The following is a 56,153-nucleotide window of genomic DNA, read 5'->3' on the forward strand; positions in this document are numbered from 1 at the left end:
GTAGCGCCGGATGACCAGGGCGAGGGTCGCCAGCGTGAAGCCGGCGGCGACGTAGCACGCTGGGCAATGGCCCGCGAACGCCCAGCTGTCCTGGCTGGAGGTACAGAGGGGACCCGCCAGAAGACGCGGCGCAGCTTCACCAAGAGCGACCGCCCAGCTGACCAGGGTCAGCGCGGCGGTGAACGGAACGCTGTTGCGGACCAGAACCTCGAGTTGGGGCACCAGATCAATCTCCCATGACGCCAGGACACCATGACCCGCGCGTCGGCGGGAGGCTTTGATGCGTGTCAAAGCCGGGGGAGTCTGGGCGTGACATCCAGGGGCGAGGTTCGCCCCAGGGAGTCCGTATGTCCGCAACCACACTTAGAAGCGCAGGCCCACCCGCGGGCTCCGGAGCGCTTCTCGCCATCTCCGTCGTCGGCGCCTTCCTGGCGATCCTCGGGGCTGGTCTCACACACGATCCGATGTTCCGTCTGCAGATCGGAACCTTCGCGCTGGCCGGCGTCATCGCCGCCTTCGCCCTGAACGCCGGCTTGGCGGGCGGGACGTTGCAGGATCATCCCGATCAGTATTCAGACAACGTGGTCAAGGCGGGCGTGATCGCCACCATGTTCTGGGGCGCGGCGGGCCTTCTGGTCGGCGTGATCATCGCCGCCCAGCTGTCCTGGCCGACGATCTTCTACTTCCCGGACCTGGGCTTTCTGAACTTCGGCCGTCTGCGGCCGCTGCACACCTCGGCGGTGATCTTCGCGTTCGGCGGCAACGCCCTGATCGCGACGTCCTTCTATGTCGTCCAACGTACCTGCAAGGCGCGTCTGGCCGGCGGCATCACGCCGTGGTTCGTGTTCTGGGGCTATCAGCTGTTCATCGTGCTGGCCGCGACCGGCTATCTGATGGGGGCGACCTCGGGCAAGGAATACAGCGAGCCCGAATGGTACACCGACCTGTGGCTGACCATCGTCTGGGTCGCCTATCTGCTGGTATTCCTGGGGACGCTCTGGAAGCGCAAGGAACCGCACATCTACGTGGCCAACTGGTTCTACTTGGCCATGATCGTGACGATCGCCCTGCTGCACCTGGTCAACAACGCCGCCGTTCCGGTCGGCCTGCTGAACCACAAGTCCTACGGCGTGTTCGCCGGCGTGCAGGACGCCCTGGTCCAGTGGTGGTACGGCCACAACGCCGTCGGCTTCTTCCTGACCGCCGGCTTCCTGGCCATGATGTACTACTTCGTGCCCAAGCGCGTTGAGCGCCCGGTCTACAGCTACCGCCTGTCGATCGTGCACTTCTGGGCGCTGATCTTCATCTACATCTGGGCCGGTCCGCACCACCTCCACTACACCGCGCTGCCGCAGTGGGCTCAGACCCTGGGCATGACCTTCTCGATCATGCTGTGGATGCCCAGCTGGGGCGGCATGATCAACGGCCTGATGACCCTGTCGGGCGCGTGGGACAAGCTGCGCACCGATCCGGTGGTCCGCATGATGGTCGTCTCGATCGCCTTCTACGGCATGTCGACCTTCGAAGGTCCGGTGATGTCGATCCGCGCGGTCAACGCGCTCAGCCACTACACCGACTGGACCATCGGCCACGTGCACTCCGGCGCCCTGGGCTGGGTCGGCTTCATCAGCTTCGGCGCGATCTACTGCCTGGTGCCCTGGCTGTGGAAGAAGCCCGGCATGTACTCGAACAAGCTGATCGAGTGGCACTTCTGGATCGCGACCACGGGTATCCTGCTCTACATCGCCGCGATGTGGGTGTCGGGCGTCATAGAAGGCCTGATGTGGCGGGAATACACCCCGCAAGGCTTCCTGGCCTACAGCTTCATCGAGACGGTCTCGGCCAAGCACATCGAGAACGTCATCCGGACGGTCGGCGGCCTCATGTACCTGAGCGGCGCCCTGATCATGATCGTCAACATGTGGAAGACGATCGCTTCGCCCTCCGCCGCGCCGGCCGACGCTTCGGCTGCTCCCGCCACCGCGATCGCCTGAGGTCCCTGATGTCCATCTGGAAGCACCACGCCAAGTTTGAGCGGCATTCGCTGCTGCTCGTCGTCGGCATCCTCCTGGTCGTCTCGATTGGCGGCCTCGTCGAAATCGCCCCGCTGTTCTGGCTGCAGGGCACCATCGAAAAGGTCCAGGGCGTGCGCACCTACACGCCCCTGGAGCTGGCCGGCCGCGACATCTATGTCCGCGAGGGCTGCTACCTCTGCCACTCGCAGATGGTCCGCCCGCTGCGCGACGAGGTCGAGCGCTATGGCCACTACAGCCTGGCGGCCGAGAGCATGTACGACCACCCGTTCCAATGGGGGTCCAAGCGCACCGGTCCTGACCTGGCGCGTGTCGGCGGCAAGTACTCCGACAGCTGGCACCGCGATCACCTGATCGATCCGCGCTCGGTCGTGCCGGAGTCGGTGATGCCGCCCTACAAGTTCCTGGCCACCAATGACCTGGACTACAGCGACATCGCTGATCGCATGAAGGCCCAGAAGACGGTCGGCGTGCCTTACACGGCCGACCAGATCGCCAACGCCAAGAAGGATCTCGAGGCGCAGGCCGATCCGTTCTCGACCGACGCCGTCGCCCTGCGCGGCCGGTACGACGCCAAGGTCGTCAACCGCGACTTCGACGGCGACCCGAACAAGGTCAGCGAGATGGACGCCATCGTGGCCTATCTCCAGATGCTGGGCACGACCGTCGACTTCAAGACGTACAAGGCCCACGCGCCGGAGAACCAACGATGAGCGGTCTCTCCTACGAAACCGTGGCGCGCTTCGCGCAGCAGTTCGGGCTGATCTATTTCGGCCTGATCTTCCTCGCGGGCGTCGCCTACGCCCTCCGGCCCTCCAAGAAGGCCGAATTCCAACACGCCGCGCGCATGCCGCTGGACGACGGGGAGCAACCCTGATGGCCGACCGCAAGATCGATGACGCCACGGGCGTCGAAACCACCGGCCACGAGTGGGACGGCATTCGCGAACTGGATAATCCGCTGCCGCGCTGGTGGCTGTGGATCTGGTACGCGACTATCGCCTTCTCGATCGGCTACTGGGTGCTGATGCCCGCCTGGCCGGGACTGAATGGCTACACCAAGGGCCTGCTGAACAAGTCCGACCGGGCTGAGGTCGGCCAGGAGCTCAAGGCGCTCGAGGCGCATCGGGGTGAGGGCGCGGCTATGCTGCGCACCGCCAGCCTCGAGCAGATCGAGAAGGACCCGAAGCTTCAAGCCTACGCCCAGCAGGTCGGCCAGTCGGTGTTCGGCGACAACTGCGCCACCTGCCATGGCATCGGCGGCACGGGCTCCAAGGGTTACGCCAACCTGCGTGACGACGTCTGGCTGTGGGGCGGCAAGCTGGAGGACATCCAGTACACGATCACCCACGGCATCCGGTCTGGCGCTGAGGGCGCGCGCATCTCGCAAATGCCGGCCTATGGTCGAGACGAGATGCTCAAGCCCGAGCAGATCGACGATCTGACCGAGTATGTGGTGAACCTGTCGCGTCGCCCTGCGAACGCGGCGGCGGTGGCCCGTGCGACGCCTCTGTTCGAGGCCCAGTGCTCGGCCTGCCACGGCCCGCAGGGCCAGGGCAATCAGCAGCTCGGCGCGCCGAACCTGACCGACGCCGACTGGCTGTTCGGCGCCGATCGCGCCTCTATCCGCGGCCAGATCTATGCCGGCAACGGCGGGGTCATGCCCGCCTGGAGCGGCCGCTTGAGCCCTGAGACCATCAAGGCGCTGACCGTCTACATCCACAGCAACGCGGGCGGTCAGTAGGGCCCATGCCCACGCTCATCGACAAGACGCCCAAGCCCGACAATCGCTCGGCGGTCTCCGCCGCCGAGCGGGCCAAGGGCAAGGGCGACGCCAAGGGTGGCCTCTACAAGCCACGCCAGCCGATCTATCCCAAGCTTGTCCACGGCAAGTGGCGGATGGTGAAGTGGGCGCTCCTGATCGCTACCTTAAGCGTCTACTACATCACGCCCTGGATCCGCTGGGGGCGGCCGGAAGGCTTCCCGCAGCAGGCGGCGCTGGTCGATTTCACCGGCCGGCGCTTCTACTTCTTCGACATCCAGCTGTGGCCCCAGGAAGTCTATCTCTTCACCGGAGTCTTGATCGCCGCAGCGCTGGCGCTGTTCCTCACGACGGCGCTGTTCGGTCGTCTGTGGTGCGGCTACGCCTGTCCGCAGACCGTCTGGACCGACCTCTATATCGTCGTCGAACGGCTTTTCGAGGGTGACCGTAACGCCCGGATGCGCCTGGACGCCGCGCCCCTGTCCTTCGACAAAATCTGGCGCAAGACCGGCAAGCACCTGACCTGGCTGGGCATCGCCTTCGGCACCGGCGGGGCCTGGATTTTCTACTTCCATGACGCGCCGACCCTGATCCGCACGTTCTGGATCGGCCAGGCGCCCGCCACGGCCTATGTATCCTGCGCGCTGCTGACGGCGACGACCTACATCTTCGCCGGCTGGATGCGCGAGCAGGTCTGCACCTACATGTGTCCCTGGCCCCGGATCCAGGGCGCGATGCTGGACCAGCACTCGCTGCAGGTGACCTATCTGCGTGAGCGCGGTGAGCCGCGCGGCGCTCATAAGAAGGGCCAGAGCTGGGAAGATCGCGGCGACTGCATCGACTGCCGCCAGTGCGTCGTGGTCTGCCCGATGGGCATCGACATCCGCGACGGTTCTCAGTTGGAGTGCATCAACTGCGGCCTCTGCGTCGACGCCTGCGACGACATCCTCGGCAAGCTGGGCCGGCCCACGGGCCTGATCGCCTATGACACCGACGCGGCGGTCGCAGCGCGCACCTGTGGTCAGAAGGCGGTCTACAAGCCCGTCCGCTCGCGCACGGTCTATTACGCCGTAGCCCTCGCCCTCGTCGGCGGCCTGACCCTGTGGTCCTTGGTCACGCGACCGAAGGCGGACCTTCACGTCATCCGTGACCGCAATCCGACCTTCGTGCGCATGCACGACGGCGCCGTGCGCGACGGCTACACCCTCAAGATCACCAACCGGACCTTCGCCGAGCGCCGCTTTGACGTCACGTTCGACGGCGTGGCCGGCGCGCGGCTGAGCCAGCCCGGACAGACCGCCCAGCGGGTGACCCTGATCGTGCCCGCCGACCAGGTGGTCTCGGCCCGGGTCTTTGTCACCGCGCCGGCGGACGCCGATCTCGCCAGCAGCGTACCGGCCCGGTTCATCGCCAAGTCCGGCGACATCATCACCCAGTCCAAGACCGTCTTCCTCTCTGGAGCTGCGAACCCGCAATGACGATCGCCGCGCAATCCGTCACGACCGCGACCTCACGCAAGGGCCAGATCACCGGCTGGCATGTGCTGATCGGCGTGGTCACCTTCTTCGCCCTGATCATCGCGGTGGACGTGGTGTTCATGGTGCTGGCCTACCGGACCTTCTCCGGCCAGGTCGCTTCCAACCCCTATGAAGCGGGTCTGGCGTTCAACAAGACCTTGGCCCAGCGGGAGCGCGAGGCGGCCCTCGGTTGGGCGGCGGCGGTGGAGACCGTGGACGGCGACGCGGTGGTCATTCGTGTGCGTGACCGCGGGGGACGGCCGCTGGATCGCCTCTCGCTGACGGGGTCGCTCGCGCGTCCGGCCACCGAGGTCGGCAAGCAGACCCTCAACTTCAAGCCGCTCGGCGACGGCCGCTATCGGGCCACGGCCCGTCTGGACGGCGCCTGGGATCTGCGCGCGACGGCGCGCGACGCCCAGAACGCGTTCGAGCTGGAAGCCCGCCTGGTGTCGAAATGAGCCACAGCCTCGCCCTGCATCGTGACCTGGAGGCCTTCGTTCGGCGCGACGACGCCGGGCGAGGGCGCTTCGAACTGCTCGTGCGCGGCGCGCGCTGCGCCGGCTGCATCAGCAAGATCGAAAAGGCGGTGCGCGCCCTTCCGGGCGTGGAGGCGGCGAGGCTGAACCTGACGACCGGCAAGCTGTCGGTCGAGCTGGCCGGCAAGATCTCTGATCCGGGGCGGGTGCTGGAAACCGTCGAGGACCTCGGCTATCGCGCCTGCCTGTTCGACCCGGCCGAGGCTGAGGCGGCGCAGGATAAGGAAGGCAAGGAACTGGCCCTCGCCCTCGGCGTCGCGGGTTTCGGCGCCGGCAACGTCATGATGTTCACCGTGCCGGCCTGGGCTGGCCTGTTCGGACAGGAACTGACCCCGGCCACGCTGACCCTGATGTACTGGATGGCGGCGATCGTCGCCACGCCCTGCGCACTGTTCGCCGGCCGCCCGTTCTTCCGCTCGGCCTGGGCCTCGCTGCGGCGCGGCAAGGCCAATATGGACGTGCCGATCTCGATCGGGGTGATCCTGACCCTGATCGTCAGCTTCTCCGAGACCCTTCTGGGCGGGAAGCATGCCTATTTCGACGCGGCGGTGACGCTGCTGTTCCTGCTGCTGATCGGCCGCTACCTGGACCACCGTCTGCGGGCCGGAGCGCGTTCGGCGGCGCGGGATCTGCTGGCGCTGCAGGCGCCGATCGCCATGCGTCTTACCGATGGCGTCGAGCAAGGCGTTCCCGTCGCGGACATCCGCGTGGGCGACCTGCTGGCGGTTACGCCCGGCGAGCGCATCCCGGTCGACGGTCTGGTCGAGCAGGGCGCTTCCGAACTGGATAACGCCCTGATCACCGGCGAGACGGCGCTGGCGCCCGTCGCCGCCGGGGCCCGACTGCATGCCGGCGCGCTGAACCTGTCGGGTCGACTGGTTATGCGGGCCACTGCGCGTAGCGAGGACTCCACGCTCGCCGCCATTGCCCGACTGATGGAAGCCGGCGCCCAGGCGCGCTCGACCTATGTGCGGCTCGCCGACAAGGCCGCCGCGCTCTATGTCCCCGTAGTCCACACGGCGGCGGCGCTGACCTTCGTGGGCGGTTGGGCGCTGGGGCTGGGGCCGCGCGAGGCGCTGCTCCGCGCCGCAGCGGTGCTGATCGTGACTTGCCCGTGCGCCCTGGGCCTGGCGGTGCCGGCGGTCCAGATCGCGGCCAGCAGCCGGCTGTTTCGCAGAGGCGTTCTGGTCAAGTCCGGGGCGGCTCTGGAGCGTCTGGCCGAGGCCGATCACGTTGTCTTCGACAAGACCGGGGTGCTGACGCAAGGGCGTCCGGCGCTTATCGACGCGCCCGCCCATCTGGTGGCGCAGGCCGCGCCGCTGGCCCGCGCCTCGCGGCACCCGCTGGCGCGCGCCCTGGCGGCCGAAGCCGGCGCGGGTCCTGTGGCGCAGGACTGCGTCGAGACGGCTGGGCAGGGCGTGGAGGGCGTGATCGACGGTCGCCGCGCTCGCCTGGGGCGCGCCGCCTTTGTCGGCGTCCAGGCGGGCGATGTTCGGGAGACCGAGCTGTGGTTCGGCTTCGAGAACAACGTGAAGATCCGCTTCGCTTTCGAGGACCGTCCAAGAGCCGACGCCCGGGATACGATCACCAAGCTTCGGGCGCTGGGCCTGTCTGTTGAGATCCTGTCGGGCGACGTCGAGGGTCCGGTCCGCGACGTGGCGCGCGAGGTCGGGGTCAGCGATTGGCGCGCGGGCCTCATGCCCGTCGAGAAGGCGGCGGCGATCGATGCGTTGAAGGCGCAGGGCCGAAAGGTGCTGATGGTGGGAGATGGCCTCAACGACGCCGCCGCCCTGTCCAAAGCGCACGCCTCGATGGCGCCGGGCGCGGCGGTGGATGCGGCTCAGAACGCCGCCGATCTCGTCTTCACGGGAGATGAACTCGGCGCCGTCGTCGAGTCGATCGAGACCGCCCGGGAGGCGCGCCGACGGGCGCTGGAGAACTTCGGTTTCTCGGCGCTCTATAATCTCGTCGCCACGCCGGCGGCGATGTTCGGACTGGTCAATCCGTTCGTGGCGGCCCTGGCGATGTCGGGCTCGTCGATTGTGGTGTTGCTCAACGCGGCGCGTCCGCGTCTTCGGAGTTTCAACCGATGAACATCGTCCTTTTCCTGGCGCCGGCCTCAATCGGCCTGGGCGCACTGGGCTTGCTGGCCTTCTTCTGGACGATGAAGGCGGGTCAGTACGATGACCCCAAGGGGGACGCCGAGCGGATCCTTTATGACCATCTCGACGACAAGCCACCCGCCAGCGAAAGGTGAGCTATACTTAAGGAACCGCAGGTGCTTCTGCGGCTTTCCAGTCTGACACAGGTCAAATACTGAGGCGGGCAAGTCGTCCACATTCCCCTCGCGACAAGAAACAAGACGTCGCGGGAATTGGGGATAGACCATGAAGAAGCTCGCTCTTTCGCTCGTCGCCTTTGGCGCGCTCGCCGCCGGCGCCGCCCAGGCTCAAGACTTCACGCCGAACGCCAAGGGCGACCTGATCGTCCACGCGCGCCTGACGCAGGTCGCGCCGGCCAAGGACGCCGCCATCCTGACCGCCGCCGGCGCCAGTTCGGGCCTCAAGGCGCATGTCGGCAATGACATCAAGCCGACGCTCGGCTTCACCTACTTCCTGACCGACAAGGTCGCCGTCGAGGCGATCCTGGGCACCACGCAGCACAACATCCGCGCTCAAGGCCCGGGCACTGACGTGCTGGTCCACAAGACCTGGGTGCTGCCGCCGGTCGTGACGCTGCAATACCACCCGCTGCCGGCCTCGCAGGTCAGCCCCTATGTCGGCGCGGGCCTGAACTACATGCTGTTCTACAGCGGCAAGAACAAGAACGGCTTCACCGTGAAGGTGGATGACGGCGTCGGCTATGCGCTGCAGGCCGGGGTGAACATCAAGATGAAGAACAGCTGGCTGGTGAACGCCGACGTCAAGAAGGTCTATTTCAGCACCGACGCCAAGATCAACGGCGGCGCGCTGAAGGCCAAGGTCGACCTCGATCCGGTCGTCGCTTCGATCGGCCTGTCGCGCAAATTCTAACCCCCCGGCGGACGTCCCCGGTCGTCCGTCCTCTGGCTCCCCGTCGTTCGCCGGCGGGGAGCTTTTCTTTGTGCGGCCAGGACCAGACGTGACGGAGATCGTGGCGGCGATTGATCAGCGTCAAGGTCGCGCGGCCAGGAACCGCGCATGAAGGGGATATGAAGCTGGGGAGCGCCACCTCATGTCCTTAGAAGCCCCTGATCTCCTTCGCATTCGGGCGTTGCCGCTTTTCGAAGCCGTGAACGACGGGGTTTTCGATCGGCTGATGCGCGGCGCCTTTCTTCAGCGTTTTCCGCGTGGCTCTCAGCTGACAACCCAGGGGCAGCCGGACAACTTTCTGTTCGTCCTGCTTGAGGGAGCGATCGAACTGGAAGGAAGCTCCAGCGATCGAGAGTCCACCTTGGCCCTGCTGTGGCCCAGCGCCTCGCTATGCCTGGCTTCGATCGTTCTGGACGGCCCCAGCCTCATGACGGCCAGAACCACCAAGGGCAGCTTGATCCTCATGGTGCCGGGAGACGCCTTCAGGCAGGCGCTTGAAGAGGACGCCGGGCTGGGGCGAGCGGTGGCGGAAGAGCTCGCCGGCTGCTTCAGCGGAGCGGTTCGCTCCCTGAAGAACAACAAGCTCCGCACCGCTCGGGAGCGTCTGGTCAGCTATCTCCTGGCGCAGCATCAAAGGCAGGGCGGTGGAGCGGCGGTGAAGCTGCCTTGCCGCAAACGAGTTTTGGCCTCGCTGCTTGGGATGACGCCTGAGAACCTTTCGCGGGCCTTCGCGAGTCTCGGGCCGCATGGGGTCGAGATCGACGGCTCCACGGTGACGCTTCGCGAGCCCGAAGGCTTGGCGCAACTGGCCCGGCCCGACCCCATGATCGACAACCCGATCGGCGAGAGCTTCAGCCAGGCTGAGCGCGAGCGGCGCCGTGGCGGCCGCACCGCCATCGCAGCGCACTAGCATCGACGCCCCGGACCACAATCGCCCGCAGAGCAGCCCGCCAGATGATGACCCAGACCGTTCTTTCGTCCGTCCAACGGGCGCACGCCGAGCGCAACCTGCCGCGCTATACCAGCTATCCTACGGCCGTCGCCTTCGACGCCGCGCAAGTGACGCAGGCGCCGGACTGGTTCGCCAAGACGCGGTCGGAGGATCACCTGTCGGTCTATGTCCACGTGCCGTTTTGCCGTCGGCTTTGCTGGTATTGCGGCTGCCACACCTCGATCGCCCATACCTATGAACGGGTCGGGACCTACGCCGATGTTCTGGCGCGCGAGATCGATCTGACGGCCCGGCGGCTGGGAGAACACGACGGGCTGGCGCATCTCCACTTCGGCGGCGGCAGCCCGAACGCCCTCAGTCCCTCGGACTTCAAGCGCCTGGTGGCCCAGCTGAAGACGGCGTTCCGAGTTCGACCCGGTGCGGAGATCGCCGCCGAGCTTGACCCCGGCATGCTCTCAGACGCGTTTGTCGACGCGACCGGCGAGGCGGGTGTCACCCGCGTGAGCCTCGGCGTGCAAACCTTCGACCCGACCGTCCAGGCGCTGGTCAACCGCGTTCAGCCTTTCGAGCAGGTTGCTGCGGCTGTCGAGCGTCTCCGCGCTGTCGGGGTTGGCGGCTTGAACTTCGACCTGATGTACGGACTGCCGGGGCAGACCGTCGAGAATGTCTATGCTTCGGCGAAAACAGCCGTCGCGTTGCGCCCGGATCGGATCGCCGTCTTCGGCTACGCCCACGTGCCGTGGATGAAGAAGCACCAGACGATGATCCAGGAGACGGATCTGGCCGATATCGACGGCCGGTGGGCGCAGGCGGACGCGGCGGATGCGGCTTTGACCGAGGCGGGCTATGTCCGGATCGGCCTCGATCACTATGCCTTGCCCGATGACTCCCTCAGCCGAGCCGCGGCGGAAGGGCGGCTGCGGCGCAACTTCCAAGGCTACACCGATGATCCTGCGCCAGTGCTGGTTCCCATCGGCCCGTCCTCGATCGGCCAGTTCCGTGAGGGCTTTGTCCAGAACCTGACCCCGACCGACGCTTGGGCGGCGAGGATCGCCCGAGATGAGTTGCCGCTGGGGCGCGCCCTGGCGTTCAGTGATGAGGACCGTCTGCGCGCGGCCGTGATCGAGCGACTGATGTGCGACATGACGGTCGACGTTGCAGCCATCTGCGAGGCGCATGGCTTCTCGACCGACCATCTGGCGGGAAGTCTCGCTAGTCTGGCGGCGATCGAGGTGGCCGGCCTCTGCGTGCTTGACGGCGCCGTCGTCACCATCCCTGAAGACGCGCGTCGCCTGATGCGCGTGGTCGCGGCCGCGTTCGATGACCGTCTGCCCGCCACGGTCACCCGCCACGCCAAGGCTGTCTAAAGCTCCCCGCCGATCCGCTCGACCTCCTGGGCCAGCGCGTCCATGTCGAGGACATGAAGCGAGCGGCCGGTTTGGCGGACGATCTTGAGGCCCGCCAGGCGATTGAGTTCGCGGGTCACAGGTTCGCGTTGGCTGCCCACGAGAACGGCGAGTTCGGCATGCGTGGGGCAGGGGTGGATGATCGCCGTCCGTCCATCTTCGCTGGCGATGGAGGCCATGCGCAGCAGTTCGATGTCCACGCGACAAGCGACCGAGACCGCTGTCAGTTCGAACAGGCGGTCCGTCAAGGACCGGGTCAGCGCAGCCATGTCCTCAAGCAAGGCGCGCATGAAGCGTGGCGAGGTCTCGAACAACTCCCGGATCAGGCGCGGCGGCAGGCGCACGAGACGAACGTCCTCCACCGCGACGATATTGACGGATCGGGGCAGGCCATCGATGGCCGAGATCTCGCCAAAATAGGCCCCGGGACTCAGTCGCCGATAGCCGACTTCACGGCCTGAACGCGCGTACTGGTTGGCCAGGAGCGCGCCCTCCAGGAGGAGATAGATCCCTTCATCCTGGTCGCGGCGCTGGACGATCATCTCGCCCTTGCCGAACCGCAGCTGCTCGAGGCGCGACCCCAGTGCCTCGACTTCGTCGCGGCTCATGTATCGAAAGAGCTTGTTGGTCCGATAGTCTTCAGGCGTCCCCCCGTTCGGCGTATGGGTTCCGACGCGCTGAGCCGACGGAGGAATCACAGTCATCTGGTACGCTCCTGCGCTGTCGATCTGGGGGCGATGATGAATAGCCGACAACGCTACAAGGCCTTTATCAGCTATAGTCATCACGACCGCAAAGCTGCGGAATGGCTTCATCGGTCCCTGGAGAGCTATCGGCCGCCCGCCGGTCTGCGGGCCGGGCTCGGCGAGGCGTCCGGGAACGCCCTTAAGCCGATCTTTCGGGACCGCGACGAGTTATCGGCGGCGGCCGATCTGAGCGAGGCGATCCGCGACGCCTTGGATCGTTCCGACACCCTCATCATCCTGTGCTCGTCCCACGCTGCGACTTCCCGTTGGGTGGACAAGGAAGTCGCCCATTTCCTGACGCTGAGGGGCGCGGATCACGTGATCAGCGTCATCGCGCCCGGCGCGCCCGAAGGCCTCCCCCTGATGGAGCTCCTGCCCCCGGCTTTGCGAGCGGCGCTTCCCGAGGGCGTCGAACCGCTGGCCGTGGATCTGCGGCAGGACGCTGACGGCCGCAGGCTGGCGAAGTTGAAGATCGCCGCGCGGCTGTTGGGGGTCAGCCTTGATCGGCTGGTGCAGCGTGACGCGCGTCGGAGGCTACGTCTGATGACAGCGGTGAGCGGCGTTGCTTTGGCGATCACTGTCGGCATGGGGGCGATGACCGTCGTGACCTTGAAGTCGCGCCAGATCGCGCGTGAGCAACGCGACGAGACCGAGGCGCTTGTCGCCTACATGCTGGGAGACCTCCGTGAGCAATTGGAGCCCGTCGGTCGGCTCGACCTCCTCGACGGCGTGAGCGCCAAGGTTCTGGCGTACTACGCCAAGGCGCAAAGCGATCAGCTCGACGACAAGGCGTTGGCTCAGCGGGCCAAGGCGCAAACCCTCCTGGGCACGATCCGTGAGCAGCGCGGAGATCTGGAGGGCGCGCAGGACGCCTTCGCCCAAGCCGCCGCGACCACGCACGCCCTGGTGGAGCGGTCTCCCAATGATGGCGATCGGGTCTTTGACGAAGCCCAGAACGTGTTCTGGCTCGCCTATATGGAATGGCGTCGGGGCGAGATCGCGCAAGCCGAGCGTGGATTCAAACGCTATGCCGAGCTTGCTCAGCGCCTCGTCGTGATCGATCCCAATCGCGCGGATTGGCGCATCGAGGTGGCCTACGCCAAAAACAACCTCGGCACGCTGCTCTTTGAAGAGGGACGCGCCAGTGAGGCGCTGGCGTCGTTCCGCGCTGCGTTCAGCATCCTCGAAGCTGAGCGTCTCAGGGCTCCGACCGACAAGCAGCGACTTATGGACTCAGCGAACGCGCGGGCTTGGGTGGCCGACTGCCTTCTCCTGATGGCCAAGCCGCGCGAAGCGTTCACCGAACGCAAGGCCGCAGCCGAGCTGCTGGCGAAGGGCGAGGCGGCCTTCCCGACAGACCAGAGACTGGCGGCCAAAAGCGTCGCCACGCAGCTAGGTCTGGCCCGGCTTGAACTCGACTTGGGTCGCGTCGCAGAGGCGCGAAGCCGGTCAAAGGCCGCGATGAACCGTTTGCGGGAGTTGGCGGCTCTGGACCCCACCAACACGCGCTGGCGGGAGTATGTTCTGATCGGGGAGCTGGACCTCATCGACTTCGCGATCTGGTCTGGTCAACCGGTCCAGGCCAGGTCGCTGCATGCTGCGGCGCTCGCGAATCTGGCGCGGACGCGAAAAGGCCAGGAGGGTGGGAGCTGGCGTCCCGACCTTGACGGACGCTTGGCCCGACAGGCGGTTGTTCTGGCCCTGAGCGTGGGCGATGTCGCGACCGCCAAGAGGGCGGCCAAGAGCCTTGTCGAGGCCTTGGAGACGTCGAAGGTGGACCGCGAGACAGCGTTTGGTCGCACTGATCTTCTCGGCTTGGCCCAATTGGTCGACGGAAAGCCCAGCGCAGCCATCAAGGCCCTTTCGCCACGCCGCAATGCCTTGCCGCCGGCTAGCCTGGATGTTCTGGCGCGCGCTTATGCGGCGGTCGGCGAACGCGAGACGGCCGCGCGGATTGTGCGCGATCTCAAACAAGAGGGATACGCGCACCCGGGATTTGTTGCGTTTTGGCGAGAGTCGCCCGCAGGTGGGCCCCCTCAATCGGGAGTGCTGAAATGACCGAACCAACACCCGGAAAAGTTGTCGAGCTCGTCATTGGTCTGGACGAGAACTACTGCTTCATGAACTTTGTGGATCCGCGACGGCCTAGGCGCCTGTTTCTGGATCTGACCGAGCGCTGCGAACTGGTGTTTACGCTGAGCGATCAGCTCATCAATGCGGGCTGGTCGTTTCAGCGGCGACCGATCGAAATCCACCGCGATTTCGGCGTGAACTTCTCGAGCTATGTCTGGGTGCCTTACTCGATCGACGGCGGCGATCCGGCGCCGCGTTCCCGTTTCAAGATCATCTATGAGGATCAGCGGATGGGCGAGTACACCTATAGCCTTCTGATGATGGACTCGCGCGGTCAGAAGATCGACCTTGATCCGGACATCGAAAACGGCGCGGGCCGCATTCCCTGATCCCGGCTGATGTTTGACCGCGAGCATGTGGTCGCCCTCATTGGGCGAGGCGAGGTTCTCGCGGCCTACGACATCGCCCGCGCCGCGCTGGAGACCGGGGAAGGCGGCGACGAAGCCGCCTATTTCGCCGTGTTATGCCTCGCGCGGGCAGGCGCTCTCGATTTCGCGCGGTTGGAATATGCGCGGCTTGGGTTGGGCCATGCCGACAACCATGACGCGGTCGCGCTTGGCGCACGCCTGCTCAAGGATGTCGCGCTGGCGACCCGGGGGGCTCGGCGTGCGGCGTTCGCCAAGGCGTCGATCTGTCAGTACGAGAAGCTGTTTCGACTGTTTGGCGGCATCTACGGGGCGATCAACGCCGCGACCATGACGCGCGTCGCCGGCGACGCGTTGAGCGCCGCAGAGCGGGCGAGGGCGGCCTTGGCGATGCCCCCGCCGGCGGGTCTGACCGGTGAGGGGGCCTATTACGACGCAGCGAGCCGCGCCGAAGCGTTTTTCTTGACCGGTGATCTGGATGCGGCCGGTAACGCCATGGTCCAAGCCATTGCGCTCGCGCCGACGGCCTATGCGGCGCATGCCTCAACGCTGCGGCAGTTCGACATGCTGTGTCGCGAAGTCGGCGCGGACACCGCTTGGCTCGAGCCCTTTCGTGCGCCGGCTTGCGCCCACTTCACGGGGCACATTCTCGACATGACGGGCGTGGCGTTGCGCGGCCCGGCGCTGCGCCAGGGTGTTGATGAACTGCTCGCAGCTGAAAAGGTCGGCTTTGGCTATGGAGGATTGGCGGCGGGCGCGGACATCATTTTCGCCGAGGCGCTACTGGCCGCGGGCGCTGAGCTCCACGTCGTGCTGCCCGTCGAACGCGAGTCGTTCATCGCGGTGTCGGTCGCGCCTTTCGGCGAGGCCTGGGTGAAGCGTTTCGAGCGGTGTCTGTCTGGAGCCACCTCAGTGCGATACGCGTCTGCGGATCCCTATCGCGGCGATGAACAGGTCTTCGCCTATTCGAGCCAGTTCGCCATGGGTTGCGCAGTCCTGCGCGCCCAGACGCTCTCGACCAAAGCCGTGCAACTGGCGATCTGGGACGGCCATACGGGCGCGGGACCGGCCGGGGTGCATGCAGACTTGAGCTATTGGTCGCGGAGCGGGCGTCACCGCGCCGTCATCCCGATCGAGCGACCGGCGCCTAAGCCCCGGACTACGGGCGATGCGACCGACCCCCGTCGCGCGATGAAGGCGATGTTGTTCGCCGACATCCAGGGATTCGGCGCGCTGCGCGACGATCAGATTCCTGTCTTCGTAGATGGGGTAATGGGGACCCTGGCGCGGGCGATCGAGGCGCTTGCCGCTCCACCGGTTCATGTCGAGACATGGGGCGATGGCCTGTTCCTGGTGTTCGATGAACCGATCGACGCCGCCTTGGCGGCGCTGGCGCTTCTGGAGGCGCATCGGGCGCAGGACCTGCGAGCCTTGGGACTGCCTCGAAGTCTTGGGCTGCGTATCGGCGGCCATTATGGACCCGTGCACCTGCGCACCAATCCCCTGACAAAGACGCCCGCAGTCATGGGCGCTCACGTGGTGGTGGCCGCCAGGATAGAGCCTGATGTCGCGCCGGGCTCGGTCTATGTCAGCGAGGCGTTGGCGGGGGCCTTGGCGACCTTCCATGGCGACAAGGTCCGCTGTGGCTATGTGGGGCGCACCCAAGGGCGCAAGGGGTTTCCCGCGACGCCGATCTTCAGCCTGACCCGTGTGATCTAGGCGCATTTCCGGCGCCGGATCGGCGGGCTGTGCAAATCCTCACATCCAGACGGCGGCATCTCGAACACTCTGCAGGCGTCGACCGCGTCGCGCCTTGTGGAGACGAAACGGTTCGCGCCTTCCCAGAGGCGGGATCCGCCGGACTACGCCAGGGGCGGTGGTCGCGTGAACCGACTGCGGACCTGGCCACCCGCCGGCTGGGTCCGCCTTTTCGAGATTGCCATGGCGCGCCGTTGGTTTTGCCAACCGCGCGGAGGAGCCGAGCATGAGCCTGAACCAAGATTTGATCTCGAACTCGGCGATCGCCGCTGCGCGCGAAGACAGCGCCTCGGAGGTGGCTTCCACGTTCCTGCGTCACGCGGTGAATGTCTGGGCTCGTGAGCATGATCTGACGGGGGAAACCCTGTCGGGCGTGGTCAACGATGTCCTGCGCTACGCGACGACGACGATCAACGAAGTCCGGTTCGGTCGAGGTGGGGTCTAGGGCCTCAAGCTTCGTAGGGTAGGGTGATGGAGAGTCTCGCCGCCGCTGGCCAGGCACACCTGTGGGTGAAGCTGCTTTGGCTTTTGTCTGTCGCGGGTGCGACATTCCTGGTCGTGCGAGCGATCACCGCGCATGGGCGTCTCGGTGAGATTCAGAACGCACTGCGGCGCGCGATTGATCAGCGCGACGAGGCCCTTGTCGCGCTCAAGCACAGTCGCCAGACCATCGCCGAGCTCGAACAACGACTCGCCCTCCAAGGCGACAGCATCCGGTTGAGCATGGCGGTGATTGACGAGCGCCTGGCCGACGCCAGGCGCGCGAAGGCGCGGGAAGCGCGCATCAAGCGCCTGCTGGACTCTGATCCGCGTGCGGGGGAAAGCCGCGTGGAGACGGCGCAGCGTCTGATCGACGAGGCGCTCAAAGAGCCGCGCACTTGGTCCTGACCGCGCTAGCGGTCGACGCTCAGCCGGAACACCATCGTGTTGCGGTAGGTCTGGCCAGGATCGAGCCGCGTCGACGCGAATTGCGGCTTGTTGGGCGCATCCGGAAAATGCTGCGGCTCCAGTGCGATGCCGTCGCCCTGGCGGTACATCTTACCGCTCTTGCCCACCATCAAGCCGTTCATGAAGTTGCCGGCGTAGAACTGCAGGCCGGGCTCGGTGGACAGGATTTCCAGGGTCCTGCCGCTCTTGGGATCTGACAGGCGAGCCGCCAGTCGCGGAGCGCCACCCGACGGTCCGTTCAAGACGTAGTTGTGATCGTAGCCGCGCCCGATGACCAACTGGGGATCGCGCGCATCGCGGATGCGGTCCCCGACCACCGTCGGTTTGCGGAAATCAAAGGCGGTCCCGGCCACAGGGCTGACCGCGCCGGTCGGGATCAGTTCAGAATCGACCGGCGTGTAGCCATCCGCAGGAATGGTCAGCACATTGCCCATCGCGCCTTCGGGAGCGCCTTCGCCGGCCATGTTGAAGAGCGCGTGGTTGGTCAGGTTGACGATGGTCGGCTTATCGGTCGTCGCGCCGTAGGTGATCGTCAGCTGGTTCTGTTCGTCGAGTGCATAGGTCGCCGTGACCGTCAGCGTGCCCGGATAACCCTCTTCGCCGTCGGGACTCACATAGCCGAACGTTACGGATGCGACCGGACCTGCCTTGGTCTCCAGCACCTTCCAGACCACCTTGTCGAAGCCCTTGACGCCGCCGTGCAGCGCCGCGACGCCGTCGTTGTTCAGGGCCAGTTGGTAGGTCTTGCCGTCGAGGCTGAAGCGACCCTTGCCGATCCGATTGGCGAACCGCCCGACGCTGGCCCCGAAGTAGCTGTTGTTGCTGGCGTAGCCAGCGGCGTCGGCGAAGCCCAGCGCGATGTCCGCCTTCTCGCCATCGCGCCCCGGCGCGATCAGTGACTGCAAGGTCGCGCCATAGGTGATCACCGTCGCGCTGACGCCGGCGCCGTTGGTCAGGGTGAGGGCCTCGACCGCCTCGCCCGATGGGAGCTTGCCGAAGGGCTTCCGCGAGAGCTCGGCCGCCTGGACCCCGCCGGCGAGCATCAAGGTCGCGCCGCACAGGGCGATGGTCTTGAGCGTCATCTTTCTCTCCCTTGTTGTCGTTCTTGGCGGTCGGACCGCTTTAAAGTGACTTGACCGTCGTCATCCGTTCGGGCGCGCGCGCCAGATGGTTGCGTGCGGGGTAGTGGAACGGCGTCGCCTCGATCTCGAAGATATCGCCCTCCTGAGTTTGGAAACCGGAGGCGAAGGAGAGCGTGCCGGTCCCGAAGAAGTGGACATGGAGGTCGCCGGGGCGCCGGAACAGATCGTACTTGAAGTGATGGTGCTCAAGGTTGGCCAAGGCGTGTGACATGTGGCCTTCGCCCGACAGGAAGGCCTGCTCCCAGGCCACCTGACCATCGCGGATGATCCGGCTCACGCCATGAACCTCTTCGGGCAGGCGGCCCGTCAGGAGTTCCGGACCGAGCGCGGCGTTGCGGAGTTTGGAGTGCGCCAGCCAGAGATAATTTCCCCGTTCCACGACATGGTCGGAGAACTCGTTGGCGAGGCAATAGCCCAGGCGATAGGGCGTACCGTCGGGACCGACAATGTACACGCCGGCGATCTCCGGCTCCTCGCCGCCGTCTTCGGCGAAGGCAGGGGAGATCAGGGGGTGACCTGGAGCGACCAGTTGCGAGCCGTCGCCCTTGTAGAACCATTCGGGCTGGACGCCGCTCTCGCCAGCGGGCGGTTTGCCGCCGGCGACGCCCATCAGGAACATGCGCCGGGAGTCTGTCAGCGGCTCGTCCGCGCCTCCTTGATGTGCGAGGGCGGCCTTATGCATCTGGTCGCGGCTCTCAGCAGATCCCAGGTGAGTGAGGCCAGTCCCCGTCATCAGCAGGTGAGCCGGATCCGGATGGTCGATGGGCGCCAGAACGCGGCCCTCAGCGAGCGCGGCGTCAAAGTCGACCGCTTCGCCCAGAGGGCGTGCCTGAGCCGCCTCGGAAAGCGTCGCATCAACCCGTATGGCGACCTGGGCGAGCTCATAGAGCGTATCGGCGACCTCGACACGGCGCGCCCTGCGCGAGTTGTCGATAGCGACCAGCCGCCGCTCGCCCTTCGGCGTCTTCAGCTGCGCGAATCGAAGCACCACCGGCCCGATCTCCCGAGATCAACAATAGTCCGACAAATAGCGGCCTCAGCTGATGTGTCAAACCGGGGTGGCGGCGGCTGGTCGAATTCCCTTGTTCTGGACGGGGCACTCTTCCTAGAGTCCCGTCGCGCGGGCCTGCTGGTCCCCGCTGAGCATTCTGGAGCGACGAGCGGGTGGCCAAGGCGAGGGGCGAAGAGGCGGGCGGCGAGATCGAGCGCGAAGACGTGGCCTCCGGTCGTCTTCATGGAGCGATCGCCCGTTCGCTCGGCGCGGCGATCGTCTCGGGCAAGCACCAGCCCGGCGATATTTTGACCAACGAGATCGAGGCCAGCGAAAGGCTCCAAGTCTCGCGCAGCGCTTATCGCGAGGCCATCCGAATTCTGGCCGCCAAGGGTCTGGTGGAGAGTCGGCCGAAGACCGGAACCCGCGTCAGCCCTCGCGCGCGCTGGCGGCTGCTGGACCCGGAGGTCTTGTCCTGGTTTTTCGAGTCCGAGCCGAGCGAGTCCTTTCTGCAGGAGCTTTATGAGCTGCGCATGATCGTCGAGCCCGCCGCTGCGGCCTTGGCGGCGAAGCGTCGCGACCAGGGGCAACTGGAACGCATGCGCGCGGCGCTGGTCGTGATGCAGCACGAGACGCTCGCCACCGAAGCGGGGCAGGCGGCCGATCGCGATTTCCACGACGCGGTGCTGGAAGCGACGGCGAACGGACCGCTCTACACCCTCAGCAGCAGCATCGGCGCTGCGGTGCGCTGGACCACGATTTTCAAGCAGCGCTCGCGCAATCTCGCGCGCGATCCCGTCCCCGATCACTGGAAGGTGTTCGACGCTATCGCCGCCGGACGCGAGGATCAGGCGCGTGAGGCGATGGAGCGGCTCGTGACTCTGGCCCTGGACGATACGCGCGCGTCGATGAAGGCCTAAAGGCGTGGGGCAATCTCGCGCGCCCAAAAGGCGCAGCCCCCGCATTGACGCTCTAGGGTGTCGGGTATAGTCAGACAAATGCGATAAGCGAGGCGGTGGTGAGCCGACGCGGCCATGCCGGGTCCTTCTCCGGCGCGCGACCGCCGGTTTCTGCTCCTCAAGGGTTGTCATGAGCGTCCCTAACGTCCCCCGCCGCGCGCTCCGTTCGCGGGCCTGGTTCGACAATCCGGACAATATCGACATGACGGCGCTTTATCTGGAGCGCTACCTGAACTTCGGCCTGACCCTTGAGGAGCTGCAGTCGGGCAAGCCGATCATCGGTATCGCCCAGACGGGCTCTGATCTCTCGCCGTGCAACCGGCATCACCTGGTGCTGGCCGAGCGCGTGCGCGAGGGGATCCGCAGCGCCGGCGGCATCGCGCTGGAGTTTCCGGTTCACCCCATCCAGGAGACCGGCAAGCGGCCCACGGCGGGCCTTGATCGCAACCTGTCGTATCTGGGCCTTGTCGAGCTGTTGTACGGCTATCCGCTGGATGGCGTGGTGCTGACCATCGGCTGCGACAAGACCACGCCCGCCTGCCTGATGGCGGCGGCGACGGTCAACATTCCCGCGATTGCGCTGTCCGTCGGTCCAATGCTGAACGGCTGGCACAAGGGCAAGCGCACCGGGTCGGGGACGATCGTCTGGAAGGCGCGCGAGATGCTGGCCGCCGGCGAGATCGACAACGCCGGTTTCATCAAGCTCGTGGCCAGTTCCGCGCCCTCGACCGGCTATTGCAACACCATGGGCACGGCCACGACGATGAACTCGTTGACGGAGGCTCTCGGCATGTCGCTGCCCGGCTCCGCCGCGATCCCGGCGCCGTATCGCGACCGCCAGGAGAACGCCTACCGCACCGGTCTTCGGATCGTCGAAATGGTGGCCGAAGACCTCAAGCCCTCGGACATCCTGACCCGCGAGGCGTTCTTGAACGCCATCGTCGTCAACTCCGCGATCGGCGGCTCGACCAACGCGCCGATCCACCTCAACGCGCTCGCCCGCCACATGGACGTGGACCTGACGCTCGAGGACTGGGAGACGGCGGGCAAGGACGTGCCGCTGCTGGTCAATCTTCAGCCCGCCGGCGAGTATCTCGGCGAAGACTACTATCGCGCCGGCGGTGTTCCGGCCGTGTTCGGGCAGTTGATCGAACAGGGCCTCATCCACCAAGACGCCCGTGCGGTCTCCGGTCAGAGCATCGGCGAGCAATATCGCGGCGCTGTCATCGAGGATGAAGACGTCATCCGTCCGTTTGCGCGCCCGCTCGTTGAACACGCCGGTTTCGCGATCATGCGGGGCAATCTCTTCAACTCCGCGATCATGAAGACCAGCGTGATCAGCGAAGAGTTTCGCGCGCGCTACCTTTCGAACCCCGACGATCCCGACGCTTTCGAGGGGAATGCGATCGTTTTCGATGGGCCCGAGGACTACCATCACCGGATCGATGACCCGGCGCTCGGGATCACGGCGTACTCGATCCTGTTCATGCGTGGCGCGGGTCCGATCGGCTATCCAGGCTCGGCCGAGGTCGTGAACATGCGTGCGCCGAACTACTTGATCAAACAGGGGATTCATCAGCTTCCCTGTATCGGCGACGGGCGTCAGTCGGGCACGTCTGGATCACCATCGATCCTCAACGCCTCGCCGGAAGCGGCGGCGGGCGGCGGCCTGGCGCTGCTTAAAACTGGCGACCGCGTTCGCTTTGATCTGCGCAAGTCCCGGGTGGACGTCCTGGTCTCCGCCTCAGAAGTCGTCGAGCGTCGCAGGGCCTTGGAAGCTGCGGGCGGCTATGCGTATCCCGAAAGCCAGACGCCTTGGCAGGAAATCCAGCGCGCCGTCGTCGGCCAGATGGATACGGGCGCCGTGCTTGAACCGGCGGTGAAGTACCAGCGCATCGCCCAGACCAAGGGCCTGCCGCGCGACAACCACTAGGTCATCGCGGGCTCCTGTTGTCGGCGAACGGCGATCTGGAAACTATATTGTCGGACAAATAGGCGCCTGCTATGGCTTCCTCAACGACGTATCGTTGATTGGGGAGAGGATCATGGGCGGCAAGTGGTTGGGCGCGGCGATCGCGCTACTGGTCGTGGCGACGAGCGCGCAGGCGGGCGAAATCAGCGCGACGGCGACGCTGCGGGCCGATCAATCGGGTCCGGCGATCTCGCGCTACATCTACGGCCAATTCTCCGAACATCTGGGCGCGGGCGTCTATGACGGCATCTGGGTCGGGCCGGATTCGAAGATTCCCAATGTCCGAGGCGTCCGCAGCGACGTCGTCGGCGCGCTGAAGGCGATCAAGACTCCTGTGATCCGCTGGCCGGGCGGCTGCTTCGCCGATGAGTACCACTGGCGCGACGGCATTGGCCCGCGCGACAAGCGTCCGTCGCGCAAGAACAACTGGTGGGGCGGCTCGCCTGAGACCAACGCCTTCGGCACCCACGAGTTCATGGATTTCGCCGAGCAGGTCGGCGCCGACCCCTATGTCGCCGTCAATGTCGGCTCGTCCAATCCGACCGTGATGCGCGAGTGGATCGAGTACATGACCTCGCCGGGCGAAGACACCTTGGCCCAGGAGCGCCGCGCCAACGGTCGCGACAAGCCCTGGAAGGTGCCGTTCATCGGCATCGGCAACGAGAGCTGGGGCTGTGGCGGGGAGATGACGCCAGAGTACTATGCCAACGAGTACCGTCGCTTCTCGTCATTCTTCCACAAGAACAGCGACAATCCGGCGGTGCGCGTGGCGTCGGGCGCCAATTCATTCGACGTGAACTGGACCGACGTGGTGACCAAGGCGGCGGCCAAGCGGATGGACGCCATTTCGCTGCACTACTACACGATCCAGACCGGCGACTGGAACAAGAAGGGCGCGGCCACCGGCTTCGACAAGGCCGCCTGGGGCAAGTCCTTCGCTCAGACGTTGCGGATGGATGATCTGCTTCGCCAGCACATCGCGGTGCTGGACCGCAACGATCCTCAGAAGCGCATCGGTCTCTATGTCGACGAGTGGGGGACTTGGTACGACACCGAACCGGGGACCAATCCCGGCCATCTTTATCAGCTGAACACTTTGCGCGACGGCGTTCTGGCGGCGGTGAACTTCAATATCTTCCATAAGCACGCGGAGCGCGTGCGGATGGCCAACATCGCCCAGACCATCAACGTGCTGCAGGCGGTGATCCTGACCAAGGGCGACCAGATGGTGCTGACCCCGACCTACTATGCGCACCAGATGTACATGCCGTTCCAGGACTCGACCGCCATTCCGCTTGAGATCACGGCGCCCGAGATCGATGTCGCGGGCAGCAAGATCCCGGCCTTCAACGCCTCGGCGGCCAAGGGCAAGGACGGCAAAATCTATGTCGCGGTCGCGAACATGGCTCTCGACGACAGCGTGAAGTTGAACGTCTCGCTGGCGGGCCTGAAGGCCAAGACGGTGAGCGGCCAGGTTCTGACGGCCGACAAGATGGACGCGATGAACGACTTCGGCGCCAAGCCCGTCGTGGTTCCGGCCCCGTTCAAAGGCGGCAAGCTCTCCGGGGACCGGCTGACCCTCGACATTCCCTCGAAATCCGTCGTGGTTGTGAGGTTGGACTAACCGAGGGGCGAAGGGGCGACGTCCTAGTCCCGGATGGCGTATCGGCTGCGTTCCGGCTAAGACGCGCGTCATGCTGCGTATTTCGGAACTGAAGCTGCCGCTCGGCCATCCGCCGGACGCGATGGAGCCCGCCATCCTGGCGCGCCTGGGCCTGTCGGCCACCGACCTGGTGAGCTTCGCGGTGGCCCGGCGCGCCAACGACGCGCGCAAGAAGTCGGCCATCCAGATGGTCTACTCGGTCGATGTCGTCCTGCGCGACGAGGCCGCAGTGCTGGGCCGGTTCGAGGGCGACCACCATGTGCGGGTCACGCCCGACACTGGCTATCGCTTCGTCGCCAAGGCTCCCGAGGGCTTTGACGGGCCGCGTCCCGTGGTCATCGGCGCAGGACCCTGCGGCCTGTTCGCGGGTCTCATCCTGGCGCAGATGGGCCTGAAGCCGATCATTGTCGATCGCGGCAAGGTCGTTCGCGAGCGCACCAAGGACACTTGGGGACTGTGGCGCCGTAGCGAGCTCAATCCGGAATCCAACGTCCAATTCGGCGAGGGCGGGGCGGGGACCTTCTCGGACGGCAAGCTCTACAGCCAGATCAAGGACCCCCGCTTCCTGGGCCGCAAGGTGCTGACCGAGTTCGTCAAGGCGGGGGCCCCGGAAGAGATCCTGACCGAGGCCCATCCGCACATCGGCACCTTCCGCCTGGTGCACATGGTCGAGAACATGCGCGCCCTGATCGAAAGCCTGGGCGGCGAGTATCGCTGGCAGCACCGGGTCGAGGACTTTGACATCGAGGTCGGCGAGGACGGCGTGCGCCGGGTGGCGGGTCTGCACATTGCCGGGCAGGGCCATCTGCCGGCCCGGCACGTGGTCATGGCCCTGGGTCACAGCTCGCGAGACACGTTCCAGGTCCTGTACGATCGCGGCGTCCATATCGAGGCCAAGCCGTTCTCGATCGGCGTGCGGATCGAGCACCCGCAATCGTGGATCGATCGCGCCCGCTTTGGCGACTGCGCGGGCCACAAGGACCTGGGCGCGGCCGCCTACGCCATCTCGCATCACGCCAAGAACGGTCGGACGGTCTACAGCTTCTGCATGTGCCCGGGCGGTACGGTCGTCGCCGCCACGTCGGAGCCCGGCCGCGTCGTGACCAACGGCATGAGCCAGTATTCGCGCAATGAGCGGAACGCCAATTCCGGCTTCGTCGTCGACATCGATCCCGAGCGCGACTATCCGGGCCACCCGCTGGCGGGTGTCGACTTCCAGCGCAAGTGGGAAAGCCTGGCCTTCCAGGCCGGCGGTGGGACCTACAAGGCGCCCGGCCAACTGGTCGGCGACTTCCTGGCCGGCCGGCCCTCGACCGCGTTCGGGGCGGTGACGCCGTCCTACAAGCCGGGGGTCCACCTGACGGACCTGGCGCAGTGTCTGCCCGATTTCGCCATCGAGGCCATGCGCGAGGCGCTGCCGATCTTCGGCCGCCAGATCCCCGGCTATGACCATCCCGACGTGGTGCTTACGGGGGTCGAGACCCGCACCTCCTCACCGGTGCGCATCACGCGCGGCAAGGACTTCCAGAGCCTCAACACCGCCGGCCTCTATCCGGCGGGCGAGGGCGCGGGCTATGCGGGCGGCATCCTCTCGGCGGCCGTCGACGGCATCAAGGTCGCCGAAGCCGTGGCCAAGCAGTACGTCGCCGAGGGACTGATCAGCGCCTGCTGAGCGGGTCCGTCAGGCCTTCGCGGCCTTCAGGGCCTCGAACCCCCGCCGAAGGTCGGCCTTGAGGTCTTCGATGCCTTCCAGCCCGATGTGGAAGCGCAGCAGCGGACCCTCCAGATCGACCGGGATTGATCGCGCGCCAAGCTGCGGGTCGCAGTTCAGCGCAAGGCTCTCATAGCCGCCCCACGAGAAGCCCAGGCCAAAGAGCTTCAGGCTATCGAGGAAGGCGTGGACCGCTTTCTGCGAGCAGGGCTTCAACACGACGCCAAACAGGCCGCAGGCGCCGGTGAAGTCGCGCTTCCAGATCGCGTGTCCGGCGTCGCCGGGGAGGGCGGGGTGCAGCACCCGCGCCACCTCGGGTCGCTCCTGAAGCCAGCGGGCGATGGCGAGGCCGTTCTCCGCGTGGCGGGGCAGGCGCGTCGCGAGCGTCCGCAGACCGCGCAGCATGGTGTAGGCGTCGTCGGACGACACCGACCAACCGATGTCCCACATGGCGTCGCCCAAGAGCTTGGCGACCGCGTCGTCGCAGGTGGCGACCGAGCCCATGAAGCAGTCAGAGTGCCCGCCGACATATTTGGTCAGGGCCTGGACGCTCATCGTGACGCCATGCGCCAGCGGCTTGAACAGCAGGCCGGCCGCCCAGGTGTTGTCGATCAGGGTCAGGACGCCGCGCGCGTTCGCCGCGGCGGCGATAGCGGGGATGTCCTGCATCTCGAAGGTCAACGAGCCGGGCGCTTCCAGCACGATCAGGCGGGTGCTCGAGGTCACCAGGCCCATCAGCGCCTCGGGCGAGAGCTTCGGGTCGTAGTAGCGCGTCGTAACGCCGAACCGGCCCAGTACGCGATCGCAGAAGCGGCGGGTGGGTTTGTAGGCGCTGTCGACGACCAGCACCTCATCGCCGGCCTTCAGCACGGCCAGCATGGCGCCGGTGATCGCGGCGAGACCCGAGGGGTAGAGGGTGACGTTCGTCGCGCCCTCCAGTTCGGCCAGGGCGTTCTGCAGCGCCACGGGCGTGGAGAGACCCGTGATGCCGTAGGTCAGCTGGTCGTCGTCGTAGAGCGAGGCGGCGTCCGGCAGCAGGACGGTCGAGCCCCGCTGGATCGGCGGATTGACGGTCCGCCCCAGGCGAGCAGGCTCCGAGCCCGTGTGGATCAGGCGGGTTTCTTCATCCATGGCGGGTCTCGGTGGTGCGGTGGGCTACTGGGCCGGTCCCGTGACGACCGGCGTATCCGCCAGGCCGCCCCATTCCGTCCACGAGCCGTCATAGACCGCCGAACGGGGCTTGCCCATGCGCGCCAGCGCCAGGGCCACGACCGAGGCGGTGATGCCCGAGCCGCAGGTGGAGACGACGGGCTTGTTGATATCCACGCCGGCGGCCTCGAACACAGGCTTGAGCTTTTCCGCCGACAGCATTGTCCCATCCGGCGCGATCAGGGCCGACAGCGGAATGTTGCGGGCGCCGGGCATGTGACCGCCGCGCAGGCCGGCGCGCGGCTCGGGATCGACGCCTCCAAAGCGTCCGGCGGCGCGCGCATCGACGATCTGCTCGCGACCCGTGGCCACGATGTCGCGCATCTGCTCGAGCGAGCGATAGACGTCGGCCTGATAGCGCGGCGTGAAGTGCCGTTCCTGCGGAAAGGCCGGACCATCCTCGATCGGGCGGCCCTCGGAGATCCACTTGGGAAGCCCTCCGTCCAGCACAACGACGTCCTCGTGACCCATGGCCCGGAAATGCCACCAGACGCGGGCGGCCGGCAGGATTCCGGTGCTGTCGTACACCACGATCCGCGAGCCGTCGCCCAGGCCCAGCTTGCGAACCCGCGAGGCGAACTTGGTCGGCGACGGGATCATGTGGGGAAGGTCAGTGGACTCGTCCGCGATCTCGTCGATATCGAAGAACACCGCGCCTGGAATATGCGCCGCCAGGAACTCCTTGTGCGGGTCGCGCTGGGCGGCCGGCATGTGCCAGGAGGCGTCGACCACGCGCACGTCCGGAGCCTCAAGATGCTGAGCCAACCAGGCGGTGGTGACCAGCGGATCGGACGGGGTGCTCATGGGGCGCCTTTCGGGGTCTGACTCGCCACGTTGTGGGCCGGGCAACATCGCCCCCGCGCGCCCCGATCGCAAGCTACATCCAGGGCGGCGTCGGCAGGCCCTTTTCCTTAAGGAAGACGGGATTGAAGAGCTTGGACTGGTAGCGCGAGCCGTGGTCGCACAGCACCGTCACGATGGTGTGGCCGGGGCCCATCGCCGTCGCCAGCTTGATCGCGCCGGCGACATTGATCCCGGCCGATCCGCCCAGGCAAAGGCCTTCGTGCTGCACCAGGTCATAGAGCACTTCCAGCATCTCTTGGTCGGACACCCGGAACGGATCGTCGATCGCCAAGCCCTCGAGATTGGCCGTGATCCGGCCCTGGCCGATGCCCTCGCTGATCGAGGAGCCTTCCGATTTGAGTTCGCCGTCCTTGTACCAGGCGTAAAGCGCCGCGCCGTAGGGATCGGCCAGACCGATCCGGACGCCCGGCTTGCGCTCGCGGAGCGCTGCGGCCACGCCGGCCAGGGTGCCGCCCGAGCCGACGGCGCAGATGAAGCCGTCGACCTTACCACCTGTCTGATCGAAGATTTCCGGCCCCGTCGTGTGATAGTGCGCGTCGCGGTTGGCGGTGTTGTCGAACTGGTTGGCCCAGATCACGCCGTGGGGTTCCGTCCTGGCAAGTTCCTCAGCCAAGCGCCCGGAATAGCGGACGTAATTGTCGGGGTTGGAATAGGGGACGGCGTCCACCTCGACCAGTTCGGCGCCCAGCAGGCGGATGGCGTCCTTCTTTTCCTGGCTCTGGGTGCGCGGGATGACGATGGTCGTCTTGTAGCCCAGCGCCGAGGCGACCATGGCCAGGCCGATGCCGGTGTTGCCCGCCGTGCCTTCGACGATCCGACCGCCGGGGCGCAGCAAACCCTTGGCCTCGGCGTCGCGAATGATGGCCAGCGCGGCGCGGTCCTTGACCGATTGGCCCGGGTTCATGAACTCGGCCTTGCCTAGGATCTCGCAGCCCGTGGCTTCGCTGGCGCGGGCCAGGCGGATCAGGGGCGTTTTTCCGATCGCGTCAAGGACGCTGGGCAGAGCGGACATGGCGAGCCTTGGGGCTGTTTTGCGGATCGCTGGTAGATCGTGTCGCACCGCCCCTGCGCAACCCCAGTTTTCCTGAAGGTGCGACATCGGGGCGGTGAAAGCCTCAAGAGGTTGAGGTGGTTAGGGCCTTATCCACAAGAGGTCGGCGACACATACCAGGCCAAAAGGCTCATCAACTAGGCTCTGCTGAGACCCAGCTGGATCACGTTGGTCCGCTCGGTCCGGAACCCGGCCTCGCAATAGCTGAGATAGAACCGCCATAGGCGCCGGAAGCGCTCGTCAAAGCCGTCCTTGCGGATCTCGCTCCAGGCCGCCTCGAACTGACGCGCCCATTCGGCCAGGGTGTCGGCATAATTCTGGCCGAAGCGCTTGAGATCGCTCCATTCCAGACCCGCGCGCTCGGTCTCTTCCTTGAGGCGCGCTTCGCTGGGCAGCATGCCGCCCGGGAAGATGTAGCGCTGGATGAAATCGGTCTGGCCGCGATACTCGTCGAACAACTCGTCGCGGATCGTGATGATCTGCAGGCCGGCGCGGCCGCCGGGGACCAGCACGTCGCGCACCTTGCTGAAATAGGCCGGCCAGTACTCCTCGCCCACGGCCTCGAACATCTCGATCGAAGCCACCGCGTCATAGCGACCCTCGACATCTCGATAATCCACCAGCCGGATGTCGGCCTTTTCGGAAAGTCCCTGCTCGAACAGCCGCTTGCGGGCGAAATCGTACTGGGCCTGAGAAATGGTGATGCCGGTGACCTTGGCCCCCACCTCCTTGGCGGCGAATTCGGCGAAGCCGCCCCAGCCGCAGCCGATCTCCAGAACGTGCTTGCCCGGCGCCAGATCGATCGTGCGGGCCAGGGCCGCGTACTTGGCGCGCTGGGCCTCGGGCAGGGACTGGCCCGGGCGCTCGTACAGCGCCGAGGAATAGGTCATCGTCGGGTCCAGCCACTGCGAATAGAAGCTGTTGCCGAGGTCGTAGTGGGCGTGAATGTTCTTCCGCGAGCCCGAACGGCTGTTGCGGTGGAACAGGTGGTAAAGCCCGTGAAAGGCCCGCATCAGCGGGTTGCCCGACACCAGGACGCCGAGCTTGTCGAAGTTCAGAGAGAACGCCTCCAGCACCGCCGACAGGTCGGGGGTCTCCCATTCGCCGGCCATGAAGCCTTCGGCGAAGCCGATCGCGCCGGACGTAAATGCCCGGCGCATGAAGTTGTAATCATTGACCTTCAGCGTCGCGTCCGGCCCGGGGTTGGGGCCCGTGACCTTAAACGCCTTGCCGGTCGGCAGGATCCAGGTGATCGATCCGGCGTCCCAGTTGCCGTCGATGACGCGCAGGGCGGCACGAAACGCCGTGGGTGCGGTTCGCAGATCAGGGTCGTTCCAGAGCGCGGTTTGCAAGTCGGGATCTCGCATGCGGTTACACACCAGTTAAGGCCGTTGGCGACCGGCTCGTAAACCCCGCGCTCGGCTAGAGGCCATGATAGGCCTCCAGCGCCCGCGCCCGCGCCATGGCGTGGTCGACGATCGGTCGGCTATAGAGACGTTTGGCGGCAGCCGGCAGATGTAGGGGTTTGGTCCACGGCTTGTGGATAACATCGTCTGAAACGTTGCGAAGTTCCGGAACCCAACGCCGGACATAGTCGCCCTTGGGGTCGAACTTCTCGCCCTGGGCGATCGGATTGAAGATCCGGAAGTAGGGCGCGGCGTCGGCGCCGCTGCCCGCCGTCCACTGCCAGTTGCCGACATTGTTGGCGAGATCGGCGTCCAGAAGCGTGTCCCAGAACCAGGCCTCGCCCTCGCGCCAGTCGATCATCAGGTGCTTGATCAGAAACGACGCGACGATCATGCGCACCCGATTGTGCATGAAGCCGGTGGTCCAAAGCTCGCGCATTCCGGCGTCGACGATCGGATAGCCGGTCTGGCCCCTCTTCCAGGCCTCCAGCGCGCCCTCGTCCTTCACCCAGGGAAAGCTGTCGAACTCAGGCTTGAAGTTTGCGCTGGGCATGTGCGGCCAGTTGTACAGGATCGAATGGTTGAACTCGCGCCAGCCAATCTCCGACAGGAACTTATCGGCCTCGGCGAGCGGGATGTCGCCTTGGTCGGCGGCGCTGCGGGTCGCCAACCAGACCTGTCGTGGGCCGATCTCGCCGAAATGCAGGTGGGGCGACAGCTTCGACGTCGCTTCGACGCCCGGGATGTCGCGCTGGTCGCCATAGCCCTTGATTGGTCCTTTCAGGAACGCGTCGAGCCGCGCATGAGCGCCGGCCTCGCCGGGCGTCCAGAGGTCGAAGCCCTTGGACCAGTCCGGCTTCGTCGGATGCAGGTTCCAGCTGGCCAGGCTTTCGCTGGCTGGGAAACGAGCCGGCGCTACAAGATGACCGGGCGCCGCCGTGACCGCGACGTCGGTCAGGTGTTCACGGGCGGCGCGCCAGTAGGGGGTGAAGACCTTGTAGGGCTGGTCCGAGCCGTTCTTGACGGTCCAGGGCTCGTTCAGGAGCCCGGCGTTGAAGCTCTGGCAGTCGACGCCGCGATCCCTGAGCGCGGCCTTGATCGCCGCGTCGCGATCGGTCGACGGCTTATCGTAGAGGCGGTTCCAGACCACGCTGCGCGCGCCCGACTGCGCGATGAGCTGGTCAAGCACCTCGGCGGCGACGCCCTTGCGAAGGACGAGCTTGGTCCCGAGTGTCTCAAGGCTGGCGGCCAGGCTCTTGAGCGACTTGTCGAGCCACCACAGCGAGGCGCCGCCCATAGGCCGAATGCCGGGTGTTTCGTCCAGAATGTAGAGCGGGATCACGGGGCGACCGCTTTGCGCAGCATGGCGCAGGGCCGGATTGTCGGCTATGCGCAGATCCTTGCGAAACCACACGATGACGGCGTCCAGGTTCGCCTTGCTGTCGCCAGAGTCGTTCCGCACTTGCACCGTCTTGCCCCAAGGGTCACCTCTGGGGCGCCCGAAGCCCTAATACGCTGGAATAGCCGTCGTGGATCAGCCCAAAGCCGTCGCCCCCAACGCCGTCGTCGAGATCAAGACTCCCACCGGCGCGCCTGTCCGCATCGGCAACGGCGAGAAGCTGTCGATCATCGCCGGCCCCTGCCAGATGGAAAGCCGCCAGCACGCCCTGGAGACGGCCCACGCGCTGAAGGAAATGGCCGCCCGTCTGGGCGTAGGGCTGATCTACAAGACCTCCTACGACAAGGCCAACCGCACCTCGGCCAACGCCCAGCGCGGCATCGGCCTGAAGGACAGCCTGGCGATCTTCCAGGAGATCCGCGAGGTCACCGGCCTGCCGACCCTGACCGACGTGCACGAGACCAGCCACTGCTCGATCGTGGCCGAGGCCGTCGACGTCATCCAGATCCCGGCCTTCCTGTGCCGCCAGACCGACTTGCTGGTCGCCGCCGCGAGCACCGGCCGCGCTATCAACATCAAGAAGGGCCAGTTCCTGGCGCCGTGGGACATGAAGAACGTGATCGCCAAGGTCACGGGCGCGGGCAACCCGAACGTGATGGCCTGCGAGCGCGGCGCCTCGTTCGGCTACAACACCCTGGTCAGCGACATGCGCGCCCTGCCGATCATGAAGGAGATCGGCTGCCCGGTCGTGTTCGATGCGACCCACAGCGTCCAGCAGCCGGGCGGGCAGGGCACGTCCTCGGGCGGCCAGCGCGAGTTCGTGCCGACCCTGGCGCGGGCCGCCGTCGCCGTCGGCGTGGCCTGCGTCTTCATCGAGACCCACCCCGATCCTGACAACGCGCCGTCGGACGGTCCCAACATGGTGCCGATGAAAGAGTTCGAGGCTCTGGTCGCCAACCTGCTGCGCTACGACGCCCTGACCAAGGCCGCCTGAGCATGAGCCGCCGCATCGTCCTGGTCACCGGCGGCGCCGGCTTCATCGGTTCGAACATCGTCGCGCGCCTCTGCGAGGACCCGGCGCTGGATGTCGTTGTCTGCGACCGCCTGCGCGATGCGGCCAGCGGCAAGTGGCGCAACATCGCCAAGCATGCGATCGCCGACTTCGTCGCGCCCGAGCAGCTGTTCGACTGGCTCGCTAAGCGCGGCGCCGAGGTCGAGCTGGTGGTCCACATGGGCGCGGTCTCGTCGACCACCGAGGTCGACGCGGACAAGATCGTGCAGTCCAACTTCGTGCTCTCGCGCGACCTGTGGGACTGGTGCGCCCAGCACGGCAAGCGCCTGATCTACGCCTCGTCGGCCGCCACCTATGGCGACGGGGCTCTCGGCTTCGACGGCAGGGACGATCTGGCGTCGCTGCAGGCCCTGCGGCCGCTGAACGCCTATGGCTGGTCCAAGGCGTTGTTCGACATCTACGCCGTGCGCGAGGCCCAGCGCGGTCGCGCGCCGGCCCAGTGGGCGGGTCTGAAGTTCTTCAACGTCTACGGCCCCAACGAGGACCACAAGGGCGGCATGAAGTCGGTCGTGGCCCAGATCTGGCCACGCATTGCGGCGGGCGAGGGCGTCAAGCTCTTCAAGTCGCATCACCCGGATTACGAGGACGGCGGCCAACTGCGCGACTTCGTCTATGTCCGCGACGTGGTCGACGTCGTCGGCTGGCTGGCCAAGAGCCCCGCCGTGAACGGCGTCTTCAACCTCGGCTCGGGCCAGGCGCGTTCGTTCCGGGATCTGGCGGTTGCCACGTTCGAGGCCGCGGGTCGTGCGCCCGACATCACCTATATCGACATGCCCGAGGTGCTGCGCGGCAAGTATCAGTACTACACCCAGGCCGACATGAGCCGCCTGCGCGCGGCCGGCTACAACGCGCCGATGACCGCGCTGGAAGACGGCGTGGCCGACTATGTGGCGGGCTATCTGAACACCGAAGATCCCTATCGCTGAACCGCGCCCCGCTAACGTCGGGGCACGATTGCCGTCCGTTTCCGCGAGCGTAAGCTGACCGTCGATAAGTCGGGAAGAGCCCGACGGTCAGGGAGCGAGACATGGTCGGCATCGCCGCCTGGGGCGCGTATGCGCCGCGATTGCGTTTGAGCCGCAAGGCCGTCACCGAGGCCAACGCCTGGGTTGCGCCGAACCTCAAGGCCAAGGGCAAGGGCGAGCGGTCCATGGCCAACTGGGACGAGGACGCCCTGACCATGGCGGTCGAGGCGGCGCGTGACGCGCTTGGGCCCGACGACGATCGCTCGCACATCGACAGCCTCTATTTCGCCTCGACGACCGCGCCGTTCGCCGACCGCCTGAACGCGGGGATCGTGTCGGCGGCGCTCACCTTGGAGAAGTCGATCACGGCCAGCGACGTGACGGGCTCGCAGCGTTGCGGGCTGACGGCGCTGGGGCAGGCGCTCGCCGCCGGCGGAACCTCGCTGGTCGCGGTGGGCGAGCGCCGCAAGGCCCGCGCGGTCTCGGCCCAGGAGCTGGACTTCGGCGACGGCGCGGCCGCCTTCGTGATCTCTGATGGTCCCGGCGCGGCCGAGTTCCTGGGGCGTGGCAGTGTCACCGACGACTTCGTCGACCACTTCCGGGGCGATGACGGTGGCTTTGACTACTACTGGGAAGAGCGGTGGATCCGCGACGAGGGCATCGTCAAGCTGGTCCCGCCGGCGATCCGCAAGGCGCTTGAGGTTTCGGGGTTAAGCGCCTCGGATGTCGATCATTTTTGCTTCCCGTCAACATTCTCCGGCATGGCCGCCACCGTGGCGAAGTCGGTCGGGATCAAGCCTGAGGCGGTCCGCGACAACCTCGCCGCCGTGATGGGCGAGGCGGGCTGCGCGCATGGCCCGATCATGCTGGCCCACGCGCTGGAGCAGGCCAAGGCCGGCGAGATCATCCTCGTCGCCCAATTCGGCCAAGGCGCAGAGGCCCTGGTGTTCCGGGCCACGGGCGAAGGAACGCGCCCGGCGCGCGGCGTGACGGGGTCGCTCGCCGATCGAGAAGTCGAGACCAACTATCTGAAATTCCTGACCTTCAACGGCCTTGTTGACTGGGAAAAGGGGATGCGGGCCGAGAAGGACAACAAGACGGCCCTGACCACCCTCTATCGCAACGAGGACATGATCCTGGGCCTGGTCGGCGGCCGCTGCCGCGAGACGGGCGTCATCCAGTTCCCGCGCACCCGCATCTCGGTGGCGCCGAACAATCCCGCCGTCGACACCCAGGAGCCGTACAAGTTCGCCGAGCGACGTGCGAGCATTCTCAGCTATTCCGCTGATTACCTGACCTTTTCCATGGCGCCGCCGAACCACTACGGCATGGTCGTCTTCGAGGGCGGTGGTCGGATCATGATGGACATCACCGACGTGTCTCCAGGCGACGTCGAGACCGGCCTACCGGTGCGGATGGTGTTCCGTATCAAGGAAGTCGACGAGAAGCGCGGCTTCGTCCGCTACTTCTGGAAGGCGACGCCCGACCGCGCCGCCATCGCCGCGCAAACCGCTCAAGCCGCCGAATAGGGAGACCGACATGCCTCAAGGTATTCGCGACAAGGTCGCCATTCTCGGGATGGGCTGTTCCAAGTTCGGCGAGCGCTGGGACGCCGGTCCGGACGACCTGATGGTTGAGGCCTATCTGGAGGCCATGCAGGACGCCGGCATCGAGCCGACCCAGCTCGACGCCGCCTGGTTCTCCACCCACATCGACGAGATCGGTTCGGGCAAGGGCGGCACGCCGCTGTCGATCGCCCTGCGCCTGCCCAACATCGCCGTCACCCGCGTCGAGAACTTCTGCGCCTCGGGTTCGGAAGCCTTCCGCGGCGCGGTCTATGCGGTGGCGGCCGGCGCGGCCGACATCGCCTTGGCGGTCGGGGTCGAGAAGCTGAAGGACACCGGCTATGGCGGTCTGCCGGTCGCCAACCCCGGCACGCTGAGCCCGCAGGTGATGCCCAATGGCTCCGCGCCCGGCAACTTCGCCCAGCTGGCCAGCGCCTATCGCGCCAAGCACGGTGTCTCGAAGGAAGACCTCAAGCGGGCCATCGCCCACGTTTCGGTCAAGAGCCACGCCAACGGCGCCAAGAACCCCAAGGCCCACCTGCGCAAGCCGATCACCGAGGAGCAGGCCCTCAATGCGCCGCTGATCGCCGAGCCCCTGGGCCTGTTCGACTGCTGCGGCGTGTCGGACGGCGCGGCGGCCGCGATCGTCACCACGCCGGAGATCGCCCGCGCGCTGGGCAAGCACGACCTAGTCACGGTCAAGGCGCTGCAGCTGTCGGTCTCGAACGGCTACGAGAGCCAGTACAACGGCTGGGACGGCAGTCACTTCCACACCGCCCGTATCGCGGCCGGCAAGGCCTATCGCGAGGCCGGCATCGAGCGCCCGCGCGAGCAGATCTCGATGATGGAGGTGCACGACTGCTTCTCGGTCACCGAGCTGGTGACGATGGAGGACCTGTTCATCTCGCCCGAGGGCCAGGGCTGGCGCGACGTGCTGGACGGCTTCTACGACGCCGACGGCGGCGTGCCGTGCCAGATCGACGGCGGCCTCAAGTGTTTCGGCCACCCCATCGGCGCATCGGGCCTGCGAATGCTCTACGAGATGTACCTGCAGCTTCAGGGCCGCGCGGGGGAGCGACAGCTGGCCAACCCGGTTTTCGGCATGACCCACAACCTGGGCGGCGCGCCGGCCAGCAATGTCTGCTCGGTCGCCATCATCGGCCAGGAAGGGGCTTAAAGCCGCCCAAGGCTTGGTGTAACCCAGGCGCATGGGCGGTTCGTTCAAAGGCTTCAAGCGCTGGATCTTCGCCGGGGCGACGCTGTTCCTAGCGCTGATCCTCGCGGCCGCCTTCATCTGGCGCTACGACATCCTCAGCAACGCGCTGGATCCCAAGGTTCCATTCCTGACCTATAAGCCGCCGCCCGCGCCCGACTATGGCAAGCGGGAGGCCTGGGCCCTGCTGCCGGCGCGACCAGAGGCGCCGGGCGCCGCCGATCCACTGGTCGACGTCTTCTTCGTCCATCCCACCACCTTTGACGGCGGGCGCGACTGGAACGGGGGCATCGACCAACCCAAGGCCCAGCGTTTTCTGGCGCGGGTGGTGCTGCCGAACTATGCGGGGCCCTTCGAGCGGGTCGGGCGCCTGTTCGCGCCGCGTTATCGGCAGGCCAGCCTCTACACCTATCTGACCCTGCGCGATGACGCTCGTGACGCCCGTCGCTTCGCCTATGGCGACGTCCTGCAAGCCTTCCGCGCCTATGTCTCGCGCTATGGCCAGGACCGGCCGTTCGTGATTGTCGGGGTGGAGCAGGGCGGCTCGCTGGTCGCGCGCCTCCTGCGGGAGGAGATCGCCGGCAAGCCCGACCTCAAGCGTCGTCTGGTGGCGGCCTATCTGATCGAGACCGTGGTTCCGGCCGACGAGTACGGCGCGACAGCGCCCCTTCCGGCCTGTCAGAGGCGAGGGCTGAGCGGTTGCGTGGCGGCCTGGGCGTCGGCGCAGGAGGGCGACTTTCATACCGCCCAGGAACTGACCGGGCGTTCGCTTGTGTGGGATGGCGCGGACCAGCTGGTGAATCTCGAGCATCGCCAGCCGCTGTGTTTCAACCCGCTGCTGGGCGGCGTCACGACCGAGCGCGCGCCGGCGCGCATGAACCTGGGCGCCGCCAACGCCACCGGCCTGGACTGGGGCGCACGCCCGGCTTTTCTGCAGCGCCAGGTCTCGGCGGGATGCGAGAATGGTCTGCTGCGCACCAGCCGGCCGAAGTCCAACGCCCTGCGTGATACCGGCTCCTGGGCGGATCGGCGCAAGGTCGATGGGTTCAACCTGTTCTATGCGGATATCGAAGCCGATGCGATGGCGCGCGCTGAAGCCAAGATCGGCCGGCCGCTAAGCCCCGCCGCCAGCGGAGAGCAGGGCGGCTAGGCCGCCATAGGTCGGCTGGTCGATGGCGATCTGACCGATCGCCGTCGCCTTCAGATGGGCGAGGAGGCGCGCATCCAGGGGTGATATCCCACCACGCCTCAGCGCCTCGCAGAGCTGGTGATTCAGCGCCTCGAAGTCCCCGGTCTCTCCCAGCAGATCACCAAGTCGCGCGGTCGCCTCGGCCTCCAGCGTGGCGCCCTGTTCCGCCTCGCGCGCCAGGATCGCCCGGGCGTTGTCGGCGACTCGGGAGAGGAAGGCATGGCGCGCATCGCCGGGCGTGGCGACCTCGGCGTCGAAGGCGGCGACCGCTTGAGCCAGCTCGGCGGCGGTAGGGTGGGTGATCACGCCGCGCCCTCCATCAAGGTCACCAGGTCGATCTCGGCCTCGCTGGTCCGCCGCCCGATCATGGCGCGCTCTACCGAGCGGTCCGCGCCGGTGGCGAAGCTCTGGTACATCATCAGGCACATCACCGCCCACTTCAGCGATCCCAGCGCCTGCCAGAACCGGACGCGGTCCAGGCTGATGTAGCCGCCATATCCCGCCAACAGTTCGGCATAGTCGCCAAAGCCGCCCACGGGCTTGCGCCATTCGCCGAAGCGCCAAGAGTTGACGCAGATCCAGCCGAGGTCCTCGGCCGGATCGCCCAGGTGCGCCAACTCCCAGTCTAGGACGCCGACCAGGCCCCGGTCCGGGTGGATCATCAGATTGCCGTTTCGGAAGTCTCCGTGGACCAGCACGGGCCGTTCAGGCGGCGCCGGCGCAATAGCCTCCAGCCACCGGAACGCGGCCTCCAGGATCGGTCGCCGTGCATCGAGATCGCGATAGACGCCCTCGTAGCGGGCGAGTTCGCCGCGCGCGTCCGAGGTCGCCAGCGGCGGAAGGTGATCGGTCGGCGTGGCGTGGATCTGGGCCAGGACCTCGCCGCAGCGCCGGGCGAGCCCGGGACGGACGGCTGCGAAGGCCTCGTCGCGGACGATGCGACGGCCCAGGGTCTCGCCCTCGAGCCGATGCATCACATAGGCCTCGCCCAGCTGGTCGCCAGGCTCACAGATATGGGCCACGCCGGGGCTCGGCGCGCCGGCGGCGGCTGCGGCGCGGATCAAGGCGGCCTCGGAGGCCAGGGGCAGGGCCGTCTCGCGGGGCAGAGCGCCGTCCGGGCGGCGACGCAGGATCAGCGGCGTGCCGTCGCTCAAGTCGAAGGCCCAGGTTTCCAGACTGGCCCCGCCCGAGAGCCGTCGCACGTTGCGGGCTCCGGTCGCGGCGGGCGACAGGCGAGGCGCGAGCAGGTCGATGGCTGTGGCGACGTCCATGAGCGAATGGTTCCCGCCTTCACCCAGCGTCACGCAAGAGCCTCCGCGCTTTACGATGAACGCGGCGCGCCTTACGCACAGGGCGCTCAAGCGCTTGAAACAGGATCTTCCATGCCTTCCGGCCTCGCCGCGCTGCTCGATGATGTCGCGGCCATCACCAAGCTCGCCGCCGCCTCTCTGGACGACGTCGGCGCCGCTGCGGGGAAGGCCGGGACCAAGGCCGTCGGCGTGGTGGTTGACGACGCGGCGGTGACGCCCGGCTACGCCATGGGTTTCACGCCGGATCGCGAGCTCCCGATCGTCTGGAAGATCGCGATGGGCTCCCTGCGCAACAAGCTGATCTTCCTGCTGCCGGGCGCGCTGATCCTATCGGCCTTCGCGCCTTGGGCCGTGACCCCCATCCTGATGCTCGGCGGCGCCTATCTCGCCTTCGAGGCGACCGAGAAGGTGCTCGAGGCCTTTACACCGGAAGCCGAAGGCGAGGCGATCGAGGAGCTGGCGCTCAGCGGTCCAGATCTTGAAAAGCAGAAGGTCGACGGGGCGATCCGCACCGACCTGATCCTGTCGGGCGAGATCATGGCCATCGCCCTGGCCGAGGTCGCGCATCTGAGCCTTGCCATGCAGGCGGGGGCGCTGGCCCTGGTCGGTGTGCTGCTGACGGTGGCGGTCTATGGCGCGGTGGCGCTGATCGTGAAGATGGACGACATCGGCCTGCATCTGTCCCGCCGTCCGAACAAGGGCTCGCAAGCGCTCGGACGCGGCCTGGTCAAGGCCATGCCGGTGACCATGGAGGCGCTGACGGTGATCGGCACGGCGGCCATGCTCTGGGTCGGCGGCGGCATTATCGTGCACGGCCTGGAACACTTCCATCTCACGCCGATCCCGCACTGGGTCGAGGGTCTCTCGCATTGGGCGGGCCAGGCGCCGGTCGTGGGGCCGGTCACCGGTTGGTTGGCCTTCGCCCTCGGCTCGGCCGCCGTCGGTCTGGTGATCGGCGGCGTTTTGGCGGGCGTGATGCACCTGTGGCATCACCGCAAGGGTGTGGCGGCGCACTAGTTCGGCTTTCGGCCTGCTACGAGCGTTGCGCAACCAAAGAAACAACGCTTGAACTCGACTTGTAGGCCCTCTGCACGAAGCATCTCGCCAAAGGCAGAGGCGTCACCGAAGTTGCTGCTGTAGGTCCCGATCATCGTGAAGTCCTGGGCTCCGGCCAGGAAAATTCGTTCAATCAACGGCAGCACCTTCTTCAGTTGGAATAGATAGAGTGGGCGCAGGATCCAGCCTTTGGGATCGGACGCCTCGACTAACGAGAAGACGCCGCCGGGGCGCAAGCTGCGGGCGATTAGAGCAGCAAGACGGACATGTTGTTCAGGATTGAAGGTCTTCAATCCGAATGTTGAGACGACAAAGTCGGCGCTGTCCGGCGGAAGCGCACTCGACAGGATATCGTCTTCGATGAACGCAATTCTGTGGGCGCGATGGCGATGCAGGCGCTCCAGGGCCCGCTGGTGCATGCCCGAGGAGATATCGACCGCCGTGATCGACGTCAGTCTGGGAAAGCGCCTCAGCAGGTGTGGCCACACTTCGCCTGTGCCGGCCATGAAGTCGTAGCCAACGGGTGTCGTGCTGGAGGGCTGAGGTAATGCTGAGACGCACTGCCGTCGCCAGCGCTCGGTGAAGCCGAATGAGCAAATCCAGCTGAAGGCGATATACTTGCCCGAGCAACGGTCGAAGACGCCTTTGACGAATGTTGGGTCGTATATGTTCGACATTCTCACTAGCCCGCCTCGTTCAGCACCGAGGTCGGCTTCCAGTCGAACAGTTCCTGCAGTGTGCGCAGGGCCTGGCCGCGCGGCGAGGTAAGGGCCAGGTCGCGCGCCAGGATCAGGCGGGCGTCGTCGGCCGCCACGGCGATCAGATCGCGATGCGCCACAGGATCGGCGAGGCGATAGGCCGGGAAGCCGCTCTGCTTCAGACCCAGTGGATCGCCGCCGCCCCGCAGCTCCAAATCCTTCTCGGCGATCTCGAAGCCGTCGTCGCTACGCCGCAGGATGTCGAGGCGCTGCTGGGCCACTTCGGAGAGTGGCGGATCGTAGAGCAGGACGCAGGCGCTTTCCCGCGTGCCCCGGCCCACACGGCCGCGCAGCTGGTGTAGCTGGGCGAGGCCGAAACGGTCGGCGTGCTCGATGACCATGATGCTGGCGTTGGGGACATTGACGCCGACCTCGACCACCGTGGTCGCCACCAGCACGCTGACCTCGCCGTCGACGAAGCGCTGCATCACCGCGTCCTTCTCGGCCGGCGGCATCTGGCCGTGGACGAGGCCGACGCCGGGCAGATGGCGGGCCAGATCGGCGGCGCGATCCTCTGCGGCGCGCAGGTCGACCTTGTCAGACTCCGACACCAGCGGGCAGATCCAGAACGCCTGGGCGCCGCTGCTGATGGCGACACGCAGGCGTTCGATGATTTCGGGCACGCGCGGCGTGGGGACGGCGCGGGTGGCCACCGGCGTGCGGCCCGGCGGCTTCTCGTCGATGCGTGAGACGTCGAGATCGCCAAAGACCGTCAGCTCCAGCGTGCGCGGGATGGGGGTGGCGGACATGGCCAAGAGGTGGACGCCCCAATCGGCGTTGGCGGGGCCCTTCTCCTGCAGTCGGCGACGTTCATTGACCCCGAAGCGATGCTGCTCGTCGATGATGGTCAGGGCCAGGGCGCGGAAACCAACGTCGTCCTGGAACAGGGCGTGGGTGCCCACGGCGATGTGATGGGCGCCCTCGGCGAGCCCCGCCAGCTTGGCCGCCCGACCCGCGCCCTTGTCGCGGCCGGTGAGCAGGATCACCGACAGGCCCAGCGCCTCCAGAGGCGCAGCGATGGTCTCGAAGTGCTGGCGCGCCAGGATCTCGGTGGGGGCCATCAGCGCCGATTGAAAGCCTGAGCTGGCGGCGTCGGCCATGGCCAGCATGGCGACCACGGTCTTGCCCGAACCGACATCGCCCTGCAGCAGCCGGCTCATCCGCTCGCCTGACGCCAGGTCGCCGCGGATCTCGGACAGGGCGCGGATCTGCGCGTCCGTGAGCTTGAAGGGCAGGGCCTTCTCGGCGGCTTCGGACAGCGGGCCCGCCGGGATGCGCGGACCCGGATGCGACCGGCGCGCGGCCTTGCGCTGGGCCAGCGCCAGTTGGTGGGCCAGCAGCTCATCATAGGCCAGGCGGCGGCGTGGGCGCGAGAGCGGCGAAAGATCAGCCTCGCTGGCCGGCGCATGCAGGGCCGCCAGGGCGTCTCGCCAACTGGGCAGCTTCTCGCGCTCTATCCAGGCGGCGTCCTGCCATTCGGCGAGGTCAGGGGCGCGCGCCAGGGCCTCCAGGGCGAGCTTTCGGAACGTCCGTGAGGGCAGGCCGTGGGTGGCGGGATAGACGGTTTCGACGAGAGGAATGTCGCCAGCCTTGTCCTCGGCGACGATGTAGTCCGGATGGGCGATCTGCAGCTCGGAGGCGAAGACCTCGGGGCGTTCGACCTTGCCGCTGACCGCGCGGCGCGCCCCCTTGGGGTGCTGGCGCTCCAGATGTGGGCCGTGGCCCTTGAACCAGACCAAGGTCAGAAAGCCCGTGCCGTCCCAGGCGCGGACCTTCCAGGGTTGTCCCAGGCGATGTGGCGGCTGGTGGCCGTCGATGGTGACGATGAAGGTCTGGACCTGATTTTCCACGGCCTGGTCGACCGTGGTCGTCGTCCGCCGGATCAGGCCCGAGGGGGCGGTGAACAGCACGTCGCGCACGATCGGCCCGGCCAGCTTCTCGACCAGCGGCGCAACGCGGGGGCCCACGCCTTTCAGCGTGGAGACCGAGGTGAACAGAGGAAAGAGAATCTCCGGGCGCATGCGACACGACCTTATCCGCGTCCCCGCCCGGCGGAAAATGCTCTAGTCGGCCTGGTTCATCACGGGTTGAAGCGCGATGACGAGGTCGGAGTACTCGTCCGCCCGCGAAGCGCCCGAGACGTTCAGCCGGGTGTAGAGGCAGGTCGCGCCGTGGCGGGCGCAGGCCTCCGACCAGCGGGCTTTGGCGTCCACCAGGTTGTTGGCTTGACCCGCAAAGACGACCAAGCCCTTGGCGTCGACATAGACAAAGTTGCCGGCGATCGTGGTGCCGGGTTCGCCGTTCTCGGCCAGCTTGTAGCGGTACACGGCGCCGGAGGCGCCCTTGAGTTCGATGTAAGGCTTCAAGCTGTCCTCGCCATTAAAATCACCCGGCGTCGGCGCTCAGATCGTGAAGCGTCCCGTGGGCCAAATTATGGCTGGAGGACGCCCGATCTGGCCAAGAAACGCCGGGTCCGCTCTTCGCGCGGCGAGGCGAGGAGCTGACGCGAAGGTCCTTGCTCTACGATCACGCCGCCGTCCATGAAAATCGTTCGCTCGGCCACATCGCGGGCGAAATCCATCTGGTGGGTGACGATCACCATCGTGCGTTTTTCGGCGGCGAGATCCCGGATGACGGCCAGGACTTCGCCGACCAGTTCGGGGTCCAGGGCGGAGGTCGGCTCGTCGAAGAGGATCACTTCGGGATCCATCGCCAGGGCTCGGGCGATGGCGCAGCGTTGCTGCTGACCGCCGGACAAGGCCGACGGATAGGCGTCGACGCGATCGGCCAGCCCGACCTTTTCAAGCAGGGCCAACCCCTTGGCGCGCGCCTTGGCGGGGTCTTCGCGGCGCACGACGATCGGGCCTTCGATCACGTTCTCCAGCGCCGTACGGTGCGGGAACAGGTTGAAGCTCTGGAAGACGAAGCCGACCCTTCCGTTCAAGGCCTTGGCCAGGGGCGTCTTGCCGCCGGCGGTGACGCCCGCGATCGTCAGGTCGCCGCCATTCAGGGGCTCCAGGCCGGCGAGGCAGCGCAGCAGGGTGCTCTTGCCTGAGCCGCTGGGCCCGATGATCGCGACCACTTCTCCGGGGACCACAGCCAGGTCCACGCCCGCCAGGACGGGCGTGTCGCCGAAGCTCTTCTTCAGGGACTTGGCGTCGATCGCGCTCATCGGCGGCCCTCCGCGGCGCGGCGCTCAAGGCGCGTCTGGGCGGCGGCCAGGATCGTGGAGAGGATCCAGTAGATCGCCGCTGCGGCCAGATACAGGGTGAAGATCTCGTAGGTCCGCGCGGTGATCAGCTGCGCCTGGCGGAAGAGTTCCGGCACCTGGATCGTGGCGGCCAGTGAGGTGTCCTTGACCAGGCTGATGAAGCTGTTCGACAGCGGCGCGACGGCGGTGCGCGCGGCCTGGGGCAGGATCACCCGGCGCAGGGTTTGGCCCCGGCTCATGCCCAGCACGCTGGCGGCTTCCCACTGACCCTTGTCGACGGCTGCGATGGCGCTGCGCAGGATCTCGCAGCTGTAGGCGGCCACGTTCAGTGAAAAGCCGATCCCGGCGGCGACCAGCGGCGGCATCTCCAGACCGAATTGCGGCAGGCCGTAATAGATCAGGAAGAGCTGCACCAGGAGCGGCGTGCCGCGAAACGCCGAGACATAGACGCCGGCGGGCCAGCGGAGCAGCGCCGAACGCGACAGGCGCATCAAGGCCAGCAAGAAACCGAGGACCACCCCGATGCTCATGCCGGTGACGCTAAGGACGATCGTGTAGCCCGCGCCCTTCAACAGGAGCGGTGCGGACTGGCGCAGCAGGTCGAGGCCGGTATCCATGGCGCTATTGGGTGACGTCCATGCCGAACCACTGCTGCGAGATGGCGGCCAGCTTGCCGTTGGCGCGCAAGGCGTTGATCGCCTGGTTGATCACGACCTTCAGGGCCGGATCCTTCTTCATGGCCACGCCAGAGCCTTGCGCGGCGAACGGCTGGCCTGAGGCGACGAACTCCGGCGAGGTCTTCACGAAGTCGGCGGCGACAAGGCGGTCGTTCAGAACAGCGTCGATTCGGCCCGCACGCAGGTCCTGATACTTGGTCGGATCATCGTCATAGGTCCGGACGTCTGCGGTCGGCACATTGGCGCGAAGCCACTGCTCGTAGTTCGTGCCAAGGCCCACGCCCACCTTTTTGCCGGTCAGGCCCTCGGGCCCGGTCGGGGCGGGCTTACCCTTCAGTGCGATGATCTGGATGCCCGAGACGGTGTAGGGTTCGGAGAAGTCGTACTTGGCCTGACGATCAGGGGTGATGGTGATCTGGTTGATCACCACGTCGATGCGGCCCGACTCCAGCGAGCCCAGCAGGCCGGCGAACGGCGCCGGGCTGAACTCGGCCTTTACGCCCAGTTGCTCAGCCAGGGCCTTGGCGAAATCGACCTCAAAGCCCGCCAGTTGCCCGGACTTGTCCTGGAAATTGAAGGGCGGGTAGGTGCCTTCCAGTCCGACGCGCAGCTTGCCCGACGCCTTGATCCGGTCCCACCCGCTGGCCCCCGCGTCCGGCTTCTTGCCGCACGCGGCGAGCAGGGCGAGGCCAAGGCCGGAGAGGACAGCGCGGCGGGCAGGGAATCGCATCGAACAGACCTTACGGCGAAACAATCTCGCGCATTTCTATACAGGCGCACGCGGTCCGCTAGCCCGTAGATGGCGAAAGGGGCGGGGTGTTCCGCCGCTGGTCTCGATCAACGCTTACGGACGAACACTGTGCCGGCCGAATAGCCGGCGCCGAAGCTGCAGATCAGGCCCGTCTCGCCCGGCGCGAAGTCGTCGTTGGCCGAGTGGAAGGCGATGATCGATCCGGCCGAGCTGGTATTGGCGTACTCGTCCAGGATGATGACGTTTTCGCCCGGGGCCGGGTCGCGGCCCAGCACCTTGCGGCCGATCATCTCGTTCATGTTGATGTTGGCCTGGTGCAGCCACAGGCGCTTGAGGCCGGTCGGATCGACGCCCAGGTCCTTGGCGTGCTCGACGATCATCTCGCTCACCATCGGCACCACCTCGCGGAACACCTTGCGGCCTTCCTGAACGAACAGCTTGTCCTTGGCGCCGACCCCTTCCGGCGCGGCGCGGTTCAGGAAGCCGAAGTTGTTGCGGATGTTGTTGGAGAACTGGGTCTTCAGACGGGTGCCGACGATCTCCCAGCCGCCTTGCGCCTGGTCGGCGTCCTCGATGATCACTGCCGTGGCGACGTCGCCGAAGATGAAGTGGCTGTCGCGATCCTGGAAGTTCAGGTGGCCCGAGCAGATCTCGGGATTGACCATCAGCACCGCCTTGGCGCTGCCGGTCGTGATGAAGTCGGCGGCGGTCTTGATGCCGAAGGTCGCCGAGGAGCACGCCACGTTCATGTCAAAGGCGAAGCCCTCGATCCCCAGAGCCTGCTGCACCTCGATCGCCATGGCCGGATAGGCGCGCTGCATGTTCGAGGCCGCGCAGATCACCGCGCCGATCTCTGACACCGGCTTGCCCCAGCGGGCGATCGCCTGCTTGGCGGCTTCGACGGCCATTTCGGCCAGGATCGAGATTTCCTCATTAGGGCGCTCGGGGAGGATCGGGCGCATGATCTCCGGATCGATGATCCCGCTCTTGTCCATCACGAAGCGCGACTTGATGCCCGAAGCCTTCTCGATGAACTCGGGCGAGGAGGGGGCCAGGGCGACGACCTCGCCGGCCGCGATGGCCTCGGCGTTGGCGGCGTTGAAGCGCTCGACGAAGGTGTTGAAAGCCTCGACCAACTCGGCGTTCGAGATGCTGTGAGGCGGGGTGTACAGCCCCGTGGCGGCGATGACGGCTTGCGGCAAGACGACGGTCCCGATGATACGCGCGGACCTCGCTGCAGAAGAGACGGGTCCGCGTTCTGACACTTGTTTGAACCCGTAGATAGCACGGTTGGCGGTCTCGTCACCCTCCTCGAGCGTCTGGCTGTCATCCCCGGGGGGCGGACTTGGCTCGCCGGGGCCGGCGCCCGCGCCTTGCGCCTTTCACCGAGGCTGGGGCGTTCACGGCTTGACGACCGTCCCCCGGTCGTCAATCTGAACGGCAATAAGTTACGGGGGGATGCGTCGGTCTTGGACAAGGCGCTGTTGATTCAATTGGGCGGCTCGGTCGTGGCCGTGGCGCTTCTGGTGGCGTTCGCCGGCTGGCTGGGCGTGGCCCGCGCCACGCCGCCCCTGGACCCCGCCGCGGCCAAGGCGCTGCTCGATATCGAGTTCCCCGACCATCAGCCCCAGGCCACCTGGATCGCGGCCGATGGGGCGGGCGTGATCGCGCGGGATGGGGACCTCGCGCTGGTCCTCTACAAGCGCGGCGACGGCTATGTCGCCCGAGACCTGCCCTGGAGCGCCGTTGCGGCGCTGAAGCCGGCCGCTGGACGCCTGACCGTTCGTGTCTCCGACGCTCGTCCCACCTTCGCCGTCAATGACGATGTCTGGCCGCCGAAAGAGCTCGCCTGATGCTGAAAGCCCCCTTCGATCCCGTCCAACTGGCGATCCCGTTTTTCGTCCTCGCCATCGTGCTGGAGATCCTGCTCGGCCGCTTTGGCAAGGCCAAGGCCAACTATGAGACGCGCGACACCGCCATGTCGCTCAGCATGGGCCTGGGCAGCACCATCGCCGGCGTGCTGTTCGGCGGCGTGATCTTCGCGGCTACGGTCTGGGTCTATGAGCATCGGCTGTTCACGATCCCGATGACCGCGGTCTGGGCCTGGGTCGCGGTCTTCTTCCTGGAGGACCTGACCTATTACTGGTTCCACCGCATCGCCCACGAGCGCCGGTTCTGGTGGGCCAGCCACGTCAATCACCACACCTCGACCCACTACAACCTGTCGACCGCGCTGCGTCAGACCTGGACCGGCGGCGTGGCCGGGACCTGGCTCTTGTGGCTGCCGCTGGTGTTTTTCGGCTTCCCGCCGGCGATGGTGGCGATCCAGAAGGGGATCAGCCTCGTCTACCAGTTCTGGATCCACACCGAGGCGGTGAGGCGCATGCCGCGCTGGTTCGAGGCGGTGTTCAACACGCCCTCGCATCACCGCGTCCACCACGCCCGCAACCCGCGCTATCTGGACGCCAACTACGCCGGCATCCTGATCATCTGGGACCGCCTGTTCGGCACCTTCATCCCCGAGGTCGACGAGGAGCCCTGCCGCTATGGCACGGTGAAGAACCTGGGCAACTTCAACCTGTTGCACAACGTCTTCCACGAGTGGGTCGGCATCGCCAAGGATGTGGCGGGCTCGAAGTCGCCGAAGGAGGCGATCGGCTACGTGTTCGGCCCGCCCGGCTGGAGCCCGGACGGCTCGCGGGAGACCTCGCATACGCTGAAGGCGAAGTGGCGGGCGCGGGTAGGGGGCGAGTAGCGGTCGGCTCCTCCAAACCGACCCCATCGGCTATGACGATGGCCTCAACTGGTACGCCCATGTAGGCAATGGAATTACGGTGACAGTGCAAATAGCTACCAACAACCTTATGCAGCGCAGGCCCGCGCTTGGCCTAGCGTCCAATTAGTGCACTGTCACCGTAACACCACCGTAACACCAAGTTGTCTTAACGGGAAAGGTGAGGTTCTAATGAATGTTGGAAATGAAGATGGAACTATAAGTTTAGTCGACATTCCTGACGCGATAAACCCCGCCACAGGGGTACTTAAAAGCCTATATGTTCCTAGATTTAGCGCGCTCAACGCCGCCAAGATGGATTTCTGCCCATTTCCCGAAGATGGCTGGATTTGGTATGCGCAGGATATTTACAATTACCTTTCTTCAATAAATCCTTCGGGTGTCATTTTCATTGTATGTGAAATTGACGATCAAGAGTTAGGAATGGAATCTCCACTTCAATTCAAGAATTGCTACGAAATAAAATTTCCATATGTGGAAGATTTCGTATACGCGGACCTTCATGGGCGATATGTTGCTGTATCCACAGATGGATCTATCGTTATATGTATCGATTACACTGATTTTAGTATGATATTGTATAAAGACGAACTAAATATATTTTGCGACAATGTTAAAATGTGGCCGTATGGCCTAGTTGATTACATCTCTGAATGCGAGAATGAATATTCTAGAGAATTCTTTGTGAAGTTAATGAATATTTACAAGAGATGATGGCGGTCTCGGGCATTGGTGCTGTCAATTTAATGACTTCCGGTCCCGGAATTCTGGGCTGAATACAGTTCGTTGCGGCGGTCAGGAGCGCCCGATGCGTGCCTTGTCCTTCAAACGGTATCGGTTCCCGGCCGAGGTCATCCAGCACGCCGTGTGGCTCTACTTTCGCTTCACCCTGAGCTTCCGTGATATCGAGGAACTGCTCGCGCAGCGCGGGATAGAGGTCAGCTGGTGAAACGGGGACACGCACTCTTTTTGGCGCGGTCCGCGTCTGAAAATTGAAAGGATTACGGGATTACGGTGACAGTGCACTAATTGACGCCCCACCGTCCCCATGTGAGCCTCGCCCATGGCCCGGCTCGCCCGCACGGTTTTCGAAGGTGTTCCCCACCATGTGACCCAGCGGGGCAATGGTCGGGCGCAGACGTTCTTCAGCGACGCCGACTATCAGCTCTATCGCGACCTGCTTGCCGAGAACGCCGTCAAGGCGAATGTCGAGGTCTGGGGCTGGGTCCTGATGCCCAATCACGTCCACCTCATCCTGGTTCCATCCGATCCCGACGGTCTGCGCCGCTGCCTGGCCCCGACCCATCGCCGCTATGCCGGCGTCATCCATGCGCGCGAGAAGCGCACCGGCCACTTCTGGCAAGGTCGCTTCGGCTGTGTGCCGATGGATGAGGCGCATCTGGGCGCGGCCCTGCGCTATGTGGCGCTCAACCCTGTGCGGGCGCGGTTGGTCGACCGGGCTGAGGATTGGCGCTGGTCGAGCCTGCACGCCTGCCTTGACCCCGCCCGGGGCGACGGCCTGACCCGCACCGAGCCGGTGCTGTCGCGCTATCCCGACTTCGCCGCGATGCTCGCCGATGGCGAGGACGAGGCGGGGTCTGTGGCGCTGCGTCGCGCGGAGACCATCGGCCGGCCGGTGGGGGAGGCGGTCTTTCTTGAGGATCTGGAGCGCCGCTCAGGCCGCTCGCTCAGTCCCGCCAAGCGGGGGCGCAAGCCGAAGCAGAATTGAGTGCACTGTCACCGTTTTCCACTGTCACCGTTTTCCAGGCCGCCGAAACGCCCGTAATCGCCCTGTAATTCCACTGTAATCTCACTGTAATCCCAGCCGCATTGTCACCGGTTACCTCGCATGGTTGGTTCACGAAACACCGGCTCGAGGAAGACGAGGCTCATGAGCCGGCTCACGAACTTGGCTGTGGGCTCGTCAAGGAAACCGATCGCCTATGAGGCCCTCTCGCCGAGCGTTGATCACCACGGCCCTGGCGGCCCCTCTCGCGGCCTGTGTCCAGGAGATCGGCGAACGGCCGTTGCGCGTGTCCGATACGCACCCGGCTGGCTATCCCACGGTCGCGGCCGTCGCCGAGATGGGGCGGCTCCTGGCCGAGCGGACCAAAGGTCGACTGCGCTTCGCGATGTATCCTGGCGGACAGCTGGGCGAGGAGATCGACACGCTGGAGATCACCATATTCGGCGGGCTGGACCTCAATCGGGTGAATCTCGCGGCCTTGAACTCGATCGCAGCCGAGACGATTGTGCCATCGCTGCCCTTCCTGTTCCGGTCCAAGGCCCACATGCGTGCTGCGCTGGACGGCCCGCCCGGGCGGGCGATCCTGGACAGTCTTGAGCCGCATGGACTGATCGGTCTTGCCTTCTACGACTCCGGCGAGCGCAGTTTCTACAACACGCGGGGGCCGATCCGCACGCCCGCCGACCTGGCGGGGCTCAAGCTGAGGGTTCAGAGCTCGGACCTGTTCGTCGCTCTCGTTCAGGCCATGGGCGGCGACCCTACGCCCATGTCCTACGGGGAGGTCTATCAGGCCCTGGTCACCGGCGTCGTGGACGGCGCCGAGAACAATTGGCCCTCCTATGAGGACAGTCGCCACTTTGAAGTCGCCGGGTTCTACTCCCTGACCCGCCACGTCATGACGCCCGAGATCCTCGTCATGTCGGCCCGGACCTGGAATCGCCTCAGCGCCGAAGACCAGGCCGTCGTGCGCGACTGCGCCCGGCAGTCGGTGCCCTTCATGCGGGAGCTTTGGGACGCACGCGAGACGGCCGCTCGAGCGCGGGTAGCGGCGAAAGGCGTCCAGATCAACGAGGTCGAGACCGCGCCGTTCCAGGCCCTGGTTGCACCGGTCTGGGACCGCTTCGCCCGAACAGCGCGCGCCCGCATGCTGGTCGATCAGATCAAGGCCATACCCGGATGAGCGCCCTGTCCTTCCTGTCGCGAATGATCAGCCGCGCCACCCTGATGCTCGCGGGTGTCGGCCTCTTGGCCATGACCTGCATCATCGGCTGGCAGGTGTTCGCCCGCTATGTGCTGAACGCCTCGCCCTCCTGGGCCGAGCAGTCGGCTCTCGTACTGTTGATCTGGTACGTCATGATCGCAGCCGCAGTGGGTGTGCGCGAGGGTTTCCATATCGCGCTGGAGCTGGGTGAGGACACCCTGTCCGCGCGCGCGAACCGTGTGGTGCGGATCGTCGCCATGATCGTGACCCTCGCGTTCGGCGCCGCAATGGGCGTCTGGGGCGGGGAACTCGTCGCCCGGGTCTGGAGCCACGACATTCCAACATTGGGCCTGTCGCGCGGCTTCGCCTACCTACCGATGCCGATCGCGGGTTGGCTGATCGTCTTCTTCGCCGTCGAGCATCTGATCGCAGAGGCCCAAGGCAAGCGAGTGGAGCCCCTATGGCGCTGACTATCCTGATCGTATCCCTCTTCGTGCTGATGCTGCTGCGAGCCCCGGTCGCGGTCGCGCTGGGCGTGTCCAGCCTCCTGACCTTCCTGGTCATGGACGTGCCGCCGGTCGTGGCCTTCCAGCAGATGTCGGCAGGCATCTCGACCTTCTCGCTGATGGCGATCCCGTTCTTCATCTTCGCCGGCGACCTGATGGCGCGGGCGGGTATCGCAGAGCGGCTCGTTCGCCTGGCGTCGGCCTGCCTGGGGAATGTGCGAGGCGGCCTCGGGCCCGTGAATGTCGGTGCGACCATGATGTTCTGCTCCATCTCGGGCTCGGCCGTCGCATCGGTTTCGGCCATGGGATCGACTCTGATCCCGATGATGCGGCGCGAAGGCTACGACGCCGACTATGCCGTCAACGTCACGACCTGCGCGGCCATCCTGGGCGTGCTGCTGCCGCCGTCGCACAACCTTATCCTCTATGCAGCGGTCAGCGGCGGAGCGTCGGTCTCGGTGTCAGAGCTCTTCCTGGCGGGCATCGTTCCGGGCGTCTTGACCGGCATCATCCTGGCGATCACGGCTTGGGTCGTAGCGGCGCGGCGCGGCTACCCCAGGGGCGTCTTTCCCGGTTGGAACGCCCTCGGACGCGCAGCAATCGCGGCCATCCCCGGACTGTTCACGGCGGTCATCATCTTCGGCGGGGTGCTGGGCGGCATCTTCACACCGACCGAGAGCTCGGCTGTCGCCGTGATCTATACGGCAGTCATCGCCTTCTGCGTCTATCGCACCCTAGGCCTGCGCGACTTCGTTCAGGCGGCCCAGAACGCGGTCAAGACCACCGCCATGATCATGCTGATCATCGGCACGGCGGCGGCCTTCGGCTGGTTGCTGGCCATGAACGAGGCGCCTGCCCGCCTGGCCGAGGGCATGGCTTGGGTATCCGACAATCCGATCATCACCCTGCTGATGATCAATATCATCCTGCTGATCCTCGGCACCTTCATGGACATGGCCCCGCTGGTGATCATCACCACGCCCATCTTCCTGCCCATCGCCATGAACGCAGGCATGAGCCCGGTCCAGTTCGGCATCGTCATGATGCTGAACCAGGGGATAGGCTTGGTGACGCCACCGGTCGGAACAGTCCAGTTCGTCGGCTGCGCGATCGCCGGGATCAAGATCGAAGAGGTCATGAAGAGCATTTGGCCCTTCTACGGGGCGTTGATCCTGGCCTTGCTGGCCGTGACCTACATCCCGGCCGTAACGCTCTGGCTGCCCAGCGTCGCCGGCTGATGCGCCTCTTAAGGCGCGAGACGGACCGGAATGGAGCGCGGCAGGGGCGATCGCACCTGCCGCGCTCCACCAGTCGAGGTTACTTCACCTCGGTGACGAACTGGTCGCGCGGGCGACGGACCTTCTGCAGATTCACCAGCCAGTCGCCCTCGACCTGACGGTAGCCCAGCGGCGCGATCGTCACCGAGCGCAGGCCGCGCTCGCGGAGGCCTAGGATTTCGTCCAGAGCCTTGGGATCGAAGCCTTCCATCGGGGTCGCGTCGACACCCTCGAAGGCCGCTTGGGCCAAGGCGAGGCCGAACGCGATGTAGGCCTGGCGCGCAGCGTGCTCAAAGTTTGTCTCGGGGTCGCGCTGCGGATAGGCCGACAGAAGCATCTGGCGATAGTTTTCCCAGCCTTCGTTCCGGAACCCACGAACCTCGTTGACGAGGTCGAACATGTGGTTGATCCGCTCGGCGGTGTAGTTGTCCCAGGCCGCGAACACCAGCAGATGCGAGCCGTCGGTGATGGGGCTCTGGTTCCAGCCGATGGCCTTGATCTTCTCGCGGACCTCGGCGTTGGTGACGACAATGATCTCGAAGGGCTGCAGGCCGCTGGAGGTCGGCGCCAGTCGCGCGGCTTCCACGATCCGCTCGACCTTGTCCTCGGAGACGACCTTGGTCGGATCCATCTTTTTGGTGGCGTAGCGCCAGTTCAGTTTTTCAAGCAGCACAGGAAACCCTCGTTTGATCCGCGCGCAGCGGTGAGAGCTCGGATGTGGCGTCGCGGATCGAAATCGCAACCATTGCGGTTTCAAAAATCGATTGATCCGGGGTACTGACCAGGATCCTGCGCCATTGCGGCGACGCTAGTCCCGCAGCAACGGCAGCGAGAGCCCGGTCGCCTGGCGCGTCGCCAGCATCTCGCGGCGGAAGCGGAACAGCTCGGCCGGGCGGCCGCCGGTTTCGGCGTCCAGGCGCCCCAGGCCCTCGACCAGTTCCTCGCGCTCGACCACGCGGCGGAAGTTCTGCTTGTGCAGCGGCACCCCGGCGATGGCCTCGACGGTGCGCTGCAGGGTCGAGAGGGTGAACTCCTCGGGCGTCAGTTCGAACACCACAGGGCGGTACTTGATCTTGCCGCGCAGGCGCGAGAGGCCCGTGGCTAGGATGCGCCGGTGGTCCGAGATCATCGGCTCGCCCAGGGCGGCGGACAGGGCGGCCGGTTCGGCGGGGTCCTGGCCGTCGGCGCGGGCGCGGTCGCGGGCGGCTTCGGGCGCCAGGCCCGCTTCGTAGAGCAGCTCGTAGCGCTCCAGCACCCGTTCCTCGTTCCAGGGCGCGCCGTCCAGGGCGAAGGCCAGGCGCGCGCGCGACCACTTGGCCGCATCGTCGGCGGCCCAGCGCTTGAGGGCGGGGGCGATGGCGTCGTCGAGCAGGGCGGGGCGGCCGGCGCGCCAGTCTTCCCAGGGGAAGAAGCGGGTCCACGGGGCCCAGGCCGTGTCGGGGGCGTCGGTGTCGACCGCCTTGGGCGTCAGGCCCAGATAGCCGACCGAGACGACGCGCGCGGCGCCGGCCCCGACCTCGGCGCGGGGGGCGTCCCGGCCCTTGTCGCCGAAGGTGTAGAGTTGCTCGACATAGCCCAGCTGGAAGCGGGTCTGCTGGGTGACGAACGCCCGCAGGCCCAGCTCGAAGGTGCGGTGCGCTTCGGGATCGAACGGGCCGAACGGCAGGCCCGACAGCGGCGAGGCGATGTCGGTGACGGCATCGTGCGGGCGCACGGTCAGGACGACAGCCTCGCCGTCGCGGATCGCGACGACCACCGCCGACAGACCGATGACGACCGCCGTGTTCATGCCGCTCCGTTCATTCGGTTTCGAACGCCTCGCCTGGCGCGGATTCATAGCCCGCCGCCCGTGACAATACGTGGAAGCGCTTCACATAGCGCGCCTGGGCCTCAAACGGCGCCAGGGGCGTGATCCGCAGCTCGTAGCCCGCCGGCGGTGCGCCGAAGATGGCCAGGGACTCGGCGTGCTCGAAGCCGGCCAGTTGGGTCGCCTCGAAGAAGGCGCAGGCGCGGTCGGCCTGCTTGATCAGCTTCTTGATCGGGGCGGGGGTCTTCACCGGCAGGCCAAAGCGGATGTGGATCGCGTCTTCCAGCCGGGTCTCGAAATCCTTGTAGCTGACGCCCAGCGCCGCCTTGAACGGGCTGATCATGTCGCCGATCACATATTCGCTGGCGTCGTGCAGCAAGGCCGCCAGGCGCCAGCGCGGCTCCAGGTCCGGCTTGATGTGCGCGGCGATCTCCTCGACCACCAGGCTGTGCTGGGCGACCGAGAAGCCGTGATCGCCCACGGTCTGCCCATTCCAGCGCGCCACGCGCGCCAGACCATGGGCGATGTCCTCGATCTCGATGTCCATCGGCGACGGGTCGAGCAGATCGAGCCGTCGTCCGGAGAGCATCCTTTGCCATGCGCGGGGCGGTCCGCCCCGATGCAGCCCTTTGGCCACGTGTTCGTTCCTCACGATGAAGTCGGTTGACTGGCGCATCGGTTGAGAAAGATCAATGTGGGCGTCGCCGTCATCTGTGGAAATGCCCTCGAAAGGGAGTTCGATCATGAGTTGGGCGAGAATTATGGTTCCGCTGGCCGGAACCCCGAACGACCAAGGTGTTTTGACCTCCGCCGCAACCTTGGCGGCCGCCTTCAACGCAGAACTGGCCTGCGTCCATGCTCCCGCTGACATGGCCGATCTGATGCCGTGGATGGGCGAGGGCTTTATGGGCGGGGTGCAGGTCACCGCTCTGGAGAGCCTGAAGGAGGCCGCGCAGGAAGGCGCCAAGACCGTCGGCAAGATGGCCGCCGGTCTCGGCTATGGGCGCACCCGCGTTATCAGCCTGGACTCGCCCGTTTGGGCGGGCCTGGCGATGGAGGGCCGGCTGTCCGACGTCATCGTGTTCGACGACGCCGCCGCGCGCGGGAAGGGGCCCCTGGCGGAGTCCTTCCAGCAGCTGGTCGCCGACGAGCAGCGCCCCATCCTGGTCGCGCGTCCCGGCTTTAGGACCGATGGCGTCGCCCTGATCGCCTGGGATGGCGGCAAGGAGGCCAGTCGGGCGGTGCGGACGGCCTTGCCTCTGTTGGAAAAGGCCAGCGCTGTGGTCGTGGCCGGAGCTCCGGCGGCGTCGTCGCGCGCCTTCGAGTTGGATCGCCTTGTCGAATTCCTCGCCGCGCGCGGGGTCAAGGCCGGCGTGCGGGCGCTCGAAGGAAGCGGTGACGCCGGCTCGCTTCTGCTGGGCGCGGCCAAGGACGTGAACGCCAACCTCCTGGTCGCCGGTG

General features: G+C 66.2%; 54 protein-coding genes and 1 pseudogene (2 of these 55 only partly in view). 34 read left to right on the plus strand and 21 right to left on the minus strand.

The annotated features are described in order from the left end of the window. A protein-coding gene (locus CVUC_RS03370; protein ID WP_024265713.1) for a hypothetical protein crosses the window boundary here: on the minus strand, positions 1–225 show its 5' portion. 42 nt of this gene lie to the left of the window's left edge; the window shows 225 of its 267 coding nt (coding positions 1–225); the start codon lies at positions 223–225; its stop codon lies off the left edge, out of view. Between the two features lie 122 nt (positions 226–347). On the opposite strand from CVUC_RS03370, the gene ccoN reads away from it, so the two are divergent. The 11 genes from ccoN (at position 348) to hemN (ending at position 11,237) form a co-directional block, all read left to right on the plus strand. After that, on the plus strand, positions 348–1,994 hold the full coding sequence (gene ccoN / locus CVUC_RS03375) for a cytochrome-c oxidase, cbb3-type subunit I (protein WP_096033059.1): 1,647 nt from the start codon (positions 348–350) through the stop codon (positions 1,992–1,994). An 8-nt stretch (positions 1,995–2,002) separates the two neighbouring features. Further along, on the plus strand, positions 2,003–2,746 hold the full coding sequence (ccoO, locus tag CVUC_RS03380) for a cytochrome-c oxidase, cbb3-type subunit II (RefSeq protein ID WP_096034757.1): 744 nt from the start codon (positions 2,003–2,005) through the stop codon (positions 2,744–2,746). Further along, positions 2,743–2,910: a cbb3-type cytochrome c oxidase subunit 3 gene (locus CVUC_RS03385; protein WP_096033060.1), complete on the plus strand. Its 168-nt coding sequence runs from the start codon at positions 2,743–2,745 to the stop codon at positions 2,908–2,910. The genes ccoO and CVUC_RS03385 overlap by 4 nt, the downstream gene beginning before the upstream one ends. After that, positions 2,910–3,776 (plus strand): cytochrome-c oxidase, cbb3-type subunit III, encoded by an 867-nt coding sequence (ccoP, locus tag CVUC_RS03390; protein WP_096033061.1) that lies wholly within the window; start codon positions 2,910–2,912, stop codon positions 3,774–3,776. Before CVUC_RS03385 ends, ccoP begins: the two co-directional genes overlap by 1 nt. Positions 3,777–3,781: 5 nt before the next feature. After that, positions 3,782–5,272, plus strand: coding sequence for a cytochrome c oxidase accessory protein CcoG (gene ccoG, locus CVUC_RS03395; protein ID WP_096033062.1), 1,491 nt, complete (start codon positions 3,782–3,784; stop codon positions 5,270–5,272). Further along, positions 5,269–5,769 (plus strand): FixH family protein, encoded by a 501-nt coding sequence (locus tag CVUC_RS03400; RefSeq protein WP_096033063.1) that lies wholly within the window; start codon positions 5,269–5,271, stop codon positions 5,767–5,769. The genes ccoG and CVUC_RS03400 overlap by 4 nt, the downstream gene beginning before the upstream one ends. After that, a complete protein-coding gene (locus CVUC_RS03405) occupies positions 5,766–7,940 on the plus strand; it encodes a heavy metal translocating P-type ATPase (protein WP_096033064.1) in 2,175 nt (724 codons plus the stop codon). The genes CVUC_RS03400 and CVUC_RS03405 overlap by 4 nt, the downstream gene beginning before the upstream one ends. Further along, the gene (ccoS, locus tag CVUC_RS03410; protein WP_010919284.1) at positions 7,937–8,104 is read left to right on the plus strand and encodes a cbb3-type cytochrome oxidase assembly protein CcoS; all 168 of its coding nucleotides are present in this window, start codon (positions 7,937–7,939) and stop codon (positions 8,102–8,104) included. Before CVUC_RS03405 ends, ccoS begins: the two co-directional genes overlap by 4 nt. A 130-nt stretch (positions 8,105–8,234) precedes the next feature. Further along, entirely contained in the window at positions 8,235–8,879 is a 645-nt protein-coding gene (locus CVUC_RS03415) for an OmpW family outer membrane protein (protein WP_096033065.1), read from the plus strand. 181 nt (positions 8,880–9,060) lie between these two features. Beyond that, a complete protein-coding gene (gene ftrB / locus CVUC_RS03420; RefSeq protein ID WP_096033066.1) occupies positions 9,061–9,828 on the plus strand; it encodes a transcriptional activator FtrB in 768 nt (255 codons plus the stop codon). Between the two features lie 44 nt (positions 9,829–9,872). Continuing rightward, positions 9,873–11,237, plus strand: a complete 1,365-nt coding sequence (hemN, locus tag CVUC_RS03425) for an oxygen-independent coproporphyrinogen III oxidase (RefSeq protein ID WP_096033067.1) — start codon at positions 9,873–9,875, stop codon at positions 11,235–11,237. Here hemN and CVUC_RS03430 read toward each other — a convergent pair. After that, positions 11,234–11,980, minus strand: coding sequence for a Crp/Fnr family transcriptional regulator (locus CVUC_RS03430; protein ID WP_205685775.1), 747 nt, complete (start codon positions 11,978–11,980; stop codon positions 11,234–11,236). The two genes, hemN and CVUC_RS03430, sit on opposite strands and share 4 nt — an antisense overlap. 36 nt (positions 11,981–12,016) lie before the next feature. On the opposite strand from CVUC_RS03430, the gene CVUC_RS03435 reads away from it, so the two are divergent. The 5 genes from CVUC_RS03435 to CVUC_RS03455 all read left to right on the plus strand — a co-directional run bounded on the left by CVUC_RS03435 (position 12,017) and on the right by CVUC_RS03455 (position 17,166). Further along, entirely contained in the window at positions 12,017–14,080 is a 2,064-nt protein-coding gene (locus tag CVUC_RS03435; protein WP_164468109.1) for a TIR domain-containing protein, read from the plus strand. Further along, positions 14,077–14,484 (plus strand): hypothetical protein, encoded by a 408-nt coding sequence (locus tag CVUC_RS03440; protein ID WP_012640233.1) that lies wholly within the window; start codon positions 14,077–14,079, stop codon positions 14,482–14,484. The genes CVUC_RS03435 and CVUC_RS03440 overlap by 4 nt, the downstream gene beginning before the upstream one ends. A gap of 9 nt (positions 14,485–14,493) precedes the next feature. Further along, a complete protein-coding gene (locus CVUC_RS03445; protein WP_096033069.1) occupies positions 14,494–16,239 on the plus strand; it encodes an adenylate/guanylate cyclase domain-containing protein in 1,746 nt (581 codons plus the stop codon). Between the two features lie 265 nt (positions 16,240–16,504). After that, complete coding sequence (locus CVUC_RS03450) at positions 16,505–16,723, plus strand: hypothetical protein (RefSeq protein WP_024265714.1); 219 nt, start codon at positions 16,505–16,507, stop codon at positions 16,721–16,723. A 23-nt stretch (positions 16,724–16,746) separates the two neighbouring features. Beyond that, on the plus strand, positions 16,747–17,166 hold the full coding sequence (locus tag CVUC_RS03455; protein ID WP_012640236.1) for a hypothetical protein: 420 nt from the start codon (positions 16,747–16,749) through the stop codon (positions 17,164–17,166). A gap of 5 nt (positions 17,167–17,171) precedes the next feature. On the opposite strand, the gene CVUC_RS03460 is transcribed toward CVUC_RS03455, so the two are convergent. Then, positions 17,172–18,308: an aldose epimerase family protein gene (locus tag CVUC_RS03460; RefSeq protein ID WP_010919294.1), complete on the minus strand. Its 1,137-nt coding sequence runs from the start codon at positions 18,306–18,308 to the stop codon at positions 17,172–17,174. Between the two features lie 40 nt (positions 18,309–18,348). Then, the gene (gene araD1 / locus CVUC_RS03465; protein WP_096033070.1) at positions 18,349–19,359 is read right to left on the minus strand and encodes an AraD1 family protein; all 1,011 of its coding nucleotides are present in this window, start codon (positions 19,357–19,359) and stop codon (positions 18,349–18,351) included. 173 nt (positions 19,360–19,532) lie between these two features. Here araD1 and CVUC_RS03470 point away from each other — a divergent pair, with 173 nt between their 5' ends. From CVUC_RS03470 to CVUC_RS03485, 4 genes are all read left to right on the plus strand, one after another. Beyond that, on the plus strand, positions 19,533–20,279 hold the full coding sequence (locus tag CVUC_RS03470) for a FadR/GntR family transcriptional regulator (RefSeq protein WP_010919296.1): 747 nt from the start codon (positions 19,533–19,535) through the stop codon (positions 20,277–20,279). 169 nt (positions 20,280–20,448) lie between these two features. Continuing rightward, on the plus strand, positions 20,449–22,251 hold the full coding sequence (locus tag CVUC_RS03475; protein ID WP_010919297.1) for an IlvD/Edd family dehydratase: 1,803 nt from the start codon (positions 20,449–20,451) through the stop codon (positions 22,249–22,251). A 112-nt stretch (positions 22,252–22,363) separates the two neighbouring features. Further along, the gene (locus CVUC_RS03480) at positions 22,364–23,914 is read left to right on the plus strand and encodes an alpha-N-arabinofuranosidase (protein ID WP_096033071.1); all 1,551 of its coding nucleotides are present in this window, start codon (positions 22,364–22,366) and stop codon (positions 23,912–23,914) included. A gap of 70 nt (positions 23,915–23,984) precedes the next feature. Beyond that, positions 23,985–25,625 (plus strand): NAD(P)/FAD-dependent oxidoreductase, encoded by a 1,641-nt coding sequence (locus CVUC_RS03485; RefSeq protein ID WP_096033072.1) that lies wholly within the window; start codon positions 23,985–23,987, stop codon positions 25,623–25,625. A 9-nt stretch (positions 25,626–25,634) separates the two neighbouring features. On the opposite strand, the gene metC is transcribed toward CVUC_RS03485, so the two are convergent. The 5 genes from metC to CVUC_RS03510 all read right to left on the minus strand — a co-directional run bounded on the left by metC (position 25,635) and on the right by CVUC_RS03510 (position 31,662). Continuing rightward, the gene (metC, locus tag CVUC_RS03490; protein WP_096033073.1) at positions 25,635–26,795 is read right to left on the minus strand and encodes a cystathionine beta-lyase; all 1,161 of its coding nucleotides are present in this window, start codon (positions 26,793–26,795) and stop codon (positions 25,635–25,637) included. Between the two features lie 24 nt (positions 26,796–26,819). Next, positions 26,820–27,677, minus strand: coding sequence for a 3-mercaptopyruvate sulfurtransferase (sseA, locus tag CVUC_RS03495; RefSeq protein ID WP_096033074.1), 858 nt, complete (start codon positions 27,675–27,677; stop codon positions 26,820–26,822). 73 nt (positions 27,678–27,750) lie between these two features. Beyond that, complete coding sequence (locus tag CVUC_RS03500) at positions 27,751–28,749, minus strand: cysteine synthase A (RefSeq protein WP_096033075.1); 999 nt, start codon at positions 28,747–28,749, stop codon at positions 27,751–27,753. Between the two features lie 176 nt (positions 28,750–28,925). Continuing rightward, positions 28,926–30,167 (minus strand): SAM-dependent methyltransferase, encoded by a 1,242-nt coding sequence (locus CVUC_RS03505; protein ID WP_012640238.1) that lies wholly within the window; start codon positions 30,165–30,167, stop codon positions 28,926–28,928. A gap of 43 nt (positions 30,168–30,210) precedes the next feature. Then, entirely contained in the window at positions 30,211–31,662 is a 1,452-nt protein-coding gene (locus tag CVUC_RS03510) for a cryptochrome/photolyase family protein (protein WP_096033076.1), read from the minus strand. Between the two features lie 61 nt (positions 31,663–31,723). On the opposite strand from CVUC_RS03510, the gene kdsA reads away from it, so the two are divergent. The 5 genes from kdsA to CVUC_RS03535 all read left to right on the plus strand — a co-directional run bounded on the left by kdsA (position 31,724) and on the right by CVUC_RS03535 (position 37,558). Next, the gene (gene kdsA, locus CVUC_RS03515) at positions 31,724–32,587 is read left to right on the plus strand and encodes a 3-deoxy-8-phosphooctulonate synthase (RefSeq protein WP_096033077.1); all 864 of its coding nucleotides are present in this window, start codon (positions 31,724–31,726) and stop codon (positions 32,585–32,587) included. 2 nt (positions 32,588–32,589) lie between these two features. Then, the gene (gene rfaD, locus CVUC_RS03520) at positions 32,590–33,591 is read left to right on the plus strand and encodes an ADP-glyceromanno-heptose 6-epimerase (RefSeq protein ID WP_096033078.1); all 1,002 of its coding nucleotides are present in this window, start codon (positions 32,590–32,592) and stop codon (positions 33,589–33,591) included. 101 nt (positions 33,592–33,692) lie between these two features. After that, positions 33,693–35,159: a hydroxymethylglutaryl-CoA synthase family protein gene (locus CVUC_RS03525; protein ID WP_096033079.1), complete on the plus strand. Its 1,467-nt coding sequence runs from the start codon at positions 33,693–33,695 to the stop codon at positions 35,157–35,159. A 10-nt stretch (positions 35,160–35,169) separates the two neighbouring features. After that, a complete protein-coding gene (locus CVUC_RS03530) occupies positions 35,170–36,372 on the plus strand; it encodes an acetyl-CoA acetyltransferase (RefSeq protein WP_096033080.1) in 1,203 nt (400 codons plus the stop codon). A 31-nt stretch (positions 36,373–36,403) separates the two neighbouring features. Beyond that, on the plus strand, positions 36,404–37,558 hold the full coding sequence (locus CVUC_RS03535; protein WP_096033081.1) for a DUF3089 domain-containing protein: 1,155 nt from the start codon (positions 36,404–36,406) through the stop codon (positions 37,556–37,558). On the opposite strand, the gene CVUC_RS03540 is transcribed toward CVUC_RS03535, so the two are convergent. Further along, the gene (locus tag CVUC_RS03540) at positions 37,523–37,903 is read right to left on the minus strand and encodes a DUF6285 domain-containing protein (RefSeq protein ID WP_096033082.1); all 381 of its coding nucleotides are present in this window, start codon (positions 37,901–37,903) and stop codon (positions 37,523–37,525) included. The genes CVUC_RS03535 and CVUC_RS03540 overlap by 36 nt on opposite strands. Then, on the minus strand, positions 37,900–38,868 hold the full coding sequence (locus CVUC_RS03545; RefSeq protein ID WP_233279807.1) for a phosphotransferase family protein: 969 nt from the start codon (positions 38,866–38,868) through the stop codon (positions 37,900–37,902). Before CVUC_RS03545 ends, CVUC_RS03540 begins: the two co-directional genes overlap by 4 nt. A gap of 111 nt (positions 38,869–38,979) precedes the next feature. Between CVUC_RS03545 and CVUC_RS03550 the strand changes: the two genes are divergently transcribed. Further along, on the plus strand, positions 38,980–39,924 hold the full coding sequence (locus tag CVUC_RS03550; protein WP_096033084.1) for a DUF808 domain-containing protein: 945 nt from the start codon (positions 38,980–38,982) through the stop codon (positions 39,922–39,924). Here CVUC_RS03550 and CVUC_RS03555 read toward each other — a convergent pair. The 7 genes from CVUC_RS03555 to CVUC_RS03585 form a co-directional block, all read right to left on the minus strand. Then, complete coding sequence (locus CVUC_RS03555; protein ID WP_096034759.1) at positions 39,921–40,640, minus strand: class I SAM-dependent methyltransferase; 720 nt, start codon at positions 40,638–40,640, stop codon at positions 39,921–39,923. The two genes, CVUC_RS03550 and CVUC_RS03555, sit on opposite strands and share 4 nt — an antisense overlap. A gap of 5 nt (positions 40,641–40,645) precedes the next feature. Further along, entirely contained in the window at positions 40,646–42,742 is a 2,097-nt protein-coding gene (gene recG, locus CVUC_RS03560; RefSeq protein ID WP_096033085.1) for an ATP-dependent DNA helicase RecG, read from the minus strand. 42 nt (positions 42,743–42,784) lie between these two features. Next, positions 42,785–43,087, minus strand: a complete 303-nt coding sequence (locus CVUC_RS03565) for a hypothetical protein (protein ID WP_010919314.1) — start codon at positions 43,085–43,087, stop codon at positions 42,785–42,787. 65 nt (positions 43,088–43,152) lie between these two features. Beyond that, entirely contained in the window at positions 43,153–43,893 is a 741-nt protein-coding gene (locus CVUC_RS03570) for an amino acid ABC transporter ATP-binding protein (protein ID WP_096033086.1), read from the minus strand. Continuing rightward, positions 43,890–44,549 carry a cystine ABC transporter permease gene (gene tcyL / locus CVUC_RS03575; protein ID WP_096033087.1) on the minus strand — a complete coding sequence of 220 codons (660 nt, stop codon included), beginning with the start codon at positions 44,547–44,549 and terminating at the stop codon, positions 43,890–43,892. Before tcyL ends, CVUC_RS03570 begins: the two co-directional genes overlap by 4 nt. Before the next feature lie 4 nt (positions 44,550–44,553). Further along, the gene (tcyJ, locus tag CVUC_RS03580; protein WP_096033088.1) at positions 44,554–45,339 is read right to left on the minus strand and encodes a cystine ABC transporter substrate-binding protein; all 786 of its coding nucleotides are present in this window, start codon (positions 45,337–45,339) and stop codon (positions 44,554–44,556) included. Positions 45,340–45,446: 107 nt separating this feature from the next. After that, a complete protein-coding gene (locus CVUC_RS03585) occupies positions 45,447–46,562 on the minus strand; it encodes a beta-ketoacyl-ACP synthase III (RefSeq protein ID WP_164468110.1) in 1,116 nt (371 codons plus the stop codon). A 267-nt stretch (positions 46,563–46,829) separates the two neighbouring features. Here CVUC_RS03585 and CVUC_RS03590 point away from each other — a divergent pair, with 267 nt between their 5' ends. The 7 genes and pseudogenes from CVUC_RS03590 to CVUC_RS03620 all read left to right on the plus strand — a co-directional run bounded on the left by CVUC_RS03590 (position 46,830) and on the right by CVUC_RS03620 (position 52,846). Continuing rightward, complete coding sequence (locus CVUC_RS03590) at positions 46,830–47,213, plus strand: hypothetical protein (protein ID WP_164468111.1); 384 nt, start codon at positions 46,830–46,832, stop codon at positions 47,211–47,213. Beyond that, on the plus strand, positions 47,213–48,115 hold the full coding sequence (locus tag CVUC_RS03595) for a sterol desaturase family protein (protein ID WP_096033090.1): 903 nt from the start codon (positions 47,213–47,215) through the stop codon (positions 48,113–48,115). Before CVUC_RS03590 ends, CVUC_RS03595 begins: the two co-directional genes overlap by 1 nt. A gap of 847 nt (positions 48,116–48,962) precedes the next feature. Beyond that, positions 48,963–49,100 (plus strand): annotated as a pseudogene (locus CVUC_RS03600) (IS6 family transposase); the annotation flags it as partial. A gap of 117 nt (positions 49,101–49,217) precedes the next feature. Further along, the gene (locus CVUC_RS03605) at positions 49,218–49,883 is read left to right on the plus strand and encodes a transposase (protein WP_096033091.1); all 666 of its coding nucleotides are present in this window, start codon (positions 49,218–49,220) and stop codon (positions 49,881–49,883) included. Positions 49,884–50,097: 214 nt separating this feature from the next. Then, the gene (locus CVUC_RS03610; protein WP_096033092.1) at positions 50,098–51,081 is read left to right on the plus strand and encodes a TRAP transporter substrate-binding protein; all 984 of its coding nucleotides are present in this window, start codon (positions 50,098–50,100) and stop codon (positions 51,079–51,081) included. Then, positions 51,078–51,572 carry a TRAP transporter small permease gene (locus tag CVUC_RS03615; protein ID WP_096033093.1) on the plus strand — a complete coding sequence of 165 codons (495 nt, stop codon included), beginning with the start codon at positions 51,078–51,080 and terminating at the stop codon, positions 51,570–51,572. Before CVUC_RS03610 ends, CVUC_RS03615 begins: the two co-directional genes overlap by 4 nt. Further along, positions 51,563–52,846, plus strand: a complete 1,284-nt coding sequence (locus CVUC_RS03620; RefSeq protein WP_096033094.1) for a TRAP transporter large permease — start codon at positions 51,563–51,565, stop codon at positions 52,844–52,846. Before CVUC_RS03615 ends, CVUC_RS03620 begins: the two co-directional genes overlap by 10 nt. A gap of 79 nt (positions 52,847–52,925) precedes the next feature. Here the strand turns inward: CVUC_RS03620 and CVUC_RS03625 are convergent, their stop codons facing one another. The 3 genes from CVUC_RS03625 to CVUC_RS03635 form a co-directional block, all read right to left on the minus strand. Further along, positions 52,926–53,558 (minus strand): NAD(P)H-dependent oxidoreductase, encoded by a 633-nt coding sequence (locus CVUC_RS03625; protein ID WP_096033095.1) that lies wholly within the window; start codon positions 53,556–53,558, stop codon positions 52,926–52,928. A 135-nt stretch (positions 53,559–53,693) separates the two neighbouring features. Further along, positions 53,694–54,722: an NUDIX hydrolase gene (locus CVUC_RS03630; protein WP_010919326.1), complete on the minus strand. Its 1,029-nt coding sequence runs from the start codon at positions 54,720–54,722 to the stop codon at positions 53,694–53,696. Continuing rightward, positions 54,685–55,329 carry a YfbR-like 5'-deoxynucleotidase gene (locus CVUC_RS03635; RefSeq protein WP_096034761.1) on the minus strand — a complete coding sequence of 215 codons (645 nt, stop codon included), beginning with the start codon at positions 55,327–55,329 and terminating at the stop codon, positions 54,685–54,687. Before CVUC_RS03635 ends, CVUC_RS03630 begins: the two co-directional genes overlap by 38 nt. Positions 55,330–55,435: 106 nt before the next feature. Here CVUC_RS03635 and CVUC_RS03640 point away from each other — a divergent pair, with 106 nt between their 5' ends. Then, positions 55,436–56,153, plus strand: the 5' portion of a protein-coding gene (locus CVUC_RS03640) for a universal stress protein (protein ID WP_096033096.1). 95 nt of this gene lie beyond the right edge of the window; only the first 718 of its 813 coding nucleotides appear in the window; the start codon lies at positions 55,436–55,438; its stop codon lies off the right edge, out of view.

It is taken from the genome of Caulobacter vibrioides, from assembly GCF_002858865.1.
Lineage (GTDB): Bacteria > Pseudomonadota > Alphaproteobacteria > Caulobacterales > Caulobacteraceae > Caulobacter > Caulobacter vibrioides.

What these genes read in the sequence shown, in the direction of transcription:
- CVUC_RS03385 (WP_096033060.1), top strand. Translation starts at nt 2,743, where the DNA reads ATGAGCGGTCTCTCCTACGAAACCGTGGCGCGCTTCGCGCAGCAGTTC.
- tcyJ (WP_096033088.1), bottom strand. Translation starts at nt 45,339, where the DNA reads ATGCGATTCCCTGCCCGCCGCGCTGTCCTCTCCGGCCTTGGCCTCGCC.
- ccoO (WP_096034757.1), top strand. Translation starts at nt 2,003, where the DNA reads ATGTCCATCTGGAAGCACCACGCCAAGTTTGAGCGGCATTCGCTGCTG.
- ccoP (WP_096033061.1), top strand. Translation starts at nt 2,910, where the DNA reads ATGGCCGACCGCAAGATCGATGACGCCACGGGCGTCGAAACCACCGGC.
- CVUC_RS03620 (WP_096033094.1), top strand. Translation starts at nt 51,563, where the DNA reads ATGGCGCTGACTATCCTGATCGTATCCCTCTTCGTGCTGATGCTGCTG.
- ftrB (WP_096033066.1), top strand. Translation starts at nt 9,061, where the DNA reads ATGTCCTTAGAAGCCCCTGATCTCCTTCGCATTCGGGCGTTGCCGCTT.
- ccoS (WP_010919284.1), top strand. Translation starts at nt 7,937, where the DNA reads ATGAACATCGTCCTTTTCCTGGCGCCGGCCTCAATCGGCCTGGGCGCA.
- sseA (WP_096033074.1), bottom strand. Translation starts at nt 27,677, where the DNA reads ATGAGCACCCCGTCCGATCCGCTGGTCACCACCGCCTGGTTGGCTCAG.
- CVUC_RS03400 (WP_096033063.1), top strand. Translation starts at nt 5,269, where the DNA reads ATGACGATCGCCGCGCAATCCGTCACGACCGCGACCTCACGCAAGGGC.
- CVUC_RS03545 (WP_233279807.1), bottom strand. Translation starts at nt 38,868, where the DNA reads ATGGACGTCGCCACAGCCATCGACCTGCTCGCGCCTCGCCTGTCGCCC.
- CVUC_RS03440 (WP_012640233.1), top strand. Translation starts at nt 14,077, where the DNA reads ATGACCGAACCAACACCCGGAAAAGTTGTCGAGCTCGTCATTGGTCTG.
- CVUC_RS03430 (WP_205685775.1), bottom strand. Translation starts at nt 11,980, where the DNA reads ATGACTGTGATTCCTCCGTCGGCTCAGCGCGTCGGAACCCATACGCCG.
- rfaD (WP_096033078.1), top strand. Translation starts at nt 32,590, where the DNA reads ATGAGCCGCCGCATCGTCCTGGTCACCGGCGGCGCCGGCTTCATCGGT.
- CVUC_RS03435 (WP_164468109.1), top strand. Translation starts at nt 12,017, where the DNA reads ATGAATAGCCGACAACGCTACAAGGCCTTTATCAGCTATAGTCATCAC.
- CVUC_RS03615 (WP_096033093.1), top strand. Translation starts at nt 51,078, where the DNA reads ATGAGCGCCCTGTCCTTCCTGTCGCGAATGATCAGCCGCGCCACCCTG.
- CVUC_RS03450 (WP_024265714.1), top strand. Translation starts at nt 16,505, where the DNA reads ATGAGCCTGAACCAAGATTTGATCTCGAACTCGGCGATCGCCGCTGCG.
- tcyL (WP_096033087.1), bottom strand. Translation starts at nt 44,549, where the DNA reads ATGGATACCGGCCTCGACCTGCTGCGCCAGTCCGCACCGCTCCTGTTG.
- CVUC_RS03460 (WP_010919294.1), bottom strand. Translation starts at nt 18,308, where the DNA reads ATGACGCTCAAGACCATCGCCCTGTGCGGCGCGACCTTGATGCTCGCC.
- ccoN (WP_096033059.1), top strand. Translation starts at nt 348, where the DNA reads ATGTCCGCAACCACACTTAGAAGCGCAGGCCCACCCGCGGGCTCCGGA.
- CVUC_RS03415 (WP_096033065.1), top strand. Translation starts at nt 8,235, where the DNA reads ATGAAGAAGCTCGCTCTTTCGCTCGTCGCCTTTGGCGCGCTCGCCGCC.
- ccoG (WP_096033062.1), top strand. Translation starts at nt 3,782, where the DNA reads ATGCCCACGCTCATCGACAAGACGCCCAAGCCCGACAATCGCTCGGCG.
- CVUC_RS03480 (WP_096033071.1), top strand. Translation starts at nt 22,364, where the DNA reads ATGGGCGGCAAGTGGTTGGGCGCGGCGATCGCGCTACTGGTCGTGGCG.
- CVUC_RS03405 (WP_096033064.1), top strand. Translation starts at nt 5,766, where the DNA reads ATGAGCCACAGCCTCGCCCTGCATCGTGACCTGGAGGCCTTCGTTCGG.
- CVUC_RS03525 (WP_096033079.1), top strand. Translation starts at nt 33,693, where the DNA reads ATGGTCGGCATCGCCGCCTGGGGCGCGTATGCGCCGCGATTGCGTTTG.
- recG (WP_096033085.1), bottom strand. Translation starts at nt 42,742, where the DNA reads ATGCGCCCGGAGATTCTCTTTCCTCTGTTCACCTCGGTCTCCACGCTG.
- CVUC_RS03485 (WP_096033072.1), top strand. Translation starts at nt 23,985, where the DNA reads ATGCTGCGTATTTCGGAACTGAAGCTGCCGCTCGGCCATCCGCCGGAC.
- CVUC_RS03550 (WP_096033084.1), top strand. Translation starts at nt 38,980, where the DNA reads ATGCCTTCCGGCCTCGCCGCGCTGCTCGATGATGTCGCGGCCATCACC.
- CVUC_RS03530 (WP_096033080.1), top strand. Translation starts at nt 35,170, where the DNA reads ATGCCTCAAGGTATTCGCGACAAGGTCGCCATTCTCGGGATGGGCTGT.
- CVUC_RS03445 (WP_096033069.1), top strand. Translation starts at nt 14,494, where the DNA reads ATGTTTGACCGCGAGCATGTGGTCGCCCTCATTGGGCGAGGCGAGGTT.
- CVUC_RS03630 (WP_010919326.1), bottom strand. Translation starts at nt 54,722, where the DNA reads ATGAATCCGCGCCAGGCGAGGCGTTCGAAACCGAATGAACGGAGCGGC.
- CVUC_RS03535 (WP_096033081.1), top strand. Translation starts at nt 36,404, where the DNA reads ATGGGCGGTTCGTTCAAAGGCTTCAAGCGCTGGATCTTCGCCGGGGCG.
- CVUC_RS03570 (WP_096033086.1), bottom strand. Translation starts at nt 43,893, where the DNA reads ATGAGCGCGATCGACGCCAAGTCCCTGAAGAAGAGCTTCGGCGACACG.
- CVUC_RS03610 (WP_096033092.1), top strand. Translation starts at nt 50,098, where the DNA reads ATGAGGCCCTCTCGCCGAGCGTTGATCACCACGGCCCTGGCGGCCCCT.
- CVUC_RS03595 (WP_096033090.1), top strand. Translation starts at nt 47,213, where the DNA reads ATGCTGAAAGCCCCCTTCGATCCCGTCCAACTGGCGATCCCGTTTTTC.
- CVUC_RS03500 (WP_096033075.1), bottom strand. Translation starts at nt 28,749, where the DNA reads ATGTCCGCTCTGCCCAGCGTCCTTGACGCGATCGGAAAAACGCCCCTG.
- CVUC_RS03475 (WP_010919297.1), top strand. Translation starts at nt 20,449, where the DNA reads ATGAGCGTCCCTAACGTCCCCCGCCGCGCGCTCCGTTCGCGGGCCTGG.
- hemN (WP_096033067.1), top strand. Translation starts at nt 9,873, where the DNA reads ATGATGACCCAGACCGTTCTTTCGTCCGTCCAACGGGCGCACGCCGAG.
- CVUC_RS03555 (WP_096034759.1), bottom strand. Translation starts at nt 40,640, where the DNA reads ATGTCGAACATATACGACCCAACATTCGTCAAAGGCGTCTTCGACCGT.
- CVUC_RS03605 (WP_096033091.1), top strand. Translation starts at nt 49,218, where the DNA reads ATGGCCCGGCTCGCCCGCACGGTTTTCGAAGGTGTTCCCCACCATGTG.
- metC (WP_096033073.1), bottom strand. Translation starts at nt 26,795, where the DNA reads ATGGATGAAGAAACCCGCCTGATCCACACGGGCTCGGAGCCTGCTCGC.